At 39.8% G+C, this 57,671-nt stretch carries 49 protein-coding genes and 1 pseudogene (2 of these 50 cut by a window edge); 10 read left to right on the plus strand and 40 right to left on the minus strand.

From position 1 onward, the window contains the following. The 3 genes in view from IGI49_RS18940 to IGI49_RS18950 are tightly spaced (at most 3 nt apart) and all read right to left on the minus strand, a layout consistent with a single transcriptional unit that may run on beyond the window. Positions 1–352, minus strand: the 5' portion of a protein-coding gene (locus IGI49_RS18940; protein WP_429966012.1) for an ABC transporter ATP-binding protein. 335 nt of this gene lie to the left of the window's left edge; 352 of the gene's 687 nt are visible here — the first part of the coding sequence; it begins with the start codon at positions 350–352; the stop codon falls past the left edge of the window. Then, positions 353–1,579 carry an efflux RND transporter periplasmic adaptor subunit gene (locus IGI49_RS18945; protein ID WP_429966011.1) on the minus strand — a complete coding sequence of 409 codons (1,227 nt, stop codon included), beginning with the start codon at positions 1,577–1,579 and terminating at the stop codon, positions 353–355. 3 nt (positions 1,580–1,582) lie between these two features. Further along, the gene (locus IGI49_RS18950) at positions 1,583–2,065 is read right to left on the minus strand and encodes a hypothetical protein (protein ID WP_429969600.1); all 483 of its coding nucleotides are present in this window, start codon (positions 2,063–2,065) and stop codon (positions 1,583–1,585) included. Positions 2,066–2,277: 212 nt separating this feature from the next. Here IGI49_RS18950 and IGI49_RS18955 point away from each other — a divergent pair, with 212 nt between their 5' ends. After that, the gene (locus IGI49_RS18955) at positions 2,278–2,607 is read left to right on the plus strand and encodes a hypothetical protein (RefSeq protein WP_207701670.1); all 330 of its coding nucleotides are present in this window, start codon (positions 2,278–2,280) and stop codon (positions 2,605–2,607) included. Positions 2,608–2,777: 170 nt separating this feature from the next. Here the strand turns inward: IGI49_RS18955 and IGI49_RS18960 are convergent, their stop codons facing one another. From IGI49_RS18960 to IGI49_RS18975, 4 genes are all read right to left on the minus strand, one after another. Continuing rightward, positions 2,778–4,244: an MFS transporter gene (locus IGI49_RS18960; RefSeq protein ID WP_429966009.1), complete on the minus strand. Its 1,467-nt coding sequence runs from the start codon at positions 4,242–4,244 to the stop codon at positions 2,778–2,780. A 318-nt stretch (positions 4,245–4,562) separates the two neighbouring features. Further along, the gene (locus IGI49_RS18965; protein WP_429966007.1) at positions 4,563–5,141 is read right to left on the minus strand and encodes a hypothetical protein; all 579 of its coding nucleotides are present in this window, start codon (positions 5,139–5,141) and stop codon (positions 4,563–4,565) included. Next, a complete protein-coding gene (locus IGI49_RS18970; RefSeq protein ID WP_429966006.1) occupies positions 5,095–5,475 on the minus strand; it encodes a TMEM175 family protein in 381 nt (126 codons plus the stop codon). The genes IGI49_RS18965 and IGI49_RS18970 overlap by 47 nt, the downstream gene beginning before the upstream one ends. A gap of 59 nt (positions 5,476–5,534) precedes the next feature. Further along, positions 5,535–6,092 carry a hypothetical protein gene (locus IGI49_RS18975; RefSeq protein WP_429966005.1) on the minus strand — a complete coding sequence of 186 codons (558 nt, stop codon included), beginning with the start codon at positions 6,090–6,092 and terminating at the stop codon, positions 5,535–5,537. Between the two features lie 327 nt (positions 6,093–6,419). Here IGI49_RS18975 and IGI49_RS18980 point away from each other — a divergent pair, with 327 nt between their 5' ends. After that, positions 6,420–6,689: a hypothetical protein gene (locus IGI49_RS18980; protein ID WP_429966004.1), complete on the plus strand. Its 270-nt coding sequence runs from the start codon at positions 6,420–6,422 to the stop codon at positions 6,687–6,689. A 159-nt stretch (positions 6,690–6,848) separates the two neighbouring features. Here the strand turns inward: IGI49_RS18980 and IGI49_RS18985 are convergent, their stop codons facing one another. From IGI49_RS18985 to IGI49_RS19025, 9 genes are all read right to left on the minus strand, one after another. After that, positions 6,849–9,236, minus strand: coding sequence for a Xaa-Pro dipeptidyl-peptidase (locus IGI49_RS18985; RefSeq protein WP_429966003.1), 2,388 nt, complete (start codon positions 9,234–9,236; stop codon positions 6,849–6,851). 667 nt (positions 9,237–9,903) lie between these two features. Continuing rightward, on the minus strand, positions 9,904–11,151 hold the full coding sequence (locus IGI49_RS18990) for an MFS transporter (RefSeq protein WP_429966002.1): 1,248 nt from the start codon (positions 11,149–11,151) through the stop codon (positions 9,904–9,906). Position 11,152: 1 nt separating this feature from the next. Further along, positions 11,153–11,857 carry a hypothetical protein gene (locus tag IGI49_RS18995; RefSeq protein WP_429966001.1) on the minus strand — a complete coding sequence of 235 codons (705 nt, stop codon included), beginning with the start codon at positions 11,855–11,857 and terminating at the stop codon, positions 11,153–11,155. A 1-nt stretch (position 11,858) separates the two neighbouring features. Continuing rightward, a complete protein-coding gene (locus tag IGI49_RS19000; RefSeq protein WP_429966000.1) occupies positions 11,859–12,563 on the minus strand; it encodes an ABC transporter ATP-binding protein in 705 nt (234 codons plus the stop codon). 103 nt (positions 12,564–12,666) lie between these two features. Further along, positions 12,667–13,299, minus strand: coding sequence for a TetR/AcrR family transcriptional regulator (locus IGI49_RS19005; protein WP_429965999.1), 633 nt, complete (start codon positions 13,297–13,299; stop codon positions 12,667–12,669). 123 nt (positions 13,300–13,422) lie between these two features. Next, positions 13,423–13,785, minus strand: coding sequence for a cupin domain-containing protein (locus tag IGI49_RS19010; protein WP_429965998.1), 363 nt, complete (start codon positions 13,783–13,785; stop codon positions 13,423–13,425). Between the two features lie 951 nt (positions 13,786–14,736). Then, entirely contained in the window at positions 14,737–15,975 is a 1,239-nt protein-coding gene (locus tag IGI49_RS19015) for a dicarboxylate/amino acid:cation symporter (protein ID WP_207701665.1), read from the minus strand. 32 nt (positions 15,976–16,007) lie between these two features. Continuing rightward, a complete protein-coding gene (locus IGI49_RS19020) occupies positions 16,008–17,255 on the minus strand; it encodes an MFS transporter (protein WP_429965997.1) in 1,248 nt (415 codons plus the stop codon). A 168-nt stretch (positions 17,256–17,423) separates the two neighbouring features. Beyond that, positions 17,424–18,635 (minus strand): pyridoxal-phosphate-dependent aminotransferase family protein, encoded by a 1,212-nt coding sequence (locus tag IGI49_RS19025; RefSeq protein ID WP_429965995.1) that lies wholly within the window; start codon positions 18,633–18,635, stop codon positions 17,424–17,426. A gap of 129 nt (positions 18,636–18,764) precedes the next feature. Here IGI49_RS19025 and IGI49_RS19030 point away from each other — a divergent pair, with 129 nt between their 5' ends. Further along, positions 18,765–20,384, plus strand: a complete 1,620-nt coding sequence (locus IGI49_RS19030) for a PucR family transcriptional regulator (RefSeq protein WP_429965994.1) — start codon at positions 18,765–18,767, stop codon at positions 20,382–20,384. A 117-nt stretch (positions 20,385–20,501) separates the two neighbouring features. Here IGI49_RS19030 and arcC read toward each other — a convergent pair whose 3' ends face one another. From arcC to allC, 7 genes are read right to left on the minus strand one after another with little or no spacing between them, the layout of a single operon-like run. Continuing rightward, the gene (arcC, locus tag IGI49_RS19035; RefSeq protein WP_429965992.1) at positions 20,502–21,440 is read right to left on the minus strand and encodes a carbamate kinase; all 939 of its coding nucleotides are present in this window, start codon (positions 21,438–21,440) and stop codon (positions 20,502–20,504) included. After that, positions 21,430–22,287 (minus strand): DUF2877 domain-containing protein, encoded by an 858-nt coding sequence (locus IGI49_RS19040; protein WP_429965991.1) that lies wholly within the window; start codon positions 22,285–22,287, stop codon positions 21,430–21,432. Before IGI49_RS19040 ends, arcC begins: the two co-directional genes overlap by 11 nt. A 4-nt stretch (positions 22,288–22,291) precedes the next feature. Next, positions 22,292–23,554 carry a DUF1116 domain-containing protein gene (locus tag IGI49_RS19045; protein ID WP_429965990.1) on the minus strand — a complete coding sequence of 421 codons (1,263 nt, stop codon included), beginning with the start codon at positions 23,552–23,554 and terminating at the stop codon, positions 22,292–22,294. Positions 23,555–23,565: 11 nt separating this feature from the next. After that, positions 23,566–25,323, minus strand: a complete 1,758-nt coding sequence (fdrA, locus tag IGI49_RS19050) for an acyl-CoA synthetase FdrA (protein WP_429965989.1) — start codon at positions 25,321–25,323, stop codon at positions 23,566–23,568. A gap of 19 nt (positions 25,324–25,342) precedes the next feature. Beyond that, a complete protein-coding gene (gene allD / locus IGI49_RS19055; RefSeq protein WP_429965988.1) occupies positions 25,343–26,407 on the minus strand; it encodes an ureidoglycolate dehydrogenase in 1,065 nt (354 codons plus the stop codon). Positions 26,408–26,428: 21 nt separating this feature from the next. Beyond that, positions 26,429–27,214 carry a (S)-ureidoglycine aminohydrolase gene (gene allE / locus IGI49_RS19060; protein WP_429965987.1) on the minus strand — a complete coding sequence of 262 codons (786 nt, stop codon included), beginning with the start codon at positions 27,212–27,214 and terminating at the stop codon, positions 26,429–26,431. A gap of 17 nt (positions 27,215–27,231) precedes the next feature. Further along, positions 27,232–28,461 (minus strand): allantoate deiminase, encoded by a 1,230-nt coding sequence (allC, locus tag IGI49_RS19065; RefSeq protein WP_429965986.1) that lies wholly within the window; start codon positions 28,459–28,461, stop codon positions 27,232–27,234. A 145-nt stretch (positions 28,462–28,606) separates the two neighbouring features. Here allC and IGI49_RS19070 point away from each other — a divergent pair, with 145 nt between their 5' ends. After that, positions 28,607–29,425 (plus strand): alpha/beta hydrolase, encoded by an 819-nt coding sequence (locus IGI49_RS19070; protein WP_429965985.1) that lies wholly within the window; start codon positions 28,607–28,609, stop codon positions 29,423–29,425. A gap of 266 nt (positions 29,426–29,691) precedes the next feature. Here IGI49_RS19070 and IGI49_RS19075 read toward each other — a convergent pair whose 3' ends face one another. From IGI49_RS19075 to opp3b, 4 genes are all read right to left on the minus strand, one after another. After that, the gene (locus tag IGI49_RS19075; RefSeq protein WP_429965984.1) at positions 29,692–30,645 is read right to left on the minus strand and encodes an ABC transporter ATP-binding protein; all 954 of its coding nucleotides are present in this window, start codon (positions 30,643–30,645) and stop codon (positions 29,692–29,694) included. Positions 30,646–30,758: 113 nt separating this feature from the next. Continuing rightward, positions 30,759–31,826, minus strand: coding sequence for an ABC transporter ATP-binding protein (locus IGI49_RS19080; protein WP_429965983.1), 1,068 nt, complete (start codon positions 31,824–31,826; stop codon positions 30,759–30,761). Positions 31,827–31,834: 8 nt separating this feature from the next. Continuing rightward, the gene (locus IGI49_RS19085) at positions 31,835–32,869 is read right to left on the minus strand and encodes an ABC transporter permease (protein ID WP_207701651.1); all 1,035 of its coding nucleotides are present in this window, start codon (positions 32,867–32,869) and stop codon (positions 31,835–31,837) included. Next, on the minus strand, positions 32,869–33,810 hold the full coding sequence (opp3b, locus tag IGI49_RS19090; RefSeq protein WP_429965982.1) for an oligopeptide ABC transporter permease: 942 nt from the start codon (positions 33,808–33,810) through the stop codon (positions 32,869–32,871). Before opp3b ends, IGI49_RS19085 begins: the two co-directional genes overlap by 1 nt. 161 nt (positions 33,811–33,971) lie before the next feature. On the opposite strand from opp3b, the gene IGI49_RS19095 reads away from it, so the two are divergent. Continuing rightward, positions 33,972–34,301, plus strand: coding sequence for a DUF3899 domain-containing protein (locus tag IGI49_RS19095; RefSeq protein WP_429965981.1), 330 nt, complete (start codon positions 33,972–33,974; stop codon positions 34,299–34,301). Positions 34,302–34,311: 10 nt separating this feature from the next. Here the strand turns inward: IGI49_RS19095 and IGI49_RS19100 are convergent, their stop codons facing one another. Continuing rightward, complete coding sequence (locus IGI49_RS19100) at positions 34,312–35,973, minus strand: peptide ABC transporter substrate-binding protein (RefSeq protein WP_429965980.1); 1,662 nt, start codon at positions 35,971–35,973, stop codon at positions 34,312–34,314. A gap of 859 nt (positions 35,974–36,832) precedes the next feature. On the opposite strand from IGI49_RS19100, the gene IGI49_RS19105 reads away from it, so the two are divergent. After that, entirely contained in the window at positions 36,833–37,885 is a 1,053-nt protein-coding gene (locus tag IGI49_RS19105) for a hypothetical protein (RefSeq protein ID WP_429965979.1), read from the plus strand. 201 nt (positions 37,886–38,086) lie between these two features. On the opposite strand, the gene IGI49_RS19110 is transcribed toward IGI49_RS19105, so the two are convergent. After that, positions 38,087–39,439 (minus strand): esterase/lipase family protein, encoded by a 1,353-nt coding sequence (locus tag IGI49_RS19110; protein ID WP_429965978.1) that lies wholly within the window; start codon positions 39,437–39,439, stop codon positions 38,087–38,089. A 171-nt stretch (positions 39,440–39,610) separates the two neighbouring features. Between IGI49_RS19110 and IGI49_RS19115 the strand changes: the two genes are divergently transcribed. Continuing rightward, entirely contained in the window at positions 39,611–40,216 is a 606-nt protein-coding gene (locus IGI49_RS19115) for a hypothetical protein (protein ID WP_429965977.1), read from the plus strand. A gap of 10 nt (positions 40,217–40,226) precedes the next feature. Beyond that, on the plus strand, positions 40,227–40,703 hold the full coding sequence (locus IGI49_RS19120) for a DUF5067 domain-containing protein (RefSeq protein ID WP_429965976.1): 477 nt from the start codon (positions 40,227–40,229) through the stop codon (positions 40,701–40,703). A gap of 87 nt (positions 40,704–40,790) precedes the next feature. Here IGI49_RS19120 and IGI49_RS19125 read toward each other — a convergent pair whose 3' ends face one another. From IGI49_RS19125 to IGI49_RS19160, 8 genes are all read right to left on the minus strand, one after another. Continuing rightward, complete coding sequence (locus IGI49_RS19125) at positions 40,791–41,354, minus strand: YbhB/YbcL family Raf kinase inhibitor-like protein (protein WP_429965975.1); 564 nt, start codon at positions 41,352–41,354, stop codon at positions 40,791–40,793. Continuing rightward, positions 41,354–41,947 (minus strand): Crp/Fnr family transcriptional regulator, encoded by a 594-nt coding sequence (locus IGI49_RS19130; protein ID WP_429965974.1) that lies wholly within the window; start codon positions 41,945–41,947, stop codon positions 41,354–41,356. Before IGI49_RS19130 ends, IGI49_RS19125 begins: the two co-directional genes overlap by 1 nt. Before the next feature lie 72 nt (positions 41,948–42,019). Next, positions 42,020–42,943: a N(5)-(carboxyethyl)ornithine synthase gene (locus IGI49_RS19135; protein WP_429965973.1), complete on the minus strand. Its 924-nt coding sequence runs from the start codon at positions 42,941–42,943 to the stop codon at positions 42,020–42,022. Between the two features lie 167 nt (positions 42,944–43,110). Next, positions 43,111–43,479 carry a PqqD family protein gene (locus IGI49_RS19140; protein WP_429965972.1) on the minus strand — a complete coding sequence of 123 codons (369 nt, stop codon included), beginning with the start codon at positions 43,477–43,479 and terminating at the stop codon, positions 43,111–43,113. Then, positions 43,469–45,397, minus strand: coding sequence for an OPT/YSL family transporter (locus IGI49_RS19145; RefSeq protein WP_429965971.1), 1,929 nt, complete (start codon positions 45,395–45,397; stop codon positions 43,469–43,471). Before IGI49_RS19145 ends, IGI49_RS19140 begins: the two co-directional genes overlap by 11 nt. 89 nt (positions 45,398–45,486) lie before the next feature. After that, complete coding sequence (pepV, locus tag IGI49_RS19150) at positions 45,487–46,902, minus strand: dipeptidase PepV (RefSeq protein WP_429965970.1); 1,416 nt, start codon at positions 46,900–46,902, stop codon at positions 45,487–45,489. A gap of 616 nt (positions 46,903–47,518) precedes the next feature. Then, positions 47,519–50,143 carry a pyruvate, phosphate dikinase gene (gene ppdK / locus IGI49_RS19155; RefSeq protein WP_429965969.1) on the minus strand — a complete coding sequence of 875 codons (2,625 nt, stop codon included), beginning with the start codon at positions 50,141–50,143 and terminating at the stop codon, positions 47,519–47,521. 160 nt (positions 50,144–50,303) lie between these two features. Next, positions 50,304–52,049: a glycoside hydrolase family 13 protein gene (locus IGI49_RS19160; RefSeq protein ID WP_429965968.1), complete on the minus strand. Its 1,746-nt coding sequence runs from the start codon at positions 52,047–52,049 to the stop codon at positions 50,304–50,306. A gap of 429 nt (positions 52,050–52,478) precedes the next feature. Here IGI49_RS19160 and abc-f point away from each other — a divergent pair, with 429 nt between their 5' ends. Next, the gene (abc-f, locus tag IGI49_RS19165; RefSeq protein WP_429965967.1) at positions 52,479–53,969 is read left to right on the plus strand and encodes a ribosomal protection-like ABC-F family protein; all 1,491 of its coding nucleotides are present in this window, start codon (positions 52,479–52,481) and stop codon (positions 53,967–53,969) included. Positions 53,970–54,083: 114 nt separating this feature from the next. Then, positions 54,084–54,830 carry an SDR family NAD(P)-dependent oxidoreductase gene (locus IGI49_RS19170; protein ID WP_429965966.1) on the plus strand — a complete coding sequence of 249 codons (747 nt, stop codon included), beginning with the start codon at positions 54,084–54,086 and terminating at the stop codon, positions 54,828–54,830. Between the two features lie 112 nt (positions 54,831–54,942). Here the strand turns inward: IGI49_RS19170 and IGI49_RS19175 are convergent. The 3 genes and pseudogenes from IGI49_RS19175 to IGI49_RS19185 all read right to left on the minus strand — a co-directional run. Continuing rightward, a pseudogene (locus tag IGI49_RS19175) lies at positions 54,943–56,357 on the minus strand (IS3 family transposase). A gap of 210 nt (positions 56,358–56,567) precedes the next feature. Further along, a complete protein-coding gene (locus IGI49_RS19180) occupies positions 56,568–57,530 on the minus strand; it encodes a permease prefix domain 1-containing protein (protein ID WP_429965965.1) in 963 nt (320 codons plus the stop codon). A 1-nt stretch (position 57,531) separates the two neighbouring features. Beyond that, positions 57,532–57,671 carry the end of a PadR family transcriptional regulator gene (locus IGI49_RS19185; protein ID WP_207701722.1) on the minus strand. Its footprint extends 187 nt past the window's final position, so 140 of the gene's 327 nt are visible here — the last part of the coding sequence; its start codon lies off the right edge, out of view; the stop codon is at positions 57,532–57,534.

Genomic DNA, 57,671 nt, shown 5'->3' on the forward strand with positions numbered 1-57,671 from the left:
TTTGATGGAAACCTAAACCACTGTACAGTAGCGGCAGTTCAACATTTTCATAAACAGTATTGTTTTCAATCAGGCTAAAATTCTGAAAGACAAAGCCTACGATTTCGTTACGAACTTTAGACAAGCGATCATCGGAAGAGGTCACTAAGTTTTCCCCTTCAAACAAATACTCCCCATCAAATTTGGTATCAATAAAACCCAAGGTATTAATCAAGGTTGATTTCCCTGAACCAGAAGGGCCCATAACCGCAATCATTTCTCCAGCATCTGCAAAAAGATTAATATCCTTTAGTACATGCAGTGTTTCTTCTTCTGATCGGTAGTATTTATTAATGTTTTTCAACTCGATCATTTAATTCACCGCCAATTCCTGACCATCCTTTAACTCGTCATCAGGATTGGAAACAATCTGATCTTTTGCTTTCACACCTGCTTTAACGACTAAGAAACCGTTGCGTTCTTCCGTTTGTACTTCTGTTTTCTTAACTTTGCCGTTTTTGGCTACGAAAACATACTGCTTCCCGTCTTTTTCTACAACCCCATTACTTGGCAAACGAACTTCATCCAAAGGTAAAGTAATTTGAACGTTGTAGCCGTATTGAATTGGTCTATCTGGTTTTACAGAGAAATCATAATTAGCTACTGAAACTGAGTTCGCACTGGCAGCTGAGCCTTGTGAACCATTCGCAGCAGGCGCGGCCGCTTCCGGCAATTGATTAACGTTGGTAATTGTTCCTTGGATTTCTTCATCTGAGGTTACCGGCTTAACTGTCACACGTTGGTCTTTTTGCAAACGCTGAAAATCATATTCAGAAGCTTTGCCTTCAATTGTCACATCTGAGCTGACAATTTGAACAACCGCAACACTTGGATCAGTTTTTCCTTTTTCATTCACATAAGCAACACCACCAGTTGTGCTGTTCACAGTAGTATGTGCTTTGTTTTGTAAATTAGAAATTGATTGATTCCCTGACTGCAAATCAACTTGTGATGATTCCACTAACTGCTGCGATTGAAGTACAACATCGTTGGCAGCCTCTAGAGAACTCTCATACTGAGTAATTTCCCCTTTGTACTGCTCTTTTTTCATAGCAGCCTCTTCACTGCTGTTTTCATTCGTATTATTGTAGTTTGTAATCGCATCATTTAACTGTTGATTTGCTTTTGCTTGTTTAGCTTGAGCTGCTGCTAAGCTTTCTTGTGCATTAGTCAAAGCTAAGTTCAGTTTACTCATACTATTATTCTGTTCATCAACCTGCGATTGATACTCTGGACTCTCATAGCTCAATAAAACAGTTCCAGCGTCCACCTGCTGACCGTCAGTCACATGAATCTGGGTAATTTTTCCTAATGTCGAATCTAGATTGTAATCTTGAGTATCAGAGGCTGTAACAGCCCCGTTAAAAGTTAGATCCTCAGCCTTTTTTAAGGTAACTGTTTGGTAGTCGCTGGTTTGTTCTGCACTAGATGTACGATTTTGTGAAAATACATACGCACCAACTAATAAAACAATCGCTAACACACCAGCAATGATACTTAAACGTACTTTTTTCTTTTTAGTCATTTTTTTCTTTTTCATAGTTTACTCCTCAGGTTCAGCTTTAAAAAGATGAACGATTACTAATATGACTGGAATTGAAATGATAATACTGCTGACAATTGATGAAATTTGAGTAAATCTTGACATATCCACTCCCATATATTCGCCACTTGGTACAGCAATAAAACCAATTATCAAAGAGATAACTGTCCAAGCAAGCTTAGCATAGTAGGGAATTTTCGAAGGAGACTTTCCTTCTTTCAATTTCTTATTCGCCATAAAGTAGCAGACAAGCAACCCGATGGAAATCAGCAAGCCAATAATTGCAATCGCTTTGGCCATAGGACCATTTAAGTATTCATACATTTGAGCACCATAGGAACCCAAAGCATCATAAGTTTTTTTCGTAGGATTCAACGTTTCTGGCAAACCGAATAAAGTAATAATTAAAGAAATTAACCCAAGTACTAGAAGCACCATATTCCAAGTTTTAGCTTTTCTGAGATGCTTTTCAATGTTTTCCAAGTTTTTCACTCCTTTGCATTTTAATCATTTTACCATAAAAGAAACCGGAAATTATAGGGATTCTCAGAATTTTTTGGTTTTATTATAACGATTGATCTTTTTGTGGGATTTTCCTCTTCTTTTTACTTTTTTGCTGACACAAAACTGATTTTTCATAGTACAATAAATAGGAAAAGAGTTTGTTCTTTCTTCAAACAATTGGGGGTAGTAGAATGGAAACAGTGGTAGAACTTTTTATTGAAAAACAAAAGAAACGCTTAGCTGACGGGAAAATTCGTCAAGAAGAGTACGAGGCTTTCTTAGACGGTGTCAATGATGCGTTGTCTTTTTTAGGTCTACATTATGTAAACGGTTCTGAAACCGTAGAGCAAACCGATCGAAAACCGGTCACATACAATGAGGTCGAAGAAAAATATAAAAAGCTGCGCGAAGTTGCTATGTACAAAAACAGTTTTTTGCGTGTAGCAGATATTGCACGACACACCAGCCGAACAACCGAAGAGTTGTCTAAATTGTCGGGAACGATTCGCGCAGAGCTATAAAAAAACACTTATAATAGTAGAAAAATGACTATGAGTAAAAAAGTCGTTAAGAAACTAGTAGGCTTTTTAACCCTTTTTTAATCCAGGCGGCAAATTTCTTAAAAAAAAAAGACAATCAGCAATAGATCGACAAATGATCGATTTATGCTGATTGTCTTTTTACTTTCCTATTAAAACTTCTTCTTTTTTAGGTAGCTGCCACCTAAGAATATCAAAACAGAGGCAGCCACAGCAAATAGAAACATTTGTTGGTAAGCATCGGCGGCGGCTACATGAAAAGCATTTAGCAAATTATTCTTCTCAATCCCAGCACTCATTTCTTGCAGTTTTCGATAGGCTTGCTCCACAGAAGTAGCCTTTCCAAGATCGATTCCACTAAAACCTTGCAGGACTAATGTAGCATAAATCGTTGGTGCCAAGGTCAAGCCAATCTGACGAGAAACAGATAATGTCCCTAGAGCGACACCACTGTCTTTCTCACTAGCGATTTCTGACATTAGAACGGAGAACGGTGCCCCCATCAACATTCCAAACCCGATGCCAGCGATTGTGGACGACCCAACAAACCACCAAATAGAAGGGCTAAGAAAAGCCACTAAAGCAAAACCAAAAGCAGACAGCAATCCAGAAAGGATAATTGTCTTGGTTGCCCCTTGTTTTGATACCAAAGCACCACCTGCACCTGCACCAACAATAGACCCCAATCCTATGCCACTCATCCAGACACCACTATTATTAGCAGATATACCATAACGCTGCTCCACAAAACTTGGGATAAAAACAAACACGGCAATTAAGGTTCCTGACAACAATCCCATAAACAAAGTTAATACAAACCCACGACTCCTAAGTAGTTGATAAGGTAAGAATGGATCGACACCTTCCTTGACGCTCTTTTCAATTTGAATAAACATAGCAAAAAGGAATAAACCAAGTAAGAACACACCCCATACTTGCGGCTGCAATAAGCTACTGATCAATGAACCACTTTGTAAATTAGTGATTGCCAACATAAAGCTTAAAATTCCTAAAGTCAATAGTACCAATCCCTTATAATCAAGCCTGTTAATCGCAGTTGCTTTGGTTTCAGGAATTACAAGAAATCCGCAGATTAACACAAATACCGCAATGGGCAAATTTATAAGGAACAGCCAACTCCAATGACCTGTAGCATTCAAAATTACACTTCCCAAGTTGGGGCCCACGACTGAGGCAACTCCATTTATTGCTCCCAGAATTCCCAGCAGTCCACCTTGTTTTTCCTTTGGATAAGTGGAGAGCACATGACTAGAGGCAATAATAAAAATTCCTCCACCGCCAATTGATTGTATCAAACGTGCTCCTAAGAAAAAGATAAAGTAAGGACTCAGAGCAACCAGCAACGAACCCAAAGCAAAAATACTAATTTCAATCAGGAAAAGCTTGCGACGACCAAATTTGTCAGCTAATTTCCCGACTATGGGGGTTGAAATGGCCATTCCTAATGTATAAAGAGTAATTCCCCATGTTCCTTGCACTTCACTTACATTAAAGGAGTAGTTAATCGTAGACAGTGCACTGGAGATAATTCCGTTGTCTAAGGCTGACATAAACACACCAGTGATAAAAATTATTAATGCAAAAGTAGATTTTTTCAATGTTAACAAGTCCTTTCTAGTAGATTATTCTATTGGTAAATCATCTGTAATTGGAATTAATCAGAATAACTGAACTCCAGCAGTGACGAATCGTCACTACTTATTTGCAAATTATCATACCACCGAACTGACGCTTTGTCTCTTATTAATACTTGAAATTTATAAGCATTTTTTGCGAACGAAAAAAGCAAGAGATCATTCACCCAACCACGATCTCTTGCTGTCCAGTTTATTTATTTCCCGTTCATTTGAATCGAAACATTTGAAAGATTTTCTTGTTCTTTCAAGTGAAAAAGATGTTTGTATATGCTTGAGAAATTATTTTTGTTGATTTCTTACTCGAGCAGTTCGTTGTTGATATCGTTGCCGTTGCATGCCAATTGATTGCTGCTGCTTTTTCAACTGAGCTACTTCAAATGTCAGTTTCGCCTTTTCTTTAGCATCCGTTACTTGATTAAGCTGCTGTTCCTTTGTCGAAAGTTCCTGATTTACCCGTTTATCCCACTCATCCATCAAAGCGGACCAACGATTTTTGTTATCCCCATCCTTTAGAGACTCTCGCAGTAATTGAGAATACCTTTTGGCAGCTGTTCGCAGGTCACCACCACGATCTTCAAAATACATTGACCGCTGCTCTGGAGTGAGTGTCTCTACAAAATTATCTTCCTCACGGTCGGCCACATTTTGCATGAACGCTAAGATCGGCAATATTAAATAAATAATCAGTACTGGTTCAACTAAATACCATCCGATTACAAGTAATACCAATCGAGAAATCAAGCTGAACATATCTTGACGATTTAATTCATCCACTCGCCGTTTTTGTGACTCAGAATCTTGAATAGCTTGTTTAGTTAAAGAAACTACCATTCTTCTTACCGTAAACGTAACAATCAAAGTTAATATACCATAAATCAATAGCGTTTCTTGAGTAGTGTCTTCTATTAATAAACGTGTAGAAGAGGGCACCAATGATAGCAAAAATAACAGCAGCATATAAACGACTAAAAATTTTGTTTTTTACTTTTTCAATAGCATTAAACGCGTATGCCATCTGAAACCAGACACTCGCTACAAAACAAAAACTGATAAAATAAATCCCAATTGCCCGGAATAAAGAAGCGTAATTAAGTGCACCATTTGCTGCATATTTAATGGGCAGCTCTAAAACCATAATCGTTAAAATAATTGCAATAATCGCGTCACTAAATAGTACTACGCGCTCTTTCATATTCATCGTCTCCTTTTGGCTAGTGTAATACAACGGGCGACACTAGCCAAAAGATACGATTAGCCTTTGATCAGCAGCTCATTATAAAAAGCTTGGCCAACTTCTTTTATTTGAGCTTTGTTGCTGAAAGTCTGTGCTAGCCAGGTTGGCATTGGTTGTGCTACCTTGCCATAAATTTCAATCATCGCTTGAATAAAAGATTCTCCATCCAGCTTATCAACTGCTTTTCGCAGTGCTTTAGCTTGTTCCAATAAAAGTGTCTCTTCCTTACGTCCACGGTAAATGCGATAGATTGTTGCTCCCTCTTCTGCCGCCAAAGCAAATAGTGGCTTTTCATTTTCGATCAATTGCAAACGTTCCTGCTTGTAACGATCATAGCTTTGCTGCCACTTTACTAATTCTTGAAATACTTCCTCGATTTTCTTCTCACTAACCGTTGCAAGTGAGCTATAAAAATCAATTGGCAATTTCTCAACCCGACGTTCTCGCTTAATCCAGGTCGCCAAGGTTGATTGAGGGATACCCGCTATCTTGCCGAATTGTTCAACAGTTATTCCTAAATCTCTGCGGATGTACATTTTTATGGGATGCTCTATTTCACTAGGTCTAAATTTCATTTGTTTTCACCTATTTCTTTTGCGATATTTTTATTTTATTATATCAGTAATTCATATTTCGCTCAACTTTCCTTGCTGACTAGGGGGGCTTTCACTTGAAATCCCATTAGCTTATCAGAATTTCTCATAGGTAGGGATGGATGGATTAACTTAGCTTATCAAATACTTTAACTGTTTCCCTCTCTTCTTGAGTTATTATTCTGTGACCTACTGACTTACGTAATCTCTCATGAACTTTATTAGGTAATCACCAAGCTTTTTTAGGGAAAATGAAGCTTTCACTCTCAGAAATGATTTGTTATAGTGAAAGAAAAGGAGCGTTGGAGGATGACAAAACAATCTAAGGAACTAATCAGCTATTCTTTACCCTACGGATGGACTCTATTGACACCAGCAGATCTGATTATCACGACAAATGGAGATGGCTATGTAATTGCCGCCGCAAATTATGGAATGAATCATTTTGAACAATTAATCTTGTCGGTTACCGGAGAACAAGCGCAAATAATTTCTGTTCCCCATCAGCTATTGGAATTAACGATAAGTGTCACTAAAGAAATTATTTATCGTCCTTTAGATTTTTCTAGTGCCGAATAATCAATAAGAAGTGCATATTTTTTGTCACATTTAGCAGTCGGTGGTATGCTTTATTTGTAACACATCCCTATACCCCATATTTCAGTTCCAGCCAACTTGTTTGGCTGGTTTTTTTGCGTAAAAAGACTCCTTCATTAAAATCAGAAGGAGTCGAAAAAATTATTCTACTGGTAAATCTAAATGTGAGGCAGCTAAGTCTAAAGTGTATTCGATATCTTGATTCCCCCGAATCGTTTTTTCCAAATCGGTTCCATAAACAGCCAAACCGATTTGACGACCCTTTGGCAAATGATACATCGTTGGATGCAATTCAAGCTCAATTTCCACAAACTCACCAGCTTGTAAATCGTTAACTTTCCAAGGATTTTCCCGATTTTGCAAGTTGATATGCCCGCGAGAAATCAGCTTATAGGGTGTTGACGCGCCAAGCTTCAATTCCATGACGTTATCTTCGCGCCAATTATATCCCAGCTGTAACCCTTTTGGCACTAAAACATCTGGCACTGGCTTTAAGCGTTTTGCTTCACCAAAATCAATCAATTCCACACTCAACATGCCGAAATCTTGGTTGGAGGCTACTCGAATCGTTACTTTTGGACGACCGTTAAGAAACAGTTCCTCTGATAAAGCAGCTGATTTCGCCAAGTAGCGATGGCCATCCATCGGACCTGCTTCTTTTAATTCCTTTTCCCATTTTTCAATGTTTTTCGTATAGGCAATGAATTGTTCCTCTGGTAATTGATCCTTAAAAGCAACTTGTCCCGTTTGTGGTTCTGCTGCTAAGGCATTATCGCCAAAATACAAAGTATCCACTTTATTACTGTTCCAATCCTCCGCAGTATTCCAAGTTTCAGCATCAGTATTGGCTTGGTATACAATGTCTGGTAGAATTTCTTTGGCATTATTGTCGATATCATACAGTTTGTGACTTAACCATAAATTCATCATGTCCTGAAAATCTAATGAGGGAATATTATTGATATAGATATGCTGCCCTTGGTGCAGAATTAATTTCTTAGCTACTGGTACTTCTTTTAAAGCCTCCCACAAATCTGCTACCTGACGCGGCTTCACATTCCAGTCATTCAAACCGTGTACCATTACCACATCACATTTAATGTCCTTGATAAATGGTAAGTAGTTGCGCTCATCCCAGAAGGTATTATAATTACCAGTTTTACGGTCCTGCCAGTCAGCCATTTGTTTCAAGTAATTCTCAAAGAAAGTTTTACTATGAAGATAATCGCCAGCATTTTGCATTTTACTGTAGGTTTCAATCGCTAAAACATCGGCATCCTCTCCAGGAAACCCACCGGGAGCAATTACTAAGCCATTGTCGCGATAATATTGATACCAGTTGGAAATAGCCGCTTCGGATATAATTGTTTCTAACCCTTCCACCTGTCGTGTGGCACAAGCTGTCGCTAAAGTTCCTAAGTAGGATTTGCCAGTCATAGCTATTTTTTTGTTGCTCCACCAGGCTTTGATTTCAATATTGTCGATCCGGTTAGTGAACGCTCGACGATTGCCTGCCAGCCATTCAATGTATGCCACCATCGCTGTAGTTTGCTCCACTGAGCCACAAGTTTGAATTCCATCGGAGTCTTTAGTACCAATCGCTGCACCATAAACTACCGCAAAGCCGCGAGCCAAGAAAAAGTCATTTAAGGTATGGTTATTCTCCTTCACGAAAGTTTCCGTCCCATGCGTGGCAGATCCAGCCACCTCCCTTTCAGGCGGTAATTCTTTTTCTACTGGAGGATACTGAATATCCTCATAGGCAGTGTCATTAGGTTCTTTTCTTTCTAGAGGTTGATTCACATCATAGGTTAATGCTTCCCCCGCAGGTCCGTTAACTCCTTGACTGTATGGACTGGCAGTGAACAAAGTTGGAACCTTTAGACCTTCTTCCGTTTCGCCTGGTCGTAAGATTTCTAATTTCAGCAAATCACGTTTGCCATCATTGTCGGTATCCAGCGGTGCTTCGACATAGACAACTTCCCGAATAATTTTTTCTGTTTCAAAAACAGCTTGAGCCTTACCATTAAAAAAGAACGGTTTTTCGAATTGCTGCTTACGATAAAATCCTAGATTAGCTAATTTATCGATAAAGGCCAAACCATTTTTTGTGTGGCAGTTAAGCAACAGATACCACGCTTCTATGATCGTATCGACTTGATTAAAGTCTCCGCTGCTTGTCGCTAAATTAATTTCCACCAAATCCTCTTGAAGAGTTTCCGGTTTAAAGTCAATTTCAGCTTCAAATTCCAACAGCTGAAGAGCCACTAAATAAAACACCTCTGCTGTAATCGTCTCTTTTTTTTGATAAAAAGTTGCTAAATCTGTTGTCGAGGTTGCCAAATAGTTCCCCATTTTAGCGATAAGACCGCCTTCGTCCTGTACCAAAACAAAGCTTTTCTTCAAAAAATCAAAATATAAATCGGTCGCTGTTTGCGGCGCATCCTTTGCTAAAAAGCCAAGTGCGGTCAATTCTTTCTTTGCTGTTTGTAATGATACTTGCTGTAAACCAAACTGATTCAATTTCATGGACAATTCTCCTTTTATCCTTCAGATAATTTAATTATAACAAACCTGCTGAAATCTGTCGGTTAGAGTTCAATGAAAGCGATTGCTTATTTTAAGTGAATTCTAATGTTCAAAATTATGAGGAGAAGCAATCATTATAGCCCTTTTTTGATTTCTTCATGAAAAATTCAGTTATATTTCTCAACTGTATAAACGCGGCTTGCTTCCAATAACATTGTAGCAACCTGATAACCAGATATGATAGTTAACCTTGGGTATTTACTACCTTCGACACAACCAAATAGATTAACTACCTAATTAAAGAAGGCTTTTCACTCCGATTTGCTAAATTTTTTACTCCAGTCACTTTCGAGTCATCAGCATACTATTGTCGTACGACCATCTGTTAATAGCACCAATGTACGTTGTACCAATAGTGAGAGGCAAGTATTTTTTCTAGCACTGCTAAATGCTCGTTTTTTTGTATACTTCTCCACCCGTTTTAAATAGCACAGATAAACGTGTTCTTACTTTCTCAAACACTAATAAAAGCAACTAAAATAATAATTTGTTCACTTCTAAAAAACGAGCAAAAATTGCTAAATCGGTTTTTTCTACTATCTGGAATTCTGCCTATACAAAAACGAACAAAAAAGCTGCTCCAAAAGTGAAACAGCTTTCCTAGAATTTAGCTCTTTAGCTGTGCCAAATTCGTTTTCATTTGTTGGAAAATACTACGAGAATACCAGGAAATACCCAAAGTAATGACAGTCAATGCAACAATTAAAATCAGAATATCACTTTTCGACAACAAATCACCCAGCAATCCATACATCAATTGTCCTAAAGGTGAAGCCAAAGTGGAAATGATCATGATGAAAGACATCACTCTTCCCAGTAAAGCTTGCTTAGTTATTAGTTGGATATAAACAATCAGCTGAACCGATAGTAACGTTACTGTTCCTAAAAGAATTGTTACTACTATGACCATTAACCAAAAGGAAAGATTGTTGCTTGGCATTAATCCCAACGGAATTGTCAGTCCTAAGAAAAGCAAACTCATTCCAATCAAGCCTTTAAAAATGCTATTACCAGATAATCGATTCGCAAAGGCACTATACACCAAGGTTCCTACTAAACTTCCCAAAGCAAAGAAGGTATTCATTAAACCAAATTGCTCCTCGCTAACACCGATCTGTACTCGAGCAATAAATGGAATCATCACTTGAATAAAGGAAGAAATGAATAAATTCAATAAGAAAGCGACCAAACCGATTTTGACAATTGTTTGTTCGATTTTCAAATAACTTAGAACTTCCTTCAAATCACCAACAACTATTTCTTTCACCTTTTGACCACCCGTTTTCTCCTGCAAACGGGGAATCACTAATAGAACTTCACATAGAATAGCCGCTATAAATAATACACCGCAAACTGCGAAAATTTGGTAAACTGCCTCAAAACGATAAACAATTCCAGCCATTACTGGGCCCAAAATATTCCCAAGCATGCTAATTGAACTGATAATTCCATTAGCTTTAGGAATATCCTCCGGCTGACAAATCAATGGAATCGTTGATTGTACTACTGGCGTTTCAAAAGCTGATACCATTCCCATCAAAACAGTCAGAACCCCAATCATCATCAGTACTTCATTGACCTGTGTCGCTGCCAATAGCATCACCGACAGGATCAAATACAAGGAATCCATCACTATCATTAACCTTTTTTTAGACAAGCGATCAGCTAAAATACCACAAAAAGGCAAGCAAACGATTCGACCAATAATCGATAAGGAAGTAATGACGCTAAACAGTAAAGCCGAATGAGTAATATCTAGAACATATAAAGAAATTACGAATTGAATGACAGTTGTTCCCAAAACGGAGAACAGCTGACTCCCCATCAGTAGTAGAAAATTTTTCTCTTTAATCATATCAAGCCTCCAATCTTAACACCTTGTTTTTAAGTACGCCAACAACTATTAGGCCGAAGATAAATAGGATGACTGTTAGCACGGCGATAACAAACATATTTCCGCTTGAAGCCAAGTTGCTGGGTATACTAAATAGTAGAATTGCTGAAATTAAGACCAAAGGAACAGAGTTCTTTAGCCAGCCGATAAATAGGGCAATTAAACAGATGGAGCTTACTAAAACAGCTGCTGTCAACATTATTGGCAGCTGATTCAATACACTTTGAAAAGTAAGTTTATCCTCCACTAATTGAAATAAGGACTCCGAAATGAAAAACAATGTATTGGTGACAAAAATACTGACAAACACACCAATACTGGTTACTGATAAACACAGAAATAATTTACTGAAAAAAACTTTTGTCCGCGAGACTGGATATCCTAGGGTCAAATAGAGATTTCGGTCAGAATAAGCTTCTAGTACATATTTAACCAGCATCGTTGCCCCCAACATAACATAGCCGGCGACATTGCTAATAAAGGAAATTTGATATAAAAATGAATAACTGTTCATATCTTGCCCACTTGGAGCAGACGAAGGCATAGGTTGCTTGGAAACAAAGGCGACTAAATACAGCAGCATCAGACAAACCAGTGGGATAATTACAGCTGCAATTAAATACGATTGTAATGATTTCTTTTGGCGTTCAATTTTTACTAAATTCATGTTAGTTGCCCTCCATTTTATCAATTAAGTAGTCTTCAAAGTTATTACCCTGCTCTATAATCAGCTGTTGTTTGGTTTGATTTAAGACAATTTCTCCATCGGAAATAACCGCAATACGAGACGCGATGGCTTCAACCTCAGCTAAAATGTGGCTAGACATAATAATGGTTTTATTCATTTCAGAAATTTGTTCGATCAGCTTGCGAAATTCGCGAATCCCTTTCGGATCAAGACCATTCAACGGTTCATCAATAATTAATAAAGCTGGATCATGCACTAAACAACGAGCCAAGGCTAAACGTTGCCGCATTCCTGTAGAGTAACTTTTGACTGGTGTATCATCACTCTTCAATCCCATCAGCCGTAACCAATAATCAACATTAATATTCGACACCTGCATGTAGGCACAATGAATTTCCAAATTTTTTTTGGCACTTAAGCTTTCATAGAAGACCGGGTCATTAATGCTAAAGCCGATTTTTTTACTATCCACCTGCATATTATATTTTTGTCCGAAGAATTGAAATGTACCCCCGCTTTCTTTGGCCAATCCGGTTAAAACTTTAAATAAGGTTGATTTCCCCGCACCATTCTTTCCTAGTAAAACAAAAATCTCTCCTTGGTCAACTGTCAGGTCGATGCCTTTTAATACCTCTTTTGTCGTGTAGTTTTTTTCTAACTGTGAAATAGCAATTGCTTTCTCCATACATAACTTCCTTTCATTTTTCATACTAACGGTATGTAAAACTTAATAAAAAAATACCTACCATCGGTATGTATATATCTAAAAAAATAGTCGATGTACTCGGCTATTCTTTTTTTAGCAAAGCAAACAATTTGTAACTGTCTTCTAACAGCTCATCATTTATCAAAGGAACCCCAATTCCTTCAAATAGTTGTTTAAAAAAAAGCATTTTACGTCTGGCCTCGGTTTCAGTTAATACACTAAGTTGAAAGCCAATCCATAAATTCATTGTAACTAGCATCAGCTCCGCTACCTCTCTGGGAAATTCCGTTTGGATCGAGCCGTCTTCAATACCTTCCTCTACAATCTTAGTAATCTCCGGCGCATATTCTGCAAAAACTTGCAGGTACTGCTCTCCCAAAATACGAGGACTTCGTAAAGCGACTGCCGCTGAATAACCAATGGACTGCTTTTTGTACGAGTTGAAAGCTTGCTCTAGTGAATTTTGCAGCCGTTCAAATCCATTGGCTCCTCGCCATTCCGTAAAAGTTGTTGTATCTCCGGCTTCGGCCATCAAGGTTTCCAAAATATCAAACTTGGACTTAAAGTGATGGTAAATGACGCCTTTGGTCATACCGCCTAACCCATCAATTATGTCTTGGATGGAGGTATCATCATAGCCTTTCTCTAAAAACAGCTGTTCTGCTACATCTAAAATTTTTCTTCGGGTTTGTTCCGGATTTCTTCCTCTTGCCAATTCTCCCACCCCTTACATACTGCCGGTATCTATAAGCATCATACCCGGTATGTTAGCACCTGTCAATAACCTTTTTGAGAAAAGTTATTAACGCCAATAAAAAAAGCTGGGAAATTTTCCAGCTTAGTCGTGCACAATTAAGTCCATTGGAAGTGGTCCAGCAATCCCTATAAAGACAAATCGTTCGCCTCCCGTATTTTTCATACCATGCTGTTCACCAGGACGAGAAATAATTAAATCACCTTTAGTAATCTCTACTTCCTCACCATTGCCTGGATAAAAAGTTCCGGTTCCTTGTATACATATCCATAAATCGTCAGAGGTGCTATGCGAGTGTGTGAAAACAGATTGACCAGCCTCTAAGCACCACAATGCTCCTGCCGTTTTATCTGTTTCATAAAAGAAAGTTTTCTTTCCTTCATTGGGATCAAAGCAAAACAGCTCGCTAATTTTAAACAGTCGTTCTTCAATTTTTGATTTAGACATACGTATTCCCCTCTTTCACTCAATTTTTGATAAAAGCAAAACAGCTACTCAATTTCTTATAAGATATTTTCGATAATTGTTTTTTAACAATTTATATTCGTAACCAATTGGTTAGCATTCAAGAAAATCTTCAATGCGCTGTTTGTTGTATTTATCAATGCCTTCAAACACTCTAATGATAGTGAGAGCAATTAACTTTTGCCCTTTTAGAATTTATCTGACTAAATCTTTTCCCTACTGAATGGACATCGAATTGGTTTTCAATTAATAATTGAATCAGCAGCTTAAATTTTTCTGCCAGTCGTTGTTTTTGTTCAACAATTGGAATCCTAGTTGTCTCCTTCATTTAAATGGTTAACACTGTAAAGCCAAATCATCCAATGATTTAGCTCCTTGAGTTTTGGAATAGTTGCTGCAACTATTCATCTGTTATCTCAGCTTTACACTATTTTGCAGAAAACCATGTGATATATTTCACAATTTTTTTGAATCAATTTGGAACTCTCAGTTTATATGCTTCATCGTCCCCATTCTATTATCATTGTGGAGATTACTAACTAACTATGCTGCTACACCGTCTACCTCTAAATTAATTTATCTAATACACAAATTCTATTGTCCTAAGAATTTAGATATCTTTTTTGAAACAATTCTAAGAGCTCTCATTCCTTCTATTTACTAAATTGCTCGTTAGTAATAGCTTAATCAGCCTTAACGATTTTACTTAAGATCGCAGTGCTAAACAAATTTTAACTATATCCATCTTGATAAAATATTCACAATAGCTGAAAAACCTGTGTTTTTGTTTAGCTGTACCCTTTTCTATAATGCAAAGCTCTTGGCTACCTGCGAAATAATTTCCTCGGTCAGTTAGTAAGACAGTTGTATAATTTCTAAAAAAGACTCTTCCGAAGAAAAGTCTTTTCATAAATATCTCACTCATTTTTTGCTTTATTCAGTATAGCTTTTTTCGCCATTAAAAATGCCTCTATCTAATTCACCTTCATCATTTGCGATAATCAAGGCCACTAATACATCAATGTCTACATTTAACAGGGTTCGAAAAACGCCTGAAAACCAGTCAATCCCTGCTAACAAAGCTATACTTTCTGTTGGCAGTCCAAGCATAGGCATAACGGTTGCCAGCGCAACAAGTCCTCCACCTGGTACTACGACCGTTCCTAGACAAGCTAAAGTAGAAAGCAAAACGGCTTGTGTTAATTGTCCTAGTGTCAACTCAATTTGGAAAAATTGAGCGAAAGTGACAATTGACAATGATAAATACATTGCTAAACCATTACTATTTAGGCTCATTCCTAAGGGCATAACTAATTTATTAATGCGATCGCTTATTCCTAGCTTCTCACGTCCATCTTCTATCTTTACCGGTAATGAAACGGCTGAAGAGGTGGTTGTAACAGCAATCATGGTGATTCGCCAAATATTTTTCAATAAACGGCTAAAACTTACTTTGCAATAGAGTGTTGTAATCCCTAACCAAACAATTAAATACAGCACAGCAGCGGTACCCAATGTTAGCAGGAACTTCATTAAAGTGCCCAACACCCCCACACCAATTTCACCAACAACAGCAGCAATTAAAGCAAATATTCCGATTGGAGCCAATTGCATGATTAAAGTAACCATTTTCAAGATAACACTGTTGAAATTTGATACCCATTCCAACATCTGACGGCCTTTCACATCTTGTTTCACCAGACTAAGTGCTAATCCGAAAAACAGAGCAAATATAATCACTTGAATCATATTTGCTTCTGCCATTGCTGCAATAATATTTTGTGGGATAAAATCTAAAATAATTTCTTGCAGACTGCCATCATTAACGGTCAAACTGTCCACAGTACCTATTGTGCCTTTTAAACCAACACCAGGCTTAACTATCAGTCCGAAGATCACACCTATAACTGCCGCAACAATTGTTGACCCCATAAACCACACAAACATTTTGAAACCGATCTTACGCAATTCTTGAATTTCGAGGCCACCGACTGCTTCAATTACTGACCCCATAATCAAAATGACAACTGACATTTGGATTAGCCGCAGGAAAAGATCCCCCACTACCTTAATCCCAATGATGTTTTGTTGAAATATCGCTCCAGCGAGAATCCCCAATACCATTGCAGCCATAATTTGATTTGTTAAACTAACTTTTCGAAGCGTGCCCATAGCTATACCTCGTTTTCCCAATCAGTAGATACTTATTGTTCTCTGGCTTTTTTAAGGTTAGAAATCAAGAAAAGAATAGAGCCGACTACTAGAAGAAGCACAGCAATATAAAAGCCCATCACTTTGGAGCCTGTTGTATCTGAGATTGAACCAGTCAAGGTTGGTGCAATTACAGAAGACATCATTCCGAAGAAGTTGAACACTCCTAAGGTTGTGCCTATTCCCACAGTAGGGGCATTTTCACCTAACCAAGAAATAATAATCGGTTCAACCGCTAATTTTCCTAAAAAGCCATACATAATTAAGCCTACCATCAAGAAAGTGGAAGTTGATGCTTGGACAGTTATCAATAACATTGCTGCCGCTAAAAGCTCTAGAGTTACGATAAAACGTACTTTTTTATCCATAAATTTGTCTGCCAATCGGCTAAAAAATAGTGCTCCTGGAATTGACGCGAAAGCGACTAAGGAAGAAGAAAAACCGATGGCTGTTCCTTGAAATCCTCGTTCAGTACCCAAGAAATTAGGTAACCAAGTAACAGTCATATAGTAAGCATAACAAGTAGCAAAGTACAAAATATAAGTAAATAGCATTGCCGGTGTAAATAAAGTCTTCATAGAAACCGTTTCTTTAGGCTTCTCTGTTTTGGCTTCTTCTTTTGGCTGGTTAAAAGCAACATCATCTTTGTTTCCCCGGATAACTAAGCTAAATGCTGCTACCATCAGCAAACTTAATACAACGGAAATATACATCATAATCTGCCAAGGAAGTCCTAATTGAACCACCAAGTAGCTAGATAAGATCATGCCAAGACCTGAACCTACTGCTGAACCACTATTTACAATAGCTGTTGAAAAGCTTTTTTTCTCTGCTGGGATGTTTTGAGAGGTTAAGGAATATGCCGAACCATAAAAGGATCCGCAACCAATTCCTGCTAAGAAGCTGCCTAGATAAATCATTGAGATCCCTGAAGCTTGGGAGATAATAAATGCTGCTAAAGCAAAAAATAGAAATCCTGGAATAAGAACTTTTTTCTTCCCAATTTTATCTACTAAAAAACCAGCTGGAATTTGCATAATTACATAGCCCAAGAAATAAAAACTCGAAATTGACCCTAGAGCTGTGTCTGAAACATTCCCTCCTAATGATGCATTGATCTGCGGATAAACAGGTGATAAGGCTGAACGGTAGATCCAGATCGAAACCCAGCCAGAACATAGTAAAACGATTATCTTTTTCCAGTACTCCATACCAATTTTACGCTCTGTATTCGTTTCCATTCTTTTTTCCTCCATACATTTCGTCATTTATACTATTTTTTCGAACAGTGAAGATTGCTCCACTGTTCGATTTCATTGTAAGATTTATCAGCACGTTATACATTTGGCAGTTGCAACAAATGTGAATTTCTTTTTGTGCACTTTAAACAAATCTAACTTTGTGATTGGTTACACTTGATAAACTTTTAGCGCTGCATTTACTGCTTCACCAGCCTTGACAGAACCTCCACAATAAATGATTGCCGCTTCTAAAGCACCTAACACTTGCAAGACATTTTCTCTACGACTGCTGTAGCCCATATTTCCAATTCGCCATACTTTTCCTTTCAAATCACCAAAAGAAGATGCAATTTCAACATGGAAAACATCCAGCAACATTGAACGAACACCTTCTCCATCATCGACACCCTCAGGAATTAGAATAGGTGTGACTGTAGGCATTTTGGTATCCATATTTCCGAAAAAGCCCAATCCCATTGCTTCGATTCCAGCAACCAGCGCATCATTATTTAGTTGATGGCGAGCCCATACGTTTTCGATTCCTTCATTGATAACGGCTCTCAAACCCTCATGTAACGCATAGATCATGCTAGTCGCTTCCGTATGGTGATTAATTCTTTCAGAATTCCAATACCGCTGCAGCTGACTTAAGTCTAAGTAATTGCTGCTAATATGACGGTCGTTGCGTTCATCTTTGCTTAAACCTAATTCTTTTTGATAACGGCTATCTAGTACCGCTTCTACCCGTGAATTATAAGTAACTAATGACATTCCTGAAGGTACACTAATACACTTTTGAGTACCGCCAATCGCAATATCAACACACCAGTCATCTACAAAAATCGGTACACCGCCATAAGTTGCTACCATGTCAACTACAAAGAAAATATCGCGTTGACGACAAGCGGCACCTATTTTATCTAGTGGTTGCATTTGTCCATTTGCAGTCTCACCATGAACCATCGTCACAATTTTTGGATTGAACTCTTCAATAGCTTGAATAATTTCCTCTTGAGTAAAAGGACTATTCCAATCTTTCTCCAAATATTTGATTTCCGCCTTTGCCCGCTCACAGATTTCACCTAACAAATAAGCAAAGCGGCCATATGCAGGAATCAGTACTTTATCGCCAGGTTCAATCAGCGCAATTAGTGCTGCTTCCAATCCAGAACGAGATGTGCCATCAATAGCGAAAGCTTGCTGGTTTTTGGTCCCAAATGGAACCTTGATCATTTCTTTTACATTGTCCATGATAGTTAAAAACGCTGGATCAAATTGGCCTAGTATCGTCGAAGTCATTGCCTTTAATGCGTTGGGATGAGCTTCTACTGGACCGGGTGTCATAATGGTGCGACTTGGAATTACTAATTCTGAAAACATAGATGAATCTCCTCTTTCTTAATTATCTTTTGTTTGTTTTGCACAATTTTTGCTGAAAAATGGTAATTACTGCTAATTTTGTTGAGTTGCTTTCCCTCTTTCGTTATACTGCTTTTAAAGGAGGACGTTATGAAAACACTCGTTGATTTATTACAAATTCCCCGTTTTTCCGATTTGAAGCTATTAACGAATCCTAAATATGCGGAATTACCCGTCGAAAGTATTGAAATTAGTGAAACCCCAGATATTTCTTTTTATATTCCAGAACATATCCTGCTATTAACCACTGCAATGATCTATCAGGAGGATCAAACCAGAATGTTTGCTTTAATCGACTCCTTAAAGGAGAAGAAAGCGGCAGGTTTAGGTATCAAAGCTGGCCGCTTCCTTGATGAAATCGACCCCAAGGTGATCCAATACGCGGATAGTGTCCACTTTCCAATTGTGTTGGTTCCTACATCCATTCCTTTAGGCCGTCTGCTGCACCAATTGTTAAGCTTTTTGTGGGACAAGCAAACCGAGCAGCTGAGTTATGCGTTAGATATCCAGCGGCGTTTCTCCAATTTACTGGTAAATGATGTTAGTATTGCTCGCTTTATCGCAGATTTTGGACGATCAATCAATACGCCAGTGATTTTAGTTGATCCCTATAAGCAGGTGTATGCAGCTTCAAAACACTTTTCCAAGGCCTCAAAACCAGCAGAATTTTATATTGATCAATTGATATTCGGTCAGAAAAAAAGTGAGTCTGTACTGATTGAGGACCTGGATCAGAAAAAATTCCTTGTTTCCTATTTTTCAGTTGAAACAAATCACTATTTCCCTCATTCACTGGTTGTGTTGAATCCTGAAAAAATCCCTTACCCTGTTTCAAATTTTGCTTTGGAACAAGCTAGTTTAGTCTTGTCTTTTATGCTCTATAAAAATCAGAAGGTTCAGGAGTCTTATGATCTTTTAAAAACAGATTTTCTGACTCGAATGATTGAAATTCAACAAGCTCCCAACCAACATCCCCGTGATTGGTTAGATTTAGGTACCACATACGGACTAGTTAAGGCACGGCACTATCGTGTAGTCTATGCTTCCTGTAAGCAAAAAAATACCAGCGACTCTAAGATCAAATACCAAGAAGAGGTTAGCCAGCTAGGCTTTAAGTGGTTAAGCAGCAAGCTGAAACATCACATCAAGGATGTTAGTCTATTCAAGGTTAAAAATACCCAGCATTGTGTAGCGTTAATTCAGCATAAGCAAGAAAATCTGGAAAGCATCCTGCAAAATATTGCAGATGACTTAACTAAGAGACTTTCGATAGACCTGCAATTTGGTGTTGGAAATATCTATGGCACGATTGATGACGTTGCGAAATCCTATATCGAGGCTAAAACTGCTTATGAAGAGATGTCCTCTCTTTCGATTACTACTTCGATTTATCAATATCAGCAAAAAGGCATGCGCAGTCTATTTGAAAAAATTGGTCCCTCTGATATCGCTTATTTCTGTGAAATCACCTTGAAAGACTTAGCATATCCAAAGGAAGCTTCTTCGATTGAGTTGCGCAAAACCTTGAAATACTATCTTGATTTCAATTGCGAAATCGCTCGTACAGCGAAGGCTTTGTTTGTTCACCGCAATACTATCAAGTATCGCATTGATCAATGCAGCAATCTTATCGGAAAAAATATTCACGACCCGTCTGTGAGCCTAGATTTGAGATTGGCGCTTGACTTATCCGAAGAAAACAATCTGTGATTGGCTAGCTGAAGGATTTCCCTTCAGCTTTTTTAGTTCTAGCTGAAAAGAATACTCTCATCACGATCTTTATCAATTTTTCTGGAAATAACCCAAGGTACAAGAATTGCTGGATTTTTATCCAACAATTCTTGTACCTGCTTCACCTAATAATGCACGATCGGCCTCTTCTAGAGCACAAATGATCGCCGTCTTGCCTTGTCGGGCGAAGTTAATCGCGGCTTCAATTTTCGGCCCCATACTGCCATCAGCAAAATGCCCCTCATCGAAATGTTTTTGTGCGATTTCTGGAGTAATGGTCTCCAATTTTTTCTGATTGGGTTTGCCATAATTAATATATACATTGCTCACGTCTGTCAGCATCATGAAAACATCGGCGTCTAACTGTTCAGATAGTTTCTTCCCCGTACGATCTTTATCAATGACGGCTTCGATGCCGCTCAAAAAACCATTTTCTTTTCTTGAGACTGGGATTCCGCCGCCACCACCAGCTACAACAATCGTATTTTGGTTTAATAAATTTACAATGGCACTTACCCCGTGGATTGTTAGTGGCTGCGGTGAAGGGACCACACGTCGATACCCTCTTCCTGCATCCTCCATCATTGCCCAACCACGTTCTTTTTCCATCTGTTCGGCTTCTTCTTTTGAATAAAAGACTCCAATAGGCTTAGTTGGTTTTTGGAAAGCTTTGTCCTCAGGAGAAACTTCAACTTGTGTCAGTAAAGTTACAACTTCACTGGTCAACCCTTCTTCTTCAATTTTATTTTTAATTGTCTGCTCCATTAAATAGCCAATAAAGCCTTGTGATTCTGCGTTGCAGACATCTAATGGGAATGGTGGAACGATGTCCTTTGCTTCTTCATTTTGACGTAGAATGTTTCCGACCTGAGGGCCATTGCCATGTGTGACGACAATTTGATAATCTAATTTTTCAATTTTTGTCACCATTTCGGCGCTTGTTGTAATATTTTTTAGTTGTGCTTCTACCGTTTGTTCTTGACCCGGCTTCAAAATGGCATTCCCGCCAAGCGCAATGACTACTCTATTTGCCATGGTTCTCCTCCTTAAAAAAATGAATTGTACGTGTAAAACCTGCGAGAAAGTCAGCACCTGATGTGTGTCCGGTTGCTAAAACCGCTTGAATTCCTTTACTAATTTGTCCCGCGTTACTTCCGAACTCAGTGATTAGTTGTAAAACTGATTGGTTGAAACGCTGATCAATACTACATAACAGATAGTGTTTACTGACATCTGTCGTTAAATCAGTGACGGCCATTATTTTATTACGCAGGTAACGTTCCAGCTTTTGGTTTCGACGGCCTAACAATAGGCGCGCAGCTAAATGACCAATAATCATATCATCACCTGTCGGCGTTAGTCCCGGACCACGGCCGATTAAGAACTGAAGTCCACTTCGCTGCACTGAAAATTTATCTGTACACAATCGATCAATAGCTTGAACAAAGTCATTGAATTGGGTAAACACTGCTGCTAAAGGTTCGTGGTTTCCGGTCTCTTTCTTTACTTTCTTGATCTCCGACACATACCTGTCCCAAACTGCATCCGTTCTATCAGCAGATAGTTCTTTTTGGAAAGATTGATAGGTACGAGTGGTCAACAGTAAGTGGCGCTGAGGAAACTTCACGCGTAGCCCTTGAATCAGCAAGCAATCATCAACTTGAACTTCTGCTGCTAATTGCTTAAACTCATTCGGACTTAGATAGATTCCATTAGGTACATGAATCTTCTGATCGGAGGCAATAACGGCCAGGTGCTGTCTTGTCTCATCCTGAATATTAAAGCTGTGTGTAAATTTACTGTGTACCCGCCAGTGCCGCTTAGCAAGTGAGTGATCAAAGATTTTCTGATCTAAACAACTTGTTTCTACCAGCACTGGCACGAGTCTATTCCTTGAATCCAAGCTTGTTTGCATAGGCCAAAACAGCTTTTTCAAAGCAGTCAATAGGAGGTGTTACGGTTCCTGCACCAATTTGTCCCAACCCAGCTTTTTTATTAGCAATTCCGGTATTGATAACTGGTAAAATTCCGGTTTCAACCACTTTTCTAGCATCAATTCCTAAGCAGATTCCTTTAAAGTCCCAAGTAGGTACTGAGAAATTCGGATTGCTGTCAATACAAATCTCAGTCATTTCATTGCTTGTATTTAAGGCATCGTAAAAACCACCTGAGCCAACAAAGCGGGTAACTGCCGGTGCAGCGATCATAGCCATTCCACCAACACCAAAGGTTTCAGTAATGGCGCTATCTCCCATATCAGTAGCTGCGTCTTCTTCACTAAAGCCTGAAAAATACAAGCCTTTTGGCGTATTTACTGGTCCAGTAAACCACTCATCTCCCATCCCGGCGATCCGAATACCAAACTCATGACCATTTCGGCACATTGCTGTAACAATCGTGCCTTCTTGAATTTGTCTCGCACCATCCATAACTGCTTTTGCTGAAGCCATCATGATATTAAGGAAAAATTGATCCGTGTCCGCTAAGAATTGAACAACCTCCAGTTTTTCTTTTTCAAAACCGTTTAGGGAAATGATAGCTGGTGCAACTTCTTTTAAGAAAGCTAGGGAAGCTGCAATATTTCGTTGGTGGAATTCATCCCCCATCGCAATTGCTTTAGCGACAAGAACGTTAATATTTAGGCCCCCGTTTATTGTTTTCAACGCGGCACTCAAAACCGGTGCTAACGTATCCTTCATCCAATGCAGACGAGAAATCACTTCCTCGGAATATGCACCAAAACGTAATACAGCGCCGATTCCTTCGTTCATCGTGCAATATGCCCGGTTGCCGTCTGTTTTGTTTTCTACAACCAATACTGCCATATTGGCAGAAGTAATTCCGCCCATCGGCCCTACTGCATTCACATGGTGACACGGGATTAATTTAACTTTGCCGGACTCTAGCAATGTACGGACATCATCTACGGTTTCACCCCAACCTTCAAATAGTGCGGCTCCGATACAAGCTCCTTGAATTGGATCGACCATTTGATCATAGCGGATGGGTGGGCCGGCATGCAGCAGAACCTTTTCTTCATTTAATTCCTTAATAACCGTTTTCGCAGGAACTACGTCCAATAAGAAAGGAGAACCGGCGACGATTTTAGCGGCTACTGCTTTATTTGCTTCATCAATTGTTTGGTACACTTTTTCTCCTCCTATCCTAATTCCACTTTATTTAAGAAATTCAACGCCTTTTGCAATGTAATATTGCCGCCAGCAATTGGCTGCCAGTCGAATTGAACCACCTGGCCATTATGACCTGTGATCGCTTCAGAGAAACTACGTAACCCAACATTAATGAAGGAACTATTTGTTAATAAATTCAGCATAGCTTCAGACGGCATGTCGGTTGTCTTTGATCCAGCTTTTTTAGCTAAGACCTTTCGCTCCGGCAAAGTGACGGGATGTCCCAGCATAGTTAGAGCTGATTTAACTGCCTGAGCATTACTATGGCACAAAATTACGCCAGCATCTTCTAGAATGGCAGCTTGTTCGTCTATATTTTGCGGATCTTCGTCTGTCCCAACGATGGTAGCAATCACGGCTAACTCTCGACCATCTCTTTGCGCCTTTTCCTTAATTGCTTTGATGGTTGGTGCTAATTCTCGGGCCATATTTTCATGAGATCCATAACCCAATACATCATCTAATAAGATAACTGCAGTCGTTTCTTCATCCGCAGCTGCGGCTAACATTTCTTCACGTTTCGTTGGATCAATCATCGGGTGTGGTTTCCCCTGAGTGTAAATGTCGTCCCCTAGGTCTAAAATTTCATGGGCACCTGCTTTTAAAATATAACCATCTTCATTAGGCTGATCTTCCTCTAAGCCTAACCCTTGTTTTATCAGCATTGCTGCTTCATAGGCCAATGTGCCACCTGAATACAGACCTTTAATCCCTGTTTGTCCAGTTTTAAATTGATATTCCGGAACCATCAGGGTCTCACGATTCGGTTCTACTTTTTGATCATTCATTAATTGAACTGCGATTTCTGCAGCTTCTTCTAAAGTATAAGCGCGGTAAAGATTCTCTTCATGATCGGTTGGTTCTTCCCCTAGAAAAATCGTTACTACTGGTTTGGTAGATTCTCTTAACAAATTGAGTACTTCGTCTCTTACATTTGGTGCAGGCGGCTTGGAGATCACGACAATTACCTTAGTATTTGGATCACTTTCTAAAGTCATCACACTGTCCTTCAGAGTAATTCCACCAACTTCAGCCTTCAAATCGCGGCCACCCGTTCCGATAGCGTTTGTCACACCGCCGCCTAACTTATGAATCAACGTGGTCACTTCCTGAATACCTGTTCCAGATGCCCCAACGACACCAATACTCCCTTTGCGAATCGCATTGGTGAAAGCTACTGGGATACCATTGATGATTCCCGTTCCACAATCCGGACCCATTAGTAACAGCCCCTTGTCATGAGCCAGCTTTTTCAAGCGGACCTCATCTTCTAGAGGGATATTGTCGCTAAAGCAAAAGACGTGTTTATTTTCTTTCAATGCATGCTCAATTTCTAAAGCTGCATGGGCACCTGGAATGGAGAAGATTACCACATTGGCATCTTTCCCCAGAGTTAATGCTTTATCCCAAGTTTTCACAGTCTCAGTTCCCTTGTCGCTGCCGCCCTTGCTTTTTTCTTTCAAATATTCATCGACTACTGTCAATATTTCTTTGATTAGCTGCTCATCTTTTTTAGTAATATCTAACACGATCGCCATGTCATTTGACGAAGCTTTTTCTAGTTCGCTGGTATGCAATCCACCTGCTTTAAGAATATCTTTGTTAGCAGGAGTACCCATCATTACGGAGGCTTTTTTAACGCCGGCAATCGTATTTAATTGATTGGTCAACAGCATAAGTACAATTGAATCTTGATAACTATTTTTCTGAATAATTGTGTATAACAATTTCTTTCCTCACTTTCTGCTAACTCGTTGCAAAACTTCCTGTACCGCCATATTGATTAAAGTGTACGGTGTCACTTTCCAAATAATCCATAATCTTTTTAGTGACTGGAATCCCCTCAGCCATATAGGTATCATATTTTATCTGATTCGTTTCTCCTGGATAATAAACTTGCTGAAAGCCGATAGCCGGGGCAATCGTATGCAGCTCCTCTACCATCGTTTCGACACTGTGCTTGAAGCTAGGTAAATCAGTAAAACGGGTTGGATCAATTAGTATAAATAGTTGACCTAGATTTCTTTTTTCTGTTAAATCACTGTACATTGAGGAAACATTTTTACCAAATGGCAATCCCAATAACATACCCGAAAGGACGTCCACCATCATCATTAGACCGAAACCTTTTGGCCCAGCTAATGGAAGTAATCCATGGACATCATGCGGATTAGTTGTTGGATGCCCTTCACTATCTACTGCCCAATTATCAGGAATATCCTGATTTTTAGAACGGGCATCGAGTATCTTGCCCCAAGCTTGAACGGTTGTCGCCATGTCAAAAACAACAGGCGCTCCATTTTCTCTTGGTACAGCAAAAGCAATTGGGTTGGTACCAAAATAATTTTCTGAACCCCCGAAAGGTACGACCATAGGATCAGATTGACACATGGAAATCGCAATCAAATTTTCCTCGGCTGCTCTTTTAACATAGTAAGAAAGTGCACCAGAGTGACTCATGCGTTTGACACCAACAATTGCAGCTCCAGATTCCTTTGCCATATCCATTGCGTAGTCTAATCCTCTTAATGCAACATATTGACCAACACCGTTGTCGCCATGCACAATCCCCGTACTTTCCCCGGTTTTTTCAAAGGTGATTTCTGGATCAATGGTCACGCCACCTTTTGAGATACGCTCGGCATAATAATCCACACGGACTGCTCCATGCGAATGAATACCGCAGGCATCGGCAAAGACCAGATGCTTTGCAACTGTATCAGCCTGTTCTTTTCTTAGACCTGCCTTGATTAATTTTTCTTGAATCAATTCATGCAATCTTGCAGGCTGAACTTTGATTGTCTCTTCCATCTCACAAACTACTTCCTTTTCTTAAATTTCAGGTTCGCGGTTACAATCTTTTGAATAGACATACGCTAACGGCTCATCTCGACCCACTGCATAAGCTGCTTGATGCACATATGCACTCATAAAAATATAATCGCCCTTTTCCACTGGCAACCATTCATTGTCTAAATTGTACATTCCCTTGCCTGAAAGCAAATAAGCCCCATGTTCCTGATAATGCGTTTCAATATATCCGTGACTTGCTCCAGGCTCAAAGGATAAAATATGGAAATTCATGTCGAAGCATAAATCCTTTGGCAGAAAATCCCAAAGCAAAACGTCCGTCATGCCTTCATATTGAATAGGTTCAATCTCATTGATATTGCCAACTACTTTATAGGCTTCCTGTCCCTTGATTGGTTGGTAACGCTTTTTATATAGGAAGAATTCCGTCTTTTCTTCTTGAGCATTTTCCAAATACATTAATACACCTGCTGGCAAATATACAAAACCACCAGTGGTCACTTCATGTGTTTCTTCCCCATCACCTACGGTTAATTTTCCGTCGATTACATATACTAAGGTTTCAACACCTTCTCCGCCGAAGCCTTGAGTATTTTTACCGTCTTTTTGAAAGGTCATAATAAAATCGACGAAATTTGCACCTAATTTTTTTGAGCCTAAAATGGAGCAATCACAGTTTTCAAAACCAGGAATTACGTTATTGACTAGTCCTTCATGAGGCAATACGGCATAATTATTCTTCTTGATCACAGCCCTTGATTCTAAAAGTCCGTCAACATACCCAATATTGTTATTCTTGTAACCCACACACGTTACCTTCTTTCCTACTCTTTATATGCTAATTCGTACAACGCTTCTGTCAGGATATCTACCCCTGCAACTAGATCTTCTAAGTTTGTTGCTTCCGCTGGGTTGTGGCTAATCCCATTAATACTTGGAACAAATATCATGGCACTTGGGTAATGAGGAGCAATGACTTGTGAATCATGACCGGCACCACTGTGCATCACTTTATACTTCATATTTTTGTTTTTAGCAGCTTGCTCTACCTTTGCAACAATTGATTCATCCATTGGTACGGGACTTTCATCCATCCATAAATCAATTTCTAATTCCAAGCCGTGCTCTTTAGCAACCTCTTTCATAAACGCTTCTGCTTCAGCAGCGAATTTATTCAATGCCCCTGCATCTGTATGTCGGCAGTCCATCGTGAATAAAACTTCGCCAGGGACTACGTTGACAGTGTTTGGTTTTGGTTCTACTTTTCCGAAGGTAACTACTAACGGATCCCCTTCAGCTAAAGCACGATCAATTACACCTGAACAGATTTTTGAGAAGCCATACACTGCATCATGTCGGTAGCCCATTGGAGTCGTTCCTGCATGGTTCGCTTCTCCCTTCAGTTGGAAAGTATAGCGCTTTTGGCCAGCGATGTTATTCACTACACCAACTTGAAACTTTTCCATTTCTAGTACGTTTCCTTGTTCAATATGAATTTCAACAAACGCTTCAATATCATCACGCCGGACCTTGTCCTCAGACGCGAAATCAAAGCCTTGACGATGCATTTCTTCTACAAATTTTATGCCATTGGAATCCTCAATAGTTGCTACTTGTTCTTTTGAGGCTTCACAAACGAAATTCTTACTTCCCCAAAACACAGTTGGAAAACGGCTGCCTTCTTCTTCAGCCATCGAAATGACTTCTAAAGAACGTAACGGTTGTCCGTGTGTTTCTAAAAGTTGTTGAACAGCCAAATAAGCTGCTATCACACCATATTGTCCATCAAGGGTTCCGCCGTTAACAACGGTATCGATATGTGAGCCTGAGAGGATGGTTTTTGAGGGATATTTTGTTCCTTCTACTCGACCAAATAAATTCCCAATTTCATCGAAAGAGGTTTCAAGTCCAATTTCTTTCATTCTTCCTTCAACGAATTTTTGGGCCTCCAGCCAAGAATCTGAATAAAGCAAACGTGTCATACCACCAGTTGGATCACTTCCTATTTTCGATAAAGCGCTGATATTCTCTTCTAATCGTTTTTCTAAAGCCATTTCTAAATCCTCCTTTAGGTTGTTAAAGTAATTGTAATGTCTGTAAGCAGTCGATTCATTGTTCATAAGTGACAAATATGCACCTTCATTTGTGCTGAATAACCATAAATGATTGCGTATAATGAGAGTAGAAAGAAGGAATTCTATGAAATCGCAACATTTTGTGTACAAACGACTGGGTGATTTAGTCTTAGAGATGACTTTTTATCCTCAACAGGCAGAGAGTATGAGAGAAACTACCATTCTTTATTTCCACGGTGGCGGTTTTCTGTTTGGGCAGCGTGATGATTTACCCTACATTAATCAACTAGTGGAAAACGGCATCAATGTGCTGACAATTGATTATCCTTTAGCACCAGAAACTGCTTTAAGCGAAATTGTTTCCTGTCTAGAGGACGCAGTGGACTGGTTCTTAACTCATTTTGAAGATGAACTACAGCTGAGAACTTCTAATTTTTTTCTCTTCGGACGATCTGCTGGAGGATATTTAGCTTCCATTTTAACCACCAATAGGTACAAGGAGCAACTAGGTTTGGTTCGCTTTTATGGCTACCATGATTTTAAACATGCCTGCTTTACTTTGCCGAGTCCCTTTTATGGTCGTTATCCTAAAGTTCCACCAATGGATGCTCAAAAAATTATCAGTAAAGGCAATTCAGAGGAACGCTTCCTTTTGTATTTATCGGCTCGTCAATATGGTAACTGGCTTAGCTATCTAGGAAGTATGACTGAAAAATTGGTGGTCGAAGAAGAACAATTAAAGGAGTTTCCTCCAACCCTCTGTGTCCATTGCAGCCAAGATCCTGATGTACCTGTCGAAGCTTCCCGCCAGCTAGCAAAATCTATTGTGTCCTCAACCTATATTGAAATAGCCGCTGATGTCCATGATTTCGATCGAGAACAAAATCCTCAAAGTGATGACGTTTATGAACGATTAGTAACCTGGTTGAAAAAACATAATTAAAGATATTGATAGACATAAAAATTCGCTGAAATGAGTCTCCTCACTTCAGCGAATGCTTTTCTTATTTTTATATACAACTTTCTTATCCTCTAAATAAGAGACCTCTGGCTGACTATCTTTGAAACATACTCAATTAGACTTTTTTTACTTTTAATTCAATCTCAGTTGATTTAGTACCTATCGCAAAATAATAGCGCATAAAAAAACTGGTTGAATTCCTCAAAAAAGACCAAAAGCACTTAACAGGCTTTTGGTCTTTTTAACAGTCAGCTTGCTGCTTGAACGGCAGCTTTTTTCTTTTGCAGTTTTTTCGCAAAATAAGGAACTTCTTCTGCAGAGGTATAAACGAAATGGCCTGGAGCTACCTCTCTCAGCTCCCTCTGCTGATTATCTCGGGGATCACTTTGATAAGTAATTCGTTGCCGTTGTCGTTCATAAGCTGGATCAGGTAAAGGAATGGCTGACAGCAAGCTTTCGGTATAGGGATGAACACCATAGCGATAAATATCTTCACTGCTGCCCATTTCCAGCAAATGCCCATTGTACATTACACCAATGCGATCGCTTATATGCTTCACCATCGACAGATCATGGGCGATAAACAAATAAGTGAGTCCATGGGATTTTTGCAAATCTTGCAGCAAATTGACTACCTGTGCTTGGATCGATACATCCAAGGCCGAAATAGGTTCGTCACAAACAATAAAACGCGGATCTACAGCTAACGCCCGCGCAATCCCAATACGCTGTCGTTGCCCACCAGAAAATTCATGAGGATAGCGGGAGCTGTGACTGGGATTCAGGCCCACCGTCTCCAACAACTGATTTACCCGCTGGCCTCTCTCCTGTTTTGATTGGACCAGGCGGTTTACGTCCAACCCTTCGGCAATAATATCTTTCACCTTCATCCGAGGATTCAGTGAAGCATGGGGATCTTGAAAGATCATTTGAACATCTTTTCTAAAAGCAGTTTCCGCTTTTTTGCCTTTGATTTTGGTAACATCGTGTCCGTCGTAGATAATCTCTCCACTCGTTGGCTGATTTAGTCGTAAAATAGTACGGCCTGTAGTCGATTTGCCGCTGCCGGATTCGCCAACCAAACCGAATGTTTCTCCTTCATTAATATGAAAGCTGACATCATTGACAGCTTTAACTTCATTTTTCCTTCCTATATTAAAGGACTGCTTGAGGCCTTTGACTTCTAATAAGACTTTTGCCAACCCAATTCCTCCTAGTTAATATTACTGTAATCATTTTAACGTCGTATACTATTTTACTAAGCAACTTGCTCTGTCATTTATTGACATCTTTTGATTGTTCTATTGGTGAACGTTTAGTTACTGCGTAAAACAGAACTGACATCCTTTTGTGCGTGATTGATTTGAAACAATTCCCAGCGGCGTAAAATTTCCTGCGGCGGGGTAACTGTTGGTGCTTGCGGAGCCAACAGCCAGGTTGCAGCCTTATGGGTTTTTGATAATTCAAAAAAGGGTGGCTCCTCTTCGGTGTCAATTTTCAAAGCAAAAGGATTTCGGGGATAAAATGCATCTCCCTTAGGCGGGTCTAATAAATCCGGTGGTGAACCAGGAATGGCAAATAATCGTTCATTCGCATCATCCAAGGTCGGCATCGAGCCTAATAATCCCCATGTATAAGGATGCTGAGGATTGTAGAAAATTTCCTCTGCGGTTCCCACTTCGACAATTTTTCCAGCGTACATGACTGCTACACGGTCAGCAACATTCGCCACCACACCTAGATCATGGGTGATAAAAATAATCGAGGTCTTCATCTTCGACTGAATATCCTTCAACAGCTCTAAAATCTGGGCTTGAATGGTCACATCCAAAGCAGTAGTCGGCTCATCTGCAATCAAAATTTCTGGGTAGCAGATTAAGGCAATCGCAATAACGATCCGTTGTCTCTGACCACCTGAGAATTGATGAGGATAGCTCTTCAAGCGGCTGGGAGCCTCAGGGATTCCCACTAGTTCAAGTAACTCAAGCGCAGCATTCATACTTGCCTTTTTCGAAACTTTCTTGTGCTTTCGCATTGATTCAGCAACCTGTTTGCCAATCGGCATAGTTGGGTCTAATGAAGTCATCGGGTCTTGAAAGATCATGGCAATTTCTTTGCCGCGAATTCCTCGCATTTCTTTTTCTGACTTTTTGACTAAATCTTCTCTTTTAAACAGAACTTCTCCACTGTCGATGTTGGCATTAGCCGACAAAAGCTGCATAATTGCTCGACTAGTAACTGATTTGCCGCTGCCAGACTCGCCAACAATCGCTAAGGTTTCCCCTTCATATAAATCAAGATCAACCCCGCGAATGGCCTTTACCTTGCCGGCATAAGTATCGAAGGAAATTGTCAAATTCTTCATTTCTAAAACTTTTTCCATGCTTGATATCACTCCTTCATTTTCGGATCAAAGGCATCCCGTACACCATCCGCCAGCAGATTAAAGCAAATCATAATGACTGAGATGGTAATCGCTGGAATCCATAACAAGTAGGGCAAATATAAGAAAGTCTTGTATCCGTCATTCAGCAGGGTTCCTAATGAAGCAGACGGCGGTGTCAGCCCCAGTCCGATAAAGCTCAAGAAGGCTTCAAAGAAAATCGCCGATGGAATACTAAACATCATTTGAATAATAATCACACTAGAGATGTTGGGCAAAATATGCTTTAAGGCAATTCGCCATTTTGGTTCACCTAGCGTCATACCGGCTAACACATATTCCTGATCCTTCAATTTAAGGGTCTGCGCCCGGACAATCCGGGCCATCGGAATCCAGTTAGTAATCGCCATTGCCGCAACGATCGAGATAATTCCCGGTTTGAAAACCACCAACATCAGTATCATAACCACCAAATTAGGAATCCCTGATAAAACTTCTAAAAATCGCTGCATGACATTGTCTACACGTCCACCGATTAATCCAGAGATCAGACCGTAAATCACACCAAGAGTGATATCAAATAAAGCTGCAATAAAAGCAATCAATAAGGAAATTCGGGTTCCCATGAATAAACGACTAAGCACATCCCGTCCTAAACCGTCCGTACCAAGAAAAAAATTCACGTTGGCTGGAACAGCTGCTTCCTTATACTTATCGACCATTTGACCAGCCACTTCCGTTTTTCCGTTGAGTCCATCAACATTCAAGCCCGGAATCCGCGGCGGTAAATTAATGTATTCGACATTTTGCTGTGTAGGATTATGCGGGGAGACAAAGATGGTCACCACCGAGATGAAAATAATGATTCCCAAAGCAGCCATTGATAAAACAGCTGCTTTATTTTTCTTTAGCCGCCGCCAAGAATCCTGCAAAAAGGTCAAGGAAGGCGTCGCAATTTCTTCACGTTTCGCTTCGGTATTGCCCTGCAGCAGCTCAAAAGCGCTGACTGGAAGGTCCTTGATTTTGTGTTTCGATACATCCATTAGCCTTTGCTCCCTTCTGATAGACGGATCCGTGGATCAACCAAGCCGTATAAGATATCTACGATAAAAATTACCACAACTAGCATAAAGGAGTACAAAATCGTCACTGCCATAATCGTTGGATAATCATTTGTAGTAATTGACTTAACAAACTGTTCGCCAATGCCTGGAATGGCAAAAATGTTTTCAACCACCAAGGAACCGGTCATTAGAGCAACTGCTAGAGGCCCGATCAACGTTAATAATGGAATCAAACTATTCCGTAAACCATGCTTGAAAGCAATTTGCCAGCGGCTAAGTCCTTTTGCCCGGGCCAGCTCCACATAATCACTATGCAGAACCTCTACCATCTCGGTTCGCACAAAGCGGGCCGAATCCGCTAATGGTGACATAGCCAAAGCCACTGTCGGCAAAATAGTATAGATAAATCCATCCCACTTAGCGATAGGAAACCAGCCTAACTTGATCGCAAAAACGTATTGCAGCAGCACTGCGAAAACAAAGTTGGGAATCGAACGACCCAAAATCGCCATCAAAGTAGATGAAGTATCCACCCATGTATTTTGCTTCATGGCCGAAATGGTTCCTAACAAAATACCGGCCAAGGTTCCAAAAATAATTGCCTGTACTCCTAGCTGTAGAGAAGGTCCAATCCTTCCGGCCAATAAAGCCGCAACCGGCTGATTCTTAAACTGGAAGGAAATACCAAAATTGCCCTGTACTAGGTTTGATAGGTAAATTCCGTATTGGACAATTATGGGTTTATCCAAGCCCACCTGCCGATTTAACATTTCAATTGTTTCCGGGCTTAGACGCTCCTGATTAGTATAAGGAGTTCCTGGTAATAACTGCATCAGGAAAAACGTGACTGTCGCAATCAGCCACAGGGTAATAATCATAAAAAATACACGGTTTAGTAAATACTTTATGTAACTATTCAATGAACCATCGCCTCCTCTTTCACATTCTGACATTAAGCGGTTCCAGCTTTGTTGTGTAAAAGCAACTCACCTAAGGAAGTCATTTAGCCATCAACCTGTATCCTTTGACTTCCCTTCTGATCTTCGATAAATTACTGATAACAAATCAAAAGGAGCCTATTATGAGAAAGATTATCCTTCCCTTTAGTTTGGGGATTATTATTATTTTGGCAGTAATTGGTTACTCAAGCTTTACCAACACGTTAACTGCCCAAGCCTTGTCTGATCGCTTGTTCCTATTTAGCTTGCCGCTAATAATTATCAGCGGCTTTCTATGGGTGCGATCCTCTGGCTTTTTTCGCCTGTTCCATCGATCCTTCCAATTGAATAAGCAAAAACAGAAAAAGACGGCGGCCCCTTCAGGCTCAATACCAGCTGGACCTCTGACTTTTAGTCTGGTCCTTAGTGGTATGCTATTGGGAGTCTCCCTTCTTTTTCTGCTGCTTAGCTAGTACTTAAATTTTATTCTTCAATGGAAGTCCATTTGTAATCCCATGAGGCACCTGCCGGATGATGGACAATTCCTTTTACTTTTTCATTGATTAGATGACCTTCTGCTTTTTGATAAACTGGGGCTACACCCATTTCATCCATGATCAGCTTGTTGGCCTTTTGCAAATCTTCCCAACGGGCTGTTTCATTAGTAGCGTTGGTCGTTCCAGCTGATTCAATCAATTTATCGTAATCAGCGTTGCTCCAGCGTCCGCGATTGTATGAATTACCCGTAGTGAATAAGTTAGTGAAGCTGCTTGGGTCAACATAGTCAGCACCCCAGCCACCCATCAAGACATCGAAATCACCATTGTTTGAGCGATCCAAACGAACAGACAGCGGAACTGGTGTCGGTGTTACGGTAACACCAGGCAAATTCTCTTCAATGCTGCTTTGCAAATATTCAATAATTTTCTTAGTGGAGTCAGCATCAGAAGCCAAAATGTTAAAGTTCAGAGAATCTATGTTTAATGCTTGTTTTGCTTTGTCCCAATGCTCCTTAGCTTTTTCTTTATTATAAGAAACAAGAGTGCCTGCTTCTTTGGCAAAGTCTTCATCAGTTTCTGGATTCTTGGACATATCTTCTGGGACTAAACCGGTCGAAGCAATTGATCCGTCACCTAAAATTTGTTTCGTTAATGCGTCGCGATTAATTGAGTAAGAAATCGCTTTGCGCAAATCTTCGTTGCGGAATGGAGAATTTTCTTCCCGCTGATTGTATTCCAAATAGTAGGTCGACGCTTCTTTAAAGGATTGGTAGCTAGGATCATTAGCATTTTGCTGTGCCAGCTCTCCAGAGAGAATGACATCATCTTCTTGCCCATCCTTAAACAGATTCAAAGCAGTGGACGATTCCTTGACTACACTAACATTGATGTCAGACAATTGAACTGTATCCTTATCCCAATAATTATCATTTTTCTTGTAAGACCATTCGGTATCAGTTCCTGGACCACTAAAGCCTTCTAAAGTAAAGGGACCATTATAAACTGCTTTGTCACTTTTAGTAGCATATTCCTTTCCGTTTTCTTCTACCACCTTTTGATTTTGTGGGAAGAAAGATGGGAAAGCCAATAAGTATTGGAAATAAGGAGTTGCCTGAGCTAATGTAATTTCTAATTCGTGGTCATTCACGGCTTTAATTCCTAATTCAGTCGGTTCCTTTTCACCAGCAGTTATTGCCGCAGCATTTTCTACCGGTTCAAATAAATAGGCATATTCTGAAGCGGTTTCCGGTTTAACTGTCCGCTGCCAGCCGTAAACATAATCTTGAGCTGTTACCGGATCACCATTCGACCACTTAGCATCTTCTCGTAATTTTACTTTATAAGTAAGACCGTCCTCACTAACATCGGCCATGTCACTGGCACCAGCTGCCTGAGGCTTATTATCTTTATCTAAACGGTAAATTCCTTCGTATACATTGTTTAAAGCAGTAAAACTTATTGTGTCTGTGGCCAATGATAAATCAGCTGAAGGCATCTCTTGAGGCACAACGACATTAAAAACACCTTTTTGGCTGCCGCCGCTTGTTCCACTGCTGCTATCTGTGTCGCTGTTACTATTGCCATAGCATCCTGCCAGCGCAATTCCACTTAATGCAATAACACCAAACATCATCATCTTTTTCATATACATTCCCCTTTTTTTAAAATATTCAGATTACTCTGTGTTTTTTGATGATGCTTTGTATTCTAGATAAAGCTTCATTAAAAATCAATTATTTTATCTTAACCATAATGTTAAATAACTATAATAAATAAAACAAATGCACTTCAATCGCTTCTAATAAAGATCAGGATCGATTCACCATTTCTTAAAATAACCTAAAAATAATTACCAAAAGAATGAGTAATAGATATATGTTTTTCTAATAATTTTTTTCGAATTAAAAAGATTGTGATTTAATAAACTTCTAACACAATTCGCTTATTAAAAACAAGCTTCGAAAAATAACTTAAACCCACTCTCGCAACGAATCTTTTTTATCAAATTTTCACCAACTATAGTTTAAAAATCAAACAATATTTGTCTCGTATTGTTCATAGATAGACTAATTAGACTAAAACCTTTCCTTACTACTACATTTATCAAAAAGTCTCTATCAGAAAATTTTAATCACTTGCAAATTTTTTGTGCTAATCGAACGATTCGTTCCAATAAATTCGTTCATTCTCTGTACATTCCTTAAGCCCGAACCTCACAAGCTGATGAAAAATCCTACTGCTGGAAGTCCTAAAATTCAAGAAAACAGATCTAAACGAATAGGTAAAAAAACACTTTTTCTATTAAAAATTTCCTTCTCATCCCTCAGAAACTCAGTTCTGGCAATTACAATTGTTTAAAATAGTTTTAATAAAATATCATCTGTAATCTAATTGACAGCAGCTGCATTAAATAACTCTGATAAAAATAAGAAAACACTATTGATTTCTCATATGCCTTTGTAGTAATATGTAAACGTATTCTTATAACAGCTAGGAGAGATAAAATGACAAACTTAAAATTAGGCAAATCTCAAATTTTCGGCATTCGCAAATATAAAAACTTAGAAAAGCTCATGAATGATTACTACCAACAGACTAAGGATTCTGTTCATATCATTTATTGCGCAATCGCTATATCAGTGCGTAACGGTTTAAGCGCTTCAGATTTTTCTTTTGTTGCGAAGGATTTAATCCGTTCACTTTTCTTAGAGAATGAAGAGGTTCGTACAATTCCTCTTTCTTGCGTTTATTTCCGCGATTATTTTAACGAGAGCGAATGGGCTGCTGTTGTTAATCGCTTATTTAACAGCCAAGAAGAATTTGAACAATTAACTGAGAGCACCCGTGCATACATAGAAGACCTGCGGCCATTACTGATCTCAGGCGAAAATCCTACCAAAAAGAAAACCAACATGCTCTCTTACTTCAAGGATGGCAATGGCAAAAGACACAGCTGGAGCCTGAGCAATGTCAACCCCAACATTACTAAAGATCAACACTATGCTTTGCTATCAATTTTAGGAACACTGAATATTTTTGAAAAAGATGGCGTTCGTCGTTTTGTTGAACCAATTTATGCTGATTTCCTAACTTATGAATCAGGTTTTGATCGCAGAAATGAAGAAGAAGCGGCTGATTTGCGGGAAAAAGCAGGAAAATTATTGCCAATAACCATCCAGAGTGCTCCCGTCGAAGAAAATACATTTACTCAAGATCACAAAATTCGAACGTCTAACCAAGAAATACCGCATACCCATGGCCTTCATGAATCGATAAACGAAAGCGACGCAAATGCCAAACGTGATTTCTTATTGAAAGAATTTGACCCTTCCTCCGTTTCTCAAGAAGAACTTCCTGACTTGGCAATGAAGGCCATTCTTGAAGGAAAAAGCCTTCGTGATATGCAGCTAGAGCAGGAAAAACAAAAAGAACAAGTCCAGACTCAAACCCCTTCAGTGAAAAAAATGCTCACTCGAGAGGAACGTATAAAGCAACTTCAAGAGCTGCGAAGAGGAAAGAAACATCAAAATAAACGGCGTGGGAAAAAAAGGAAGTAGCATAATTACCCTTTCCCATAGTGAGCAAGACATTGTGAATCCATTGATCTATTTTTTCACTATTACTGATAAAGCTAGTTTATGAAGTCAGACACTGCAGCTCTCATTATGTTAAGTTGACTATTCTATAATTTCTTTGCACACGAAAAAAAGCCGCCACAGCTGGCGACCTTGAATAGCTTTTTACTCGTGTGGCTGAGACTAATAGCCCTTCTCTTTTAAATCGACAATCAGATCTTTGTAAAATTCGCGAACATCAAAGCCCTCAATATTTTCTCGGGTTAAGTCAATGACATCGGCGTGAGAAATACCGCGTTTCGCGGGTGGTTCAATTAACAACGTCTCATCGAAATAGCCAGCTGACTCTACTGAAACCAGCCCATCATTTCGACCATCGAAATGCTTGACGACTGGGTAAAAGAGATTCAAAGGGAATTTTCCGCTAGAAGCTTTCTTGACAAAAGTTGCAACGCTTTGGTAATAAACACCATCCACATTAGGCATTTGCTGATTGAGTTTCAGACAAGCTTCATCACTCAAATCACTGACAGCTGTCAAAAAGTTAGGATTATAATCTCCCAGTTTTTGGAAGGCACCATTGTAAACAGTCTCAACCACCTTAACTAATCTTGCAGGCGCATTTTTCAATAAATAATTGGCAAAAATACAGCCTTGATGCGGTGTATTAATCGTGGTCAACGAAGCGACATAAGAAACAACGCCGCAATTTGATATAGCATAGCGGCTATCCAGTCCGCCCTTGGAATGAGCGATAATGTTTATTTTCTCACAGCCAGTCTCTTCAACAATTTTCATGATCTGTTCGGCCAGCTGCTGACCACAATAAGCAACTGCCTGTGCAGATTCTTGATTGCCGTAATAAATCTCGGCTCCCCGTTGTTTTAGAAACCGTGGAATTCGTCCCCAGTAATTTAAATACTCAATATCTCGAAAAAATACGCCATGAACCAGCAGGATCGGGTATTTGGTGAGGCACTGCTGCGTTTCTGCTGCTACTTCATCGACTAAATCCTTTTTATATTCAAAAGCTAGTTCTTGTTCAACAATAGCAATCACTTTTAGCAGCATGTAAATATTCACTAAGGGAATCCAGCCGCAAAGCGCTGCGATTATTCGCATTTGCAATCCTAACTGAACAGAAGACAGAAAGACACGAAGCATCCCGTTCCAAAATAAAACGGTCTCCAGTAAAATAAACCAGGCCACTCCACCTAAAAAAACTGGCCAAAAAATCTGCTTAAGCAGCAATAAAAACAGCACTGTTACCAGCATCAACAAACAACTCATGATAAAAATCTTCAACGATAAGCAGCCGCTATATAAAACACTTAGATGCTTACGCTCAAATTGTTTCTTAGGAAAATGATGAATCAGTACTAAAGCCGCCACAAAACCGGCAATAAAAATAATTAGCTTAACCAAGAATCCCGACACCCTTATAGAGGCGATAATCGGAACCAAAATACATAAATTATACAAGAAACCATAAATAAAGGTGTAGCTGGCATCTCTTATCAGAAACGAACGCAACACAATCACCCTTTCCCCAAACTTTCCTTCTCTATAAAGTATAGCATACTCCTTTTCCTGCTACCGATCTTCTTTAGTAGTGTCCTTCCAAGCAACTATCAATTAAGTTGTTTTCTCTCAGACTAAAATACTTTATACTTTTAGCTAAAGCATATTTTTAAAAAGGAGTATTCTGTGACTAAACTTCTCTCTCTAACTACCGAAGTCCTTTGGCAAATTAAACGTAATTCAACGATTAGCTTTAGTAATTTAAGTCTTAGCTTGCTTTTTTGTCTTCTATTTAATTTGCTTGGCAGAGTCTACCTAGTTTTAGCGAAAGCAAAATTGGAAAATCAAAAGGATTTAAATACTCTGAGTCTTGTTGATACACAGCAGCAATTGATTCTTTTTTTATCAATTCTGCAATTACTGACTTTGGCAGCAATTCTAACGGCCGCTGTCTTAGGAACGCTTTACTACAGTACGATTTTCACGAAACATTTTCTTGCTTCAAAGGAAGAATTTATGATAAAAAAATATCTTGGTGCCTTCAGCTGGTATGTCTCCTTCCCTCTCTTTTTAGAAACTTGGCTGGCTCTAATGGTCGGCTTCGGATTGGGTGTTAAGATTATTCGACTGCTGTATCAGGTTGTTGCTGACCATTCAGGACAAACACTGCGGAGCTACCTGATTCAGCCCGTTTATTTCATTGAAGCTGTCGAACTGCCACTATTCGCTGCCCTAACCGTTATTCCTTTCCTACTGACACTTAGCGCCCACAGAAAAATAAGGACTTATTAAGGAGAAAATCATGAAAAAAAAGAGGATTAAACTTAGTTTACTAGTGGCCTACGCAATTTTACTGAGTGCCTGTACACCTGTTTCAAAAATGGCAACCTTATCGACTGAAGGAACTGATTCAGAGGTGTTGCATTACGGTTCAGAAGATTCGATCGCTTTTCCTTCGGCTGAGATCACTTTTTTAGAAAGTGGCAAAAATAGTTCGGATATTTTTTATTGCCAAATTAAATGGACCAATAATACAGAAAAAGCTCTCTCGTTTAATGAAATGTTTCCTACTTTCAAAGCCGAACAAGTCAAAGAGTTAAATGATCCTAATGCACTACCGTTAGAAATGTTAGTGCTGGCGAGGGATAGGAAAAAGCTTGATCCTGGAAAATCTCAAAATCTAACCCTTAAGTTTCAACTGAAAAATCAAGAGGATTTGGTTTACCTGACCTTTGGTACAATAGACAATTTTGAGAAGCATTACGATATTTATCTGTAAAAAATCGTTCGCACCAAGTCCCTAGGGTCTTGAGGCGAACGATTCTTTCTGAATGATTCAAATAAGTGCAATCTCATTTGAATGTATTTATTTTCCTGGATAACTTCCAATTGCGCTGCCATATTGAATGATGTGCCCCTCCACCGCTGCCATAAGTTCTTCTTTTTTCGCGGCTGGATCCAGTTTTAATTTTTTATTTAGAGCAAAGACATGATACTTGTAACGGTGACTTCCGAAAGGGGGCTTAGGTCCGCGATAACGATGCTTTCCATACCCTACCCCTTGGATAGCTTCTGACAATCCTGATACGGTTTTTCCTTGAGGGATCGCTTCTGGAATAATCTGTTGCGGCGGCAAATTCCAAACAACCCAGTGATTATACACACCCATCAGTGGATGATCGATATCATCCATGATTATGGTTATCGAAACCACCTCACGGTCCAACTGAGACACCTGTATTTCCGGTGAGACATCCTCTCCATTGCCAGAATACCGCTTTGGTATCACAGAATCAGACCCAAAAGCAGGAATGGAAACTGACAAGGGCTGATATTTTTCGCTAATATGAATATCCGAATTCTGATTAAATCTGACCAACAGCACTGCAAGCATTAAAACAATTAGAATAGTTCCAACTATCTTTACCATCAAACTTCCTCGCGAAGAGTGCGACGTATTCGACTTAAGGATACTGGGGTGATACCTACGTAAGTCGCAATATGGGTATGACTCACCCGCTGATCAATATCAGGAATTCTCTGTTTTAATTCAATATACCGTTGTGTAGCATTTTGATTAATCAGGGCTGTCTCCCTCATCAATTTGAGACGCAGCGTTTCTTCCAACAAACCAATGTACACCCAAGTCAAGGAAGGTTCTTCCATCATTAATTCCTGAATTTTCGTGTAATCAAAGCAAACCACCTCACACGGTTCTACAGCTTCAAAATTACACATTACCTGTCCAGCATAAACGACATTATGGGTACCAAAGATTCTTCCTTCCTGCATAAATAAATGAGTGAGATCATTTCCTTGATTGTCCAAATAAAATTTACGGACTAATCCCTCAACCAGTAAATAAAGCCGACTTTCTTTGTCACCGGAAGCGACGATTAAATCACCAGGCTGAAACTTCTTCATACTACCTAAAGCTGCAATTTGAGCGACGGTCTCCTCACTAATCGCTGTTTTTCGATAGCGGTTGACCAGCGTTTGAAGGCTTGTTTTAATATCTGTCATGCCAGCTCCCCATTCCTTTTTTACTTTATTGTAAAGGTCTGAGAGTATTCTGTCATTATCATAGGATAAGAACTAGCCTATTTCCGGCCTTACTCGTGCGTTTTCCAAAACTGAATTGTCTTGATTCTCGACTAGATCGTCCACGTACTTGGCGACTTCCTTAGAAATGGCTTTAGTCGATGTTTGAAAGAAAATGCTGGGGGTATTGTTGATCGTGTAGTGCAGAATGGAATCTACCTCATAGAGTGAGTCGTCAGCACTTGGTCTGCACGTTTCAATTGCCCCATGCGTATCACTGCTGATGTCGATAATCAATGAGTGGGGTGTTAATTTCTTAAGGTCTGCCCTAGAAAGGATATGATCCTGCCGCTTTTTGTCCCATTTTACGGCATTGACAACAACAGTGAAATTTCCCAATTCCTTCTGCAGCAGTTTTTCCTGTTGACGGTTGTAAATAACTACCTCAGCGCCCAGCTTTTCCAATATCCGAATAGCTCCTTGAGCAACATTTCCTCTGCCAATCACTGCTGCCTTCGTCTCCTCTGGTAATTTGCCATAAAGTAAATACGCATGCATGATAGCTGCTTCACCAGCAATTTGATTATTCTCCCAAAAAGAGTGCCGGTTGTCCTGGTACATCCGTTCCCAAGCGATCATTTCGACACCGCGTCTATAAAGCGGTTCCAACGAAGCTTGATTTGAACTTGTGTGAATCCAGCCAAACAGCACCTGTCCCCTTTTCAGTAAATCTAAGTAGTCGGCTTCACCAATTTTAGGATCACAAATAATGTCTTGCTTCAGCACCCGATCTCGCTGGAGTACGCTGCAGCCTAGCTGTTCATAAGCCGCATCTTCAATCCCCAAATGTTCACCATACCCTGTTTCAAAAATGAGTTGCTGCTTATTTTGAATGTCCTGAATATCTGATGGCAGCAAAGCTCTGCGCTTTTCATTTGGTTTATGTCCAATCACAAATCCCATGGTTCGTTTACTCATCGTTCTTCCTCCTTGTTTCAAAAATTTCTAATGTTCAAGTAAAAAAATCTATAGTATTTCCCTTCAAAATAATTGTATCATGAAGAGTTTCTTTCACTAAATATTAACTCTGAGAGCCAAAAAAAGAGCTCGCCTCACGATTTTCATCGTAAAGCGACCCCTTCGTTTTAACTGATTCGTTCAATATATTTTTCGTTTTTCTCTAAATGATTGAGGTAAAGCAGCAAACGATCATACAATTGGTTATTGGCTTCTTCATAGGCTTCGCCTAAGCGTTCCCCAATCTCCCGTACATTGCGCTGTCCGTCAATTTGCTGAAGAATAAAGCTGCCGTATTGATCCAGCTCCATCTCAGAAGTTTCAGGAATTTTATACTTTATTTTTCGCAGCATGCGCTGAACCCAAGCATTTTGTTCCTTAATGACGAAGACAATCCCGTCCCGAACTTCGTACTGCAGTTCCGGTTTCACTTGATAAACACGTTCTAATAATTGATCCGTTTCAGCATTTAATGCAGCTGAATTTTTATTTGTCATTAGCTTTCACATTCTTTACTTTTAACAAAGGTAATACAATTGAGATGACCAAAATAACTAATAACAGACCCGCAGCCCAGTTACTTCCTAAGAAGCCCGTTGGTGAACCTGGCGTAACAATTCCGGTTACTTGTAAAATAATTCCGATCAAACCGATGATTGAACCACCCGCGATTAATCCAGAAGACAAGCTGATTCCTAACGTAATTCGCTCTTCGCCAACCTCTTCTGATTCCTTCTTGTTCATGAATTCAATGAAGACACGAATCAAGGCACCCACTAGGATGATTGAAGTAGTTGAAATTGGCAAATAGAATCCAATAGCAAAGGTCATAATAGAAACGCCCTGCAATTGTAATACGATCCCCATTACAATACCAGCAATAATCATGTGCCATGGCAAGCTGCCTGATGTAATACCAGCAGTCAAGGTTGCCATTAAGTTCGCTTGCGGCAGACCAAATGGTGGGTTTGCACCTGTGATTTGTAATTGAGGCGTTAAGATAACCATCATACCAGTTACAATAATAACCCCTACAATGTTGGCAATTACAAAGTAGCGACGTCCTTCATTGAAGTTGCCTCCCATAACGAAAGTCACCTTTTGTGATTGTGAGTAACCACCACCAACAGAAATAGCCAATACGATAAAGGTACCAAACAATAATAGTTGTTGCGTATTTTCAGCTGAAGTCCAACCCATCACAACGAAAACTAAAGTCAAAATAACCATTGAGGCAATTGTCATACCGGATACAGGTAAATTAGATGTACCGATTGTTCCAGTCAAGCGACCAGCAACAATAACGAACAACAAACTCAAGATGATTGACAAGATACCACCAACTAAAGCCATTGCTATGTTTCCTGTAATGACAAAGCCCATAACTAAAGCAACTACTGCACCGATAATTAGTGGCAATATTCCACCGCCGCCTTCAGCATCAGCACCTTCTGTTTTACGTCCCTTCATAGTTGCCGAAATAGATGAAATAATGGTCGGGATTAATTTAATTGCCCCGATTAACCCACCGGAAATCATCATACCAGCACCAATATAACGGACATACGAACCAGAGATGACAGCAAAGTCCGCTGTGTTTAATAACTGACCAGCGTTATCCCAAATAGTTGCGCCACCACCAGCCATTCCCATGAAATAGCCTAATAATGGAGCGATTGCGAAGTTTGCCAAAATGGACCCAGCAAACATCAATAGTGAAACGTCCATGCCAACGATAAATCCTATCCCAGCTAACAATGGGTTTACTTCTGTTTCAAATTTCCATTTGTAGAAGCTCTCATTTACGAAGCTGATGACATTATTCATAATACCTAATACCGAACCTGTTAAAACAGTAATAATTCCGCCAATACCAAAACCGATTCCCATATATTTCAAGGATTCGCCACCGGTATCTGAAGCAACTAACGTCTCCGAAATTGCCATTGCTTCTGGGTAAACCAATTTACCGTGTTCGTCTACTAGCATGTAATCTTGGACTAACGTGAACACGCCGACACCTAGAAGTACTGCGCCAACACCTAAAGCTACACCCTCGAAGAAATTGATTTTCCCACCAACCAAAATAACCGCTGGTAATACGAAAATCATCCCGCTGGCTACCGATTCCCCACCAGATGACATTAATTGCAGTAAATTTTTACCTAAAATTGTTCGTGGCTTAACAAAAAGTGAAATTAAACCTGAACCAATAATTGCTCCGGGAATCCCTGCGGCAACGGTAAGTCCCGCTTTCATTCCTGAGTATGCTGTTGAGGCTGCAAATACCGCCGCTAAGATAATTCCTAGCGTTAGGATAATTCCTGAACCTGATTTTTTCGGCTTGTCCTCTACGTATGGTACGTAGTCTCTCCCGGACACGCCGCCAAATGCGTCTTTCGACAATTTTTTCATTATCCGAAATTCCTTTCCTACCTTTTTCCCCTAAGGTACACACTATGAAGGAGTCCTGCTCTCAAACAGGACTCCCTAAGCCTGTCAATCTATTTTGCCAAACGGTAAATTGCGTCAGCGTATATCGCAGTTGCTTTTAATAAGCTATCCACTGGCATGAATTCGTTTGGTTGATGCATTACGTTTTCTTCACCTGGGAACAATGCGCCATAAGCGACACCACGTTCCAAGATACGGCCATAAGTTCCGCCGCCGATTGATTGTTCTTCCCCTTTGTTGCCAGTATGTTCTTCATAAACGTCCAATAAGATTTTAACCAATGGATCGTCTCCTGGTACATAATGAGGCGTTTTGACGTCACCAATAATCTCGATTGAAACACCTTCGTCTTTCAATACTTCTTTCATATTGTCCAAGATGTCGTCTTTAGTAATTCCTTCTGGATGACGAATATTTAAGGTAACTTTCTTCGCACCATCTTGCGTATAATCAAACAAGTTAGCTGATGAAGTAGTTTCACCCATTACATCATGTTTGGTGTAAGCATTTAATTTCTTACCGTTATAATCTAAATGCATGTAGTCAGCAATCACTTTCACATAATGAACGCCTGAAGCATCCAAATCATGATCAACTAAAAATGTTGCCAAGTAAGTAGCGGCATTAATACCAAATTTAGGTTCTTGAGCGTGAGCTCCTTTACCGATTGTGGTTAATGTGATTTGGCCGTTTTCCTCTTTATATTCTCCATCTACTTCTTTTTCAGCAGTAAATGTTTCAAAAGCAGCTTTTAAGTCAGCAGCCTTCGTTTCATCATTAACCTTCAAGACCGCTGTTGCATCACCAGGTACCATATTGGTACGCATGCCCGCTTTAAAGCTTTCTAAAGTGAACGCACCAGTGTCTCCAGCTTGATTGTCAAAAGTAACTTCGTAAGATAGGATTCCTTTTTCACCATTGATAATTGGGAAGTTGGCATCGGGTGAAAAACCAACCTTTGGCATTTCTTCCACTTCCATATAGCGATGAATTCCTACCCATTCGCTTTCTTCATCAGTTCCGAAAATAAAACGGATCTTTTTAGAAAGCGGTAATTCTAAATCTTTAATAATCTTCATTGCATAGTAAGCCGCAATTGAAGGGCCTTTGTCATCGCTAGAACCGCGTGCGTAAAGTTTGCCGTCTTTCACTACTGGTTCAAAAGGATCAGTATCCCAATTATCATCGACAGGTACTACATCAACGTGACCTAGTAAGCCAAACATTTCTTCGCCGTCACCATAATCAATATGGCCTGCAACGTTTTCAATGTTTTTGGTTTCAAATCCATCACGTTCTGCAATTTCTAACACTTTGCGTAAAGCAGCCGCTGGTCCAGGTCCTAATGGTTCTTCTTTGGTACCATGTTCTATGTCGCGAACACTATCAATACGCAGCAAATCTTCAAGATCTCTCATCAAATCATCTTTGCGTACTTCAACTTCTTTTTGCCAATCAATTGTCATTGTTAATCTCCCTGCTCTCTTATTTATTTAACGGAAATATCCGCCAGTACGAATTAGAAAGTTCGTGCAGTAACACAACTTCTTTTCTCATTGTGATGTTGGCTAAACCTTCTTCCTATCAGTAATCATACCCCAGTTTTTTTCAAAAGAGTAATAATACGAACTAGAAATAGCTTGCTCCAATCGACTTCATGAGAAAAAAATCGTTATTCTAACATTTACAATCCTGCAGTTGTGTTCACCTCCCTAATCGGTTATTATAGCGTAAATAACGTAAAGCGTCATTTGCCCTCCTCCGGTTTTTTAGCAGAATCTCAACAATAAAAAAAACACTAGATACAACAATCCTTAGCCGTTCCTGTTATCAAAACGACTACGAGAAAGTCCGTGTTACCAACATGAAATATCGAAATCTAAGGAAATTATAACGAAAATTGTATCCGTTTTCAAATAATAATTCATTCATATTCGTTCTTTTATTCTAATCAAATTGTTAGGATATAAAATTTGCATGTGAATATAGTGTGAAAACAAAAAAATATCCTTCACTCTGTAAAAAAACAGATTGAAGGATACGCAAACGAAAAAGTATTTTTTTCGAGAAAAACAACGTTTGTTATTGTTTGATCAAGCTCTCCATCCCTTGCTGTGCGAGAGTCATCTTAGCTTGAGGAATTCTAAACGGCGAGCAAGAAATGTAATTTATCGGCAGCTGATTTAAAAAGGCGATCGATTTTGGATGGGCTGCAGCTTCACCGCAAATCCCAATTTTCAAGTTTGGTTTTACCTGTCGTCCTTTTTCAATCGCGATTTTCATCATCGCGCCCACACCAGCTTCATCTAATACTTGGAATGGATCGTCCTGCATGATTCCTGCATCTAAATATTGTGACACAATCCGTGGCGAATCGTCTCGAGATAATCCTAACACCATCTGAGTTAAATCGTTGGTTCCGAAGCTGAAGAAATCTGCATACTGAGCAATTTGGTCAGCCACCAAACAAGCCCTTGGGATTTCAATCATCGTACCAATTTGATAATTCATGCTTTGGCTGAATTGGGCCAATGAAGCTTGGATTGCTGTTTCAATTGATTCTCGCACACGAGCAAACTCTTCGGCATCAATTGTAAAAGGTATCATGATCTCAGGCTGTATTTCGTAGCCTCGCTCATTCATAACCTCATAAGCGGCTTCAATGATTGCCTCTCCTTGCATTTGATAAATTTCTGGATAAGCCACCCCTAAACGTAAACCACGGAAGCCTAGCATTGGATTAGTTTCAGCCAAATTATCGGTTTTCCGTTTCACTTCATTGAAGGTTTTACCCAGCTCTTTAGCGACTTCTCGGCACTCATCATTGTTTTTAGGTAAAAATTCATGCAATGGCGGATCCAGCAAACGAATCGTGGTTGCTTTCCCTTGGGCTGCTTGATAAATGAATTTGAAATCGTCCTTTTGAACCTGCTTCAATTTCTTTAATACTTCTAAGCGTTCATCTAAAGAATCCGCTAAAATTAACTGTCTGAACTGCAACAGACGTGATTTCTCAAAAAACATATGCTCTGTCCGAGCTAAACCGATTCCTGTTGCACCTAAAGCCATCGCAGTTTCGATATCCTTAGGTGTCTCGGCATTCGCCCGGACCTGAAATTTGGCATGACGATCCCAGATTACATGTAAATCATCTAAAGCGACCGTATTGCTTAATTCTTCTAAGGGAATTTCACCGAAATAAACACTCCCTGAAGTACCATCAACGGATAAAATCGTACCTTCTTGGATGGTTTCTTCTCCCACAACCCCTTGAGAATCTTCCATTGTTAACGCCTCACAGCCAACAACTGAACAAATTCCCATTCCACGAGCTACGACGGCTGCATGGGAGGTCATTCCTCCACGGGCTGTAACCACTGCTTCACTGACGGCAATCCCTTCAATATCTTCCGGCGAAGTTTCTTCCCGAATTAGAATTACTTTTTCTCCTCGAGCTTTAGCTAAGGTTGCTGAATCTGCGGTAAAATAAGCTGCACCAACGGCTGCTCCTGGGCTAGCAGCTAAACCAGTCAAAAATGATACCCGGTTCTTCAATGCCTCTTCTTCAAAGCTTGGATGCAGTGAAGCCTCCAAGTCTTTGGCCTCTAAGCGCATGACTAATTCTTTTTCAGTGATAATTCCTTCATTGAACAGATCCAACAAGATAGTAATTGTTGCTTTAGAGGTTCGCTTCCCATTTCTAGTTTGCAAGATGAACAGCTTTTCCCGCTCAATCGTGAATTCCACATCCTGCATATCTTTGTAATGCTTTTCTAGATTTTCACAAATCGCTTTTAATTGCTGATACTGTTCAGGTAGATCATCAGCTAAGGTTTGGATCGGCTTCGGTGTCCGCACACCGGCAACCACATCTTCCCCTTGAGCATTAATCAAGTATTCTCCAAAAAGACCAGGCTCGCCAATCGAAGGGTTTCTTGAGAAAACCACGCCGGTTCCTGAGGTTTCACCGAAGTTTCCGAAGACCATCTCTTGAATATTAACTGCTGTTCCCAAATCATCACTGATGTCGTGCAAGCGACGGTAAGTTTTGGCTCGTTGATTGTTCCAGCTGCCAAACACTGCCTCAATCGCCAGATATAATTGTTCGATTGGGTCTTGTGGAAATTCCCGTTGAAGGCTTTGACGATAAAGCTCCTTGTATTCGTTTACAATTTGTTTCCAATGTTCTGCGGTTAATTCATTGTCAAACTCTAGTTGATTCAATTTTTTTAAGGCAGTAATTCGTGACTCAAATTTTTGATTGTCAATTCCCATAACTACATCGCCAAACATTTGCAGCAAACGACGGTAACAATCGTAAGCAAAACGTTCATTTTGACTGTTTTTTGCTAATGTTTCAACAGTTTGATCATTTAATCCTAAATTCAAGACAGTATCCATCATACCTGGCATAGAAAATTTCGAACCACTACGCACCGAGACTAGCAAAGGATTTTTTTTATCGCCAAAGGCTTTATGTGTTTTTTCTGATAGTTGATCGACAGCCTGCAGGATTTGTCCTTTCATTTCTTCAGTTAAAGTATTTCCCTGATTCAAATAGCACAGACAAGCATCCGTGGTTACAGTAAAGCCGGTAGGAACCGGTAGTCCCAATTTAGTCATTTCAGCTAGATTCGCTCCCTTACCACCAAGCAAGCCCTTCTGTTCTTTTGATCCTTCTGAAAATAGATAAACCCATTGAGTCATATGTTTCTCCTTCTAATCGTTTATTTGGTATGAACTTAGTTTAATACGACACATATACAATGTCAATATGTGTATTAATAAAAGATATAAACGCGTATTAACTAGCAGGATGAACAAAAAAACTGCTGTCCAGCTAGAAATGCTGAAACAACAGTGTTTTTCATACTAATTCCACCACAAAACCATGTGGAGCAATCGTATACTCTTCTTTAGTTATCGTTTGTTGAGTAAATATCGGATCACCTTTTTTACTCATTACTTGTTCTTCCGCCGCTTCATTGAAGATACAACGCAAGGTTTTCCCTAGATAGCTGCGCTGAAAAATAATCACTCGATCCTTTTCAGTCGTCCAGCGTAATTGGCCAAAACTTAAGACATCGGCGTATGTTTTACGCAAATGGATCAGCTGCTGGAAAAAGGCCAGTAATGACTGATCCTGATTTTCCCACGGCATACAACGACGACAATCTGGATCGCTTCCGCCGGCTAAGCCAACTTCTGTTCCATAATAGATGCAAGGCGTCCCTTTTTGCAGGAACATGAAAGCAAAAATACTTCGCAAAAGAGACTTGTCCCCCTTACACAGTGTTAACATACGCGCAGTATCATGAGAATCCAGTAAATTAAAATTCACTTCATTGGTTTGATCCCGATACAAAATCTGCTGATGGTTCATGCCGTCCAGCATATTATCGCCAGTAACCTCTTGGTTTAAGAAGAAAGCTTTGATACTGTCTGTAAATGCATAGTTCATTACAGCATGAAACTCATTCCCCTGCAGCCAAGCCTGAGAGGAATGCCATATCTCCCCTAGAATGTACAACTCTGGTTTTTCAGTCAGTACCCGTTGGTGAAATAATTTCCAAAAGTGATGATCGACTTCATTGGCAACATCTAAACGCCATCCATCAATATCAAATTCCTTAATCCAATACGTAGCAATCTCCAACAGGTATTCCTGTACTTCGGGATTTGCGGTATTGAGCTTAGGCATATTCGGCACAAAGCTAAAGGTATCATAATTAATATTCTTGCCAAATTCTGAGTCAGGTACAGGGTCGTAATGAACTGGAAAAGAATGGATGTGAAACCAATCAGCATATTTAGATAGTCTGCCGTTTTTCACGACATCCTGCCATTGCCAAGAATTTGCTCCTAAATGGTTAAACACCGCATCCAGCATTACCCGAATCCCTCGATTATGGGCCTGATCCACTAATTCCTTAAACAGCATTTTATCGCCAAAATGCGGATCAACCTCTAAGTAATCCACCGTATCATATTTATGATTCGATGGTGCGGTAAAAATCGGACACAAATATAAGCCGGTAATCCCTAATTCCTCTAAATAATCCAGCTTATCAATGATTCCTTGCAAATCGCCGCCAAAAAAATCCTCTCGATCCGGTTTTTTGCTGCCCCAAGGCAAAGTTCCTGCTGGGTCATTCGCCGGATTGCCATTATTAAACCGCTCAGGAAATATTTGGTACCAAACCGTTTTGTGAACCCATTCAGGTGCCTTGAACCGATCAATTTCGTGGAAATAAGGCATTCTAAAATACCCGCTGTCCAACTTCATAAATTCTTCCTGATAAGGAAATATTCCTTGGTCGCAGTAAAAGTACTCATTTCCAGCATGGTCCTCTAAATAAAAAGCATAAGATAAACGACGATAATCGCTGGTCGCTTCAATTTCCCAATAATCATGATGTGCAGTCATTAGACCCTTTCCCATGATTTCTTTTTCTAAATACCATTTCTGATTGAATAAGTAGTGATCTCCACTAATTAACGCAACTGTTTTTACATCCTCTTTCGCAGTTTGCAAACGAATGCGCATCTTATCCTTCGCATATAAATAAGCAAATTCACTCTCTGGTCGATGATAAATTGCTGCTATATTCACGCATACACCTCCATGTTTTCTTTTATTCTAACAAAGTTTAAAACACTCATGCCATAAAAATGTCTACAACTTGAAAAAAGTTGTCACATAAAAAGAATTTTTATGATATTATATTACTAGGAGATAGATTCTATCTTCTGCCTCGTTTTTTACGAGGATCACTCCTGGGCGTAGTTGTTAGGGGAAGCAACTACGTCCACTCATTTTGTTTACTCTGATTTACTAAATTTATCTTAAGGATCGAGGGATCATGCCATTGAAAAACTAAGCGAATAGTGAAAGTTGACTAACTGAACCGATTTGGGTAAAGCAAACGGGATTAGTAGGCAAACTTTCAGGATTGGCTTAATTTTTCAAGGCAAGGTCTCTTTTTTGTCGTCTTTTTGCTGTTCCTGAAAGGATCAAAAATTTTTAACGAGGTGAGCACCTATGGCGACAATTAAAATTGAACAACTAACTTTCGGCTTTGATAAGCAAGGATCGACACTGTTCTCAGAGGCGAATTTATTATTGGATACCCACTGGAAGCTAGGGCTAATCGGTCGCAATGGACGCGGCAAGACGACTTTACTTCATTTATTATTAGGGCATTACTCGTATCATGGACGAATCGATCTGCCAGTAGAAGCAATCTATTTCCCAGCAGCAGTCCATGACAAAGAGCGACTTACCTATGAGGTACTTGGGGAGGCTGAAAATTTCGAGTTATGGGAGCTTGAACGAGAGATGAACTTGATCCAGCTGAATTCAGCTGTTTTATGGCAGCCCTTCTCCACCCTCTCTGGCGGCGAACAAACCAAAGCATTGCTGGCAATGCTTTTCACTCAAACGGATCGTTTTCCCCTGATTGATGAACCAACCAATCACTTGGATGCCCAAGGCCGACAGCACGTAGCGGATTATTTGCAGAAAAAGAACGGCTTTATCGTCGTTAGTCATGACCGCCGTTTCATGGATCAGGTCACTGATCATACTCTGGCAATTGAAAAAAGTCAGCTGATTTTGTATCAGGGAAATTTTTCAACCTATGAAGAACAAAAAAAACTACGAGATGACTTTGAGCAGGCCCAAAACAGAAAAATAAAGAAGGAAGTCACTCGATTGAAACAAACTGCTGCCGAAAAAGCAGAGTGGTCCCATCATCGAGAAACCGATAAATACGGCAAACCTTCCGAAAAAGGCAGCGGAGCGATTAACGACACCGGCTTCATTGGTGCACGAGCTGCTCGGGTGATGAAACGCTCCAAAACCCTTAACAAACGCATGGCTGAACAGATCCACGATAAGGAAGGATTACTGAAGGATCTTGAAGAAATTGATTCTTTGTCGATGGATTACCAGCCGACGCATCATCAGCAACTGCTAAAAGTGGAGAATTTGAGTTTGCGCTATCAGGAAGATTTGTTTGCTGCCCTTTCCTTTGAAGTTAACAAAGGAGAAATTATCGCTCTCACTGGTCCAAACGGTTCCGGGAAATCCAGTATTTTTTCTTATCTATTGGGCCAATTTGAGGGTCAAATCGCAGGCAGTCATCTTCAGCCTAAACAGTTGACTATCAGTTATGTTCGGCAAAATTACGAAGACAACCATGGAACCCTTCAGGACTTTGCAGAGAAGCATCGACTGAATTATTCCGCCTTTTTAAATAATTTACGTAAGTTGGGCATGGAGCGTGCTGTTTTTAATAACCTGATTGAAGAAATGAGCATGGGGCAGCGCAAAAAAGTGGAACTTGCAAAGTCGCTTTCTCAAGCTGCCGAACTGTATCTATGGGATGAACCGCTGAATTATCTAGATGTTTTTAATCAACAGCAATTAGAGGAGCTGCTGTTGCGGGTTCGACCCGCCATGCTAATTATTGAGCACGATCACCGATTTTTAGAGACTATTGGTGCTGTACAAATCCCCTTAGAAAAATAATTATTATCCGATTGCTTTTTACTAGTAATCGGTTTTTTGTTGTAAGCACTATTTTTGTCATTATTCTTAAAACTTGTTAACGTAAATGAGTAAACAAATTAAAGGAGGATTTTTATGAAACGTTTTGAAGGAAAGGTAGCGATTATCACGGGCGGTTCTAGCGGGATCGGCGCAGCATGTACCGAATTATTTTATCAAGAAGGTGCAAAGGTTGTTGTTGCGGATGCGAGTGAAGACGGCGGCGAAATTTTGCAGGACTTATCAATCAACGAAGATACTGGTTTGTTTTTACAAACTGATGTCACAAAATATGAACAAGTGAAAGACATGGTCGCTGCTGCTGTGGAGAAATTTGGTAAGGTAGATATTTTAGTAGCCAATGCCGGTATGTCTAATGATGCACCAATCACAGAATTGTCTCCAGAGGACTGGCAAGCAACAATTGATGTGAACCTGACCGGTGTTTTCTTATCTGACAAGGCAGTCGTGGAGCAAATGTTGCAGCAAAAAGAGCGCGGCACTATCGTTAACTGCGGATCAATCCACAGTGTTGATGCCCGCGAAGGCATCCCAGCCTATGCTGCGTCTAAGGGCGGCGTTAAAATGCTGAGCCAAACGATCGCAGCCAGCTACAGCAAAGAAGGCATTCGGGTAAATACTGTGGCCCCTGGTTACATCGAAACACCTCTTTTGGGTAATATGGATGATGAAGCAACACAAGCATTGGTTGACTTGCATCCAATTGGTCGTTTAGGTCAACCGGAGGAAGTCGCTGAAGCTGTGGCCTTTTTAGCCAGCGACCAAGCTAGCTTCGTGAATGGAGCCACTTTGTTAGTTGATGGCGGCTATACCGCAGTTTAAGCAAAAAAAAGTCGATTGTTGTCTTTTTAAACAGGCTGTAGTGACCCCAAAAAGTTAGACTTTTTCGGAGTGGAGAAATCCACTCCATTTTTCTGTCCTTTTATTGATGATTTTAGGCAACTTTTAATGCCGCTTCTCTAAATTGTACTGGACTCTGCCAGTTTAGTTTTCTCTTCATACGCTCATGATTGTAGTATTGAATATAGTCATCAATTGCTTGTTTCAATTCCTCAAAGCTATGATATTCTCTTCCGTGATAGATTTCCTGCTTCAACAGGCTGAAGAAATTCTCCATGATCGAATTATCCAAGCAGGTACCTTTACGAGACATACTTTGGAAGATCTTATGTTTTTTCAACGTATGATTATAAGCTTTCATTTGATAGGCCCAGCCTTGATCGGAGTGAAAGGTTCGTCGATAGAGGCAGTCATTTGTTGCTTGGATCGCTTCCTCTAAAGCTTCCATGATTGCCGATGCGTTCGGTTTCTCTGAAATGCGATAAGAAATAATCTCACTGTTGAACATATCTAAAAAAGGATCAAGATATAGCTTCTTTTCACGAATGATACCGGATTTGTCCGGTTCAAAATATTTTAGCTCTGTCGTATCTGTTGTAATCTTTTGATGGCAGATACTTGTGTAAAAGCGTCGATGAATTCGATGCTTCGCAATCGTACCGATTTTTCCACGATAAGAGTTATAGCGGCGGGATTTCCTCGTAAATGATCGGACTTCAATTTCCAGCTTTCGAATCAACCGTTGAACCTTCTTCTTATTTACAAGGAATCCCCGATTTCGCAATTCTTTTGTCATACGTAAGCAGCCATAATTCGTATGCTTTTCTCTTATTAGAAGCATTTCCTTTTCGATTTCCTGATCTGGATTTTTTCGATCAAACCGTTTTTGCCAATACATAAAGGTTGATTTAGGAAATTTCAAAGATTCAAGAAGCTCAACTAATTTGAATGATCCTCGGAGGCTGTCGATGATTCGTGCGATTGATTCTTTCGTCTTTGTTGGGCTTCCAGTTTTCGCAGCTTCCTCAATTCTTTTAAAAAGGCATTCTCGATCTGAAGGGAACGCACTTGTTTTTCCAATTCCTTGATGCGATCGCGTTCTTCCGGTGTTTCTTTCTTTGTTTTCTTCTCTTCTTTTTTCTTAGGCAAAATAGGTGGACGTCCTTTCGTTTTTGAGAGTCCACTCATTCCTTCTGCACGAAACATTCTCATCCAGTTGGCAATCAAAGCAGGATTATTCATCCCTAAATGATTCGCCACTTCGCGATAGGACAACTCAGTTGTTTGATATAACTCTATCGCATCCATCTTGAATTGAACAGAATAATTTTGATTTTGCCGTTTTCTAAAGAGTCCTTCTTCACCAAATTCTCGATAAGAATTTACCCAACGCCTCACTTGTATCTCATTCTTTACTGCGTATTTCTTTGCCAGATATCCATACCCTCCTTTCCCTTCTAAATACTCATGAATGATCTTTAACTTTAGTTCTAGACTATATTTAGCCATAAAAATACCGACCTCCAGAAGTTAGATTTTTGGTCTAACTTTTGGGGGTCGGTACAGGCAGCAATCGACTTTTTAATTTGAGCACTTTCACTTTATTGCATCAAATGGCAGCTCCCAGAAAAAACCAAAGAAAGATACTGCTCTTTTGAAAGCTTAAAGGAGTTCCCTGCTCTTCTCCAAAAAAAGAAGCAGCGGAAATTCCGCTGCCTGCTAAGCTTTTCTAAAGATATTAATTAACGCCTCATGCACAACCCCGGCAATCACAAAAATAATCCAGCTGAAACCCCAGGAGCCACTAAGAAATGACCAAACAAAATAGGTGCAAACAACGACCGGCCAATAAACTTTTTCTAAAATAATCCCAATTGGTGCTGCTTCACCATATCTTTCCTTCCGAGCATTTGGCCCCAGCTTATCATCATCTAAAATAAAATAGCGATTATCGATAAACTTACTATGGCTGCTGTAGTACAAGCTGCCGTAAACAATCAGAAAAACACCAGTGGCAATGAAAATAAACATTAGAGGGATACCGATCCCATTCATATAGTAACCTGAAAAGAGAAAAACAGGAACTAAACTCAATACACATAATCCTATTCCCAACACTAAACTAAATTGAAAGCTCTTTTGGTAAGTACTTCTCTCAGTTCCTGCCAGCTGCTGAACAGCTCTTGGTACAAAACGGTCATTTAGCGGCTTGCCCTCTGAGGACATCTGCATGCCATTATAAATAATCAACCCTACTCCTGTGGCGATACAAACGAAAAATGCTGCTAAACCTAAGCTGCTGGCATAACCAACAATATTAGCGCCTAAAATAGCGGCGATCGATAAGATGCAAAAGGAAATTCCCAAGCTCAATCCAGAGGCACTGCGCTTGCGTTTCGCCATAAATTCCAGCATTTCCTCTTGGCTGATCGGATCTTGGTCAAAATCAGTTTCAACTTCTTCTTCGTTCGTGCTAAATTGTAGTGTTTCTTTAAGCTCGTCGACGGAACCGAACTCGCTGATCACGGCACCAATAGCCTCGTGCTCACTCTTGCCTTCTTCTCGTAAAGACCAATAATGATCCTCCATAATCGCCAGCAGCTCTTCCTTGGCTCGCTGAACTTCATTCGTTTTTGGAAATTCAATAAACAAGGTTTCCAAATAATTTTTTATTGTGTCCATATTATCCCTCTTTCATAAATCGGTTCACAACCTCTTTGGTCTGCTGCCACTCTACACGTTTATCGGTCAGAAATTTTTTACCAACCTCCGTGATTCGGTAATACGTTCTTTTTTTCCCGTGAGTTACCTCTCCCGGATAAG

The sequence above is a fragment of the Enterococcus sp. AZ071 genome, from assembly GCF_050499065.1.
GTDB classification, from domain to species: domain Bacteria; phylum Bacillota; class Bacilli; order Lactobacillales; family Enterococcaceae; genus Enterococcus_A; species Enterococcus_A ferrettii.

Bases quoted from the DNA above. Each gene is read 5' to 3' on its own strand.
- IGI49_RS19130 (WP_429965974.1), bottom strand. From the start codon at position 41,947: ATGACAGATATTAAAACAAGCCTTCAAACGCTGGTCAACCGCTATCGA.
- IGI49_RS19020 (WP_429965997.1), bottom strand. From the start codon at position 17,255: ATGGAAACGAATACAGAGCGTAAAATTGGTATGGAGTACTGGAAAAAG.
- IGI49_RS18990 (WP_429966002.1), bottom strand. From the start codon at position 11,151: ATGATTAAAGAGAAAAATTTTCTACTACTGATGGGGAGTCAGCTGTTC.
- IGI49_RS19140 (WP_429965972.1), bottom strand. From the start codon at position 43,479: ATGACAAATAAAAATTCAGCTGCATTAAATGCTGAAACGGATCAATTA.
- IGI49_RS19010 (WP_429965998.1), bottom strand. From the start codon at position 13,785: ATGTCTAAATCAAAAATTGAAGAACGACTGTTTAAAATTAGCGAGCTG.
- IGI49_RS19000 (WP_429966000.1), bottom strand. From the start codon at position 12,563: ATGGAGAAAGCAATTGCTATTTCACAGTTAGAAAAAAACTACACGACA.
- IGI49_RS18945 (WP_429966011.1), bottom strand. From the start codon at position 1,579: ATGAAAAAGAAAAAAATGACTAAAAAGAAAAAAGTACGTTTAAGTATC.
- allC (WP_429965986.1), bottom strand. From the start codon at position 28,461: ATGGCTTTAGAAAAACGATTAGAAGAGAATATCAGCGCTTTATCGAAA.
- IGI49_RS18985 (WP_429966003.1), bottom strand. From the start codon at position 9,236: ATGAAATTGAATCAGTTTGGTTTACAGCAAGTATCATTACAAACAGCA.
- arcC (WP_429965992.1), bottom strand. From the start codon at position 21,440: ATGGCAAATAGAGTAGTCATTGCGCTTGGCGGGAATGCCATTTTGAAG.
- abc-f (WP_429965967.1), top strand. From the start codon at position 52,479: ATGGCGACAATTAAAATTGAACAACTAACTTTCGGCTTTGATAAGCAA.
- ppdK (WP_429965969.1), bottom strand. From the start codon at position 50,143: ATGACTCAATGGGTTTATCTATTTTCAGAAGGATCAAAAGAACAGAAG.
- IGI49_RS19025 (WP_429965995.1), bottom strand. From the start codon at position 18,635: ATGTTTTCAGAATTAGTAATTCCAAGTCGCACCATTATGACACCCGGT.
- IGI49_RS18980 (WP_429966004.1), top strand. From the start codon at position 6,420: ATGACAAAACAATCTAAGGAACTAATCAGCTATTCTTTACCCTACGGA.
- IGI49_RS18995 (WP_429966001.1), bottom strand. From the start codon at position 11,857: ATGAATTTAGTAAAAATTGAACGCCAAAAGAAATCATTACAATCGTAT.
- IGI49_RS19080 (WP_429965983.1), bottom strand. From the start codon at position 31,826: ATGGAAAAAGTTTTAGAAATGAAGAATTTGACAATTTCCTTCGATACT.
- IGI49_RS19030 (WP_429965994.1), top strand. From the start codon at position 18,765: ATGAAAACACTCGTTGATTTATTACAAATTCCCCGTTTTTCCGATTTG.
- IGI49_RS19180 (WP_429965965.1), bottom strand. From the start codon at position 57,530: ATGGACACAATAAAAAATTATTTGGAAACCTTGTTTATTGAATTTCCA.
- IGI49_RS18975 (WP_429966005.1), bottom strand. From the start codon at position 6,092: ATGAAATTTAGACCTAGTGAAATAGAGCATCCCATAAAAATGTACATC.
- IGI49_RS19145 (WP_429965971.1), bottom strand. From the start codon at position 45,397: ATGAAAAAATTGTCGAAAGACGCATTTGGCGGCGTGTCCGGGAGAGAC.
- IGI49_RS19100 (WP_429965980.1), bottom strand. From the start codon at position 35,973: ATGAAAAAGATGATGATGTTTGGTGTTATTGCATTAAGTGGAATTGCG.
- IGI49_RS18955 (WP_207701670.1), top strand. From the start codon at position 2,278: ATGGAAACAGTGGTAGAACTTTTTATTGAAAAACAAAAGAAACGCTTA.
- IGI49_RS19015 (WP_207701665.1), bottom strand. From the start codon at position 15,975: ATGGGCACGCTTCGAAAAGTTAGTTTAACAAATCAAATTATGGCTGCA.
- IGI49_RS19170 (WP_429965966.1), top strand. From the start codon at position 54,084: ATGAAACGTTTTGAAGGAAAGGTAGCGATTATCACGGGCGGTTCTAGC.
- IGI49_RS19125 (WP_429965975.1), bottom strand. From the start codon at position 41,354: ATGGTAAAGATAGTTGGAACTATTCTAATTGTTTTAATGCTTGCAGTG.
- IGI49_RS19095 (WP_429965981.1), top strand. From the start codon at position 33,972: ATGAGAAAGATTATCCTTCCCTTTAGTTTGGGGATTATTATTATTTTG.
- IGI49_RS19135 (WP_429965973.1), bottom strand. From the start codon at position 42,943: ATGAGTAAACGAACCATGGGATTTGTGATTGGACATAAACCAAATGAA.
- pepV (WP_429965970.1), bottom strand. From the start codon at position 46,902: ATGACAATTGATTGGCAAAAAGAAGTTGAAGTACGCAAAGATGATTTG.
- IGI49_RS18970 (WP_429966006.1), bottom strand. From the start codon at position 5,475: ATGAAAGAGCGCGTAGTACTATTTAGTGACGCGATTATTGCAATTATT.
- IGI49_RS19120 (WP_429965976.1), top strand. From the start codon at position 40,227: ATGAAAAAAAAGAGGATTAAACTTAGTTTACTAGTGGCCTACGCAATT.
- IGI49_RS19085 (WP_207701651.1), bottom strand. From the start codon at position 32,869: ATGGATGTATCGAAACACAAAATCAAGGACCTTCCAGTCAGCGCTTTT.
- IGI49_RS19070 (WP_429965985.1), top strand. From the start codon at position 28,607: ATGAAATCGCAACATTTTGTGTACAAACGACTGGGTGATTTAGTCTTA.
- IGI49_RS19105 (WP_429965979.1), top strand. From the start codon at position 36,833: ATGACAAACTTAAAATTAGGCAAATCTCAAATTTTCGGCATTCGCAAA.
- allD (WP_429965988.1), bottom strand. From the start codon at position 26,407: ATGGAAGAGACAATCAAAGTTCAGCCTGCAAGATTGCATGAATTGATT.